Origin of the sequence: Enterobacter sp. HSTU-ASh6 (assembly GCF_026319105.1) — a bacterium.
Classification (GTDB): Bacteria; Pseudomonadota; Gammaproteobacteria; order Enterobacterales; family Enterobacteriaceae; genus Enterobacter; species Enterobacter sichuanensis.
On sequence record NZ_WSPD01000013.1, the window covers coordinates 57,412 to 112,971 of the forward strand.

A 55,560-nucleotide genomic window follows, 5' to 3' on the forward strand; every position below is an offset into this window, starting at 1 on the left:
CGACCTGAACGGCGCGCCGCTGGAAGTGACCGACGAGCGCGGCGCGGTGCGCTGGAGCGGCCAGTACGGCAGCTTTGGCGAGGTACGCCATCAGAGCGAAGGGTTCTCACGGGTAGTGAATCGCTCGGCAATGGCACACCAGCCGCTTCGCTATGCCGGGCAGTACGCTGACGGGGAAACGGGGCTGCATTATAACCTGTTCCGCTACTACGACCCGCAGGTCGGGCGGTTTATTGTGCAGGATCCGATTGGGTTGAATGGAGGTATCAACCTCTATGCTTACGGTCCAAACCCCCTCACATGGATCGATCCGTTAGGCCTTAAGTGTTTAGAATTTGCTGATAATGAAAAATTAACTTCACATTTTAAAAAACATGGTGGGGAGTTTAGAGCAAAATCTGAGGCTGAATATCTGGCTATCGGGGATGATATTATAAAAAATGGTCATAAAGTCCAATATCTCTATAAAGGAGAAATAAGGACTGGCTATGTAATGTATATGGGAAATACATCCAAAGGAGCAACAAAGGTAGGTTTCGTTGGAACAAACTCTAGTGGAAATATAACAACTATTCACACGAAGAGTGGCAAAGATATCTGGAAAACACTTAATGGGGACGCCAAAGATACAACTATTAAATTAGTTCTAAGAGATGAGGATGGGTTGTAGATATGAAATATTATGCTAAAGTCATTGAAATCAATGACGATATAGATGAAGAGGTTTTGTTATCTTTTGGTGAAAATGATATTTATTGTTTTATTGCTTCTTGTCCATATGAAATTATTAAAGGGAATGTCTATCTTGTTGAAGTGGAACTTTCTTTTTTAGATTCTGAAGTTATCGAACCGCAATCTGAAAGCGATTTATCAATAATCAGGCAAGGAGATGATTTTTCATATGAAATTAGAGGATTTAAGATTGACGATAAAATAATTACCAATGGACTAGTTTTCAGTGATGGTTTATATATTCAAGAGTATGGTTATATCAATCATGAATATGTCTTAATAAAACCTGATAGAATTAGTGTTTCATTTCTTTAAGTTAATAAAAAAGCCGGATAAGAAATTAAATCTTCCCGGCTTTATTATCAAACCTGACCTGAACGGCGCGCCGCTGGAAGTGACCAACGAGCGCGGCGCGGTGCGCAGGAGCGGCCAGTACGGCAGCTTTAGCGAGATGCGCCATCAGAGCTAAGGGTTCTCACGGGTTGTGAACCGCACGGCGATGGCACACCAGCCGCTGCGCTATGCCGGGCAGTATGCTGACGGTGAAACGGAGCTGCACTATAACCTGTTCCGCTACTACGACCCGCAGGTTGGGCGGTTTATTGTGCAGGATCCGATTGGGCTGAATGGCGGGTGGAACCTTTATCAGTATGCGCCGAATCCTTTGGGGTGGATTGATCCGCTGGGTCTTTCATGTACTGGTACAAACAGACGACAGGCTTTAAATAAAGCGAAAAACACCGCAGGTATCCCACGCTCCCAACTGCCAGAGAGACAATGGATTGTTGGAAATGATAAGAGGAGAAGGGGAAGCACTAACTATCAATATTCAGAAGATCTTGGTTCTCATGGCAGATATTATGAATATACAGATACTCAGGGGTATAAAAAGGTAGTTGTTGAGCATACCGCCGATCCAAGGGCTCCAGGTCCACATACACATGCTGGAAAATCTAAACCAGGCGCAGATCCTAGAACCTATTATTTTAAAGAGTCTAGGTATCAAAAGATTAATGTGCCTTCAACTAATGATCATCATATTTATTATGACTAGTAGAATTGAAGAAAAATTAATCATGCATAGAGCAAAGGGATTTGCAAAAAGTATCGATGGGATTGACTCCTACTCTATCTCATTATTAGATGAGAAGGATTTTACTTGGCATCGTGAAGAATTAAAAAGAGTTAACTCAATAAAAAATGAGATTGAAGGATTTCATTTTGAACAACCGGTTAATGTAAAGGAATTGGTCGAAAAAACGATAGATATATTACATGTGGATAACGGGGATGCCTGTTGCTTTATCTATGAGGGTGTTGTCAGTGTATGTGTCCATGTGAACGATTTTCGCTTGTTTTTAGCAAGCCTTTTTAAAATAAATGATACTTATGGCATATTTCTCCTTTTTAAAGATCCAGACAGTGTTTTTATTATCAGTGATGACGAGCATTCTTTAAGGATATATTACAAAAAAAAGATTTAAAGTCGGGGGGCATCTCCCCTGTCAGTTAGTAACATGCTTAAAGATAGATTATTGATTTTGTTAATAGCTTAACCTACTTTCCTGTGGCAGGACTACCGCCTGCAGCGGGAGTGGCTGGATTACGGCCCGAATGAAGTCTAAATTCCGATTAGGTTGAATGGTGGGTGGAACCTTTGTCAGTATGCGCCAAATCCGTTGGGGTGGATTGATCCGCTGGGTTTAACATGTGGTAGTGCTTCTGGTAAATTACCAGAGTTGAGAGGCAAGTCTGTTAATCAAATTGGAGATATTCTTCCCAAAAATGGTTTCACTCAAACGAAAGTTAGTAATAATGCTGCAAAAAATCAGACATGGAACCATGTTGATGGTTCAGAAGTAAGAATTCATCCATATGGAAATCAATCAATGAATATGAGTAATGGTCAGTTAACACCTTAGTCTGGCCTAAACGCACATATACATAAACAGAATCATTTAGGTGATCAGTTAGACGATTTGGGTAATATTTCAACAGACCCTAATTTAACCCATATAGGTATCCGAAATCCAGCTGATTATCCTGTTGTCAGAGGTCGACCTCATGGGAGAGGTAGATGATTATGAGTATTGAATATCATTTGATTGTGAACAGTTTTCATCAAAATGATATCTTCATGGGAATTAAAGCTGCTTTCGAAAAAAGTGGTTCATATATGTTGAGTCATTCTTCAGATAATGCAGTAGGGTTTTCTATAAAAGGTTCTTCATCTGACTGGGGGACTGATTTCGAAATAACAAAGGAAAAAGATGATTTTTTTATTCAAATTCACTCGGGCAATTATAAGAAAATCCTGTCGGTAATAGAAGATTTTCTCAAAAATAAAGCAATCCCTTTTGTATTGGAAGAAGAGTAAATATATTCCGGGATTCTTCCCGGCAGTTGTTTAAGTTTTTTAATAAATAACTTTTTAGAGGCTTTTTTTAATTAATATGCTATCGCTGCGGTTGCGTGATATTTATGAAGCTAAAAATATAATCCATTCTCAAGTAAGTAATCTCACGTACTATGAATAGCAGGGGGCGGAATTACTGCTTACGGACTCATTTTTAAATCAGCAGAGCATTGGAACCCTATTAGAGCCAAAAAGATCGTAAATCAGATGAACTCTGCTATTAAATTGAGGAGTCCTCAAAAAACGTACATCGTTCGGCACAAATGCGCCAGCCATATTGCTATTCAAGACTGTACCGATAGGAGAAAAATGATGATTAAATTTGTAGATTCATCACCTGCAATATCTGTTGATGAGCTAGATAAGATTGAAGCTTTGCTGCGCATTTCTTTTCCTCGTGCTTTAAAGACATTATGACTTATAAGCAATGGCGGAATAATGGAGGAAGGTCGTCGTGTTTATCAAAGCGAACACTACGAGAATGATATAAAATATTTCTTGCCTATATTACATACTAAAAGATCTGGCATATTAACTGTTGATGATTACTATAAGGATTTAGTAGTTAACAAAAAAATTCTTGCAGAGAATTTTATACCATTCGCAATTGATGGAGGTGGGTTCCCCTATTGTGTTGGGATAAATGATGGTGCAGTATATTTTTGTGGTCTGGAAAATCAGGAGAAGATATATCTTGAGCCAAATTTTGAAATTTTTATAGGAAAAATAATTCCTCAAGATGAAGCATGGTGATATAGATTCTGTCTTTATTAAATTTATCATCAAAACCATGGAGGGCTCTTAATGACGCTCGATGATGAAATCAGGAAGGAAATATCTTTGCTTCCTGAACAACCAGAAATTGTAGATGACTGGGAACACATTGCGGATAAGTTATCCGATAGTTATAGTTGGGCTGGTTCAAAAATTGACTGGTCAAAGACCAATGCTCATAGGTCTTTAGAACTACATGGAGACTATAAGAATTGGTTGGTCGATATAAAGAGATTCATTCATGAAAATGATGTACATGATGTGATTTCAAAGAGTGATGAGATTTACTATATAAATGATTCGTCTCTTGACTTTTCAGTCAGATTGAATCCGGAGCAGTTCTTTTTGTTTCTTGATATGGCAATAGAAAATATCCCTCAGCATCATTACTTTTTTGATAGAAAAAATAAATGGTGTCTAGTAATAAGTACTGAAGGATATATTGACTTCGGTTTCTCATGTTCAGATAAAAAGTAATTGAAATGGGAGGTTCATCATCCCAGGACGTTTTAGGTAATGCTTTTGATTTGATAAAAAAAACCGGAGCAAGAGTCTTACGGTGATGGTGATGTCCCTCTAAGACTATTTTAAAAAGAACATTTGAAATTGTCTGGGCAGGTTCAGTTTCTGGCACATTAGACAATCATGAAATTTGAGAAGAGTCATATGTATTGGAATGGAATTGAAGGTGGTATTTTGTTTAACAAGGTTTTTAGTAGAGATGTTGAAGTGAATGAAATCGACATCTTTGATATTAAAATAGACCGCGAAGCTGCTACGGTAACAATATGTTTTGACCTTGTGAATGAATTGCCTGACAATCCTCCCCCAAAATGGGTTAAAGGTTATAATAGATGTAGGTGTGGTATAAATTGCAGTGGAGTAAAATTCTTAAAAATAGAAGGTATGTCTACGGATATGCCAGCAAAAATAGAAATACAAAAAAACACTCCCTATTGTGAAGTTATAATAAAGGGGGCAGACATTTTTTTAAATTTGAAATGTTCGCATATACAATTAATGGGACCTTCCGTATATATTAGTCAGTAAGTTAAAGGCCGGGATGAAATTTAAATTTTCCTGGCTTTTAAAATTTAAGGTTGGTTCAGTATAATGAATAATTATATCCTATTTCTTTAATGTGAGATTTATTTTATCTGTGCTGTGAAGCATATTGAAGGATGAGAGCTAGAATAATTAAATAGCCGAAAAATCAAATGTGGTTGAGGGGTTATGTTATCTGAAAGAATAAAGTCAATGAGTCAATCTCGAGGTTGGTGGTATGATGATATCACTCAAGAGTATAGTGATGCTTTGCTTTCTTTAGGTATTGACCTTTCTTCTGATTTTGCTCAATTTTATTTGCACGTTGAGGATGGGGCTACTTTTCATAGCAGGAATCATGAAATTTATCAGATCTGCTGGTTTGTTATAAATTCATCGTACCAACTTGATCTTAAGCGAACACATGAAATATTAAAAATACCAAGCGAGTACATTCCTTTGGATGGTTTTCAAAGTGAGGGTGGGTATTTTTATAACAAAAAAACTGGAGAGGTTTTATTTCTCAATGTAGGGGATACTTTAACTAAATTCTATCAGGGGGAATTAAAGCCTCAATGGGTAGACTTTAGTTCTTTCATTGAATGGTTTTTTGATTTAGATAAATGAATGAAATATGCCGGTAACCATTATGTTCCGGCTTTTATTACTACAACCAATTTTTCCCTAGTGTGGAGTATCTAAGATCAAGAAGTCATGACCTTAGTAAGGAAAGCTTATGCCTATTTCATGCGGTAAGCCTGCAAATAAAGATGAAATTAAAATTTTGGAGGGGGAATTCAAAATCCATTTGCCAGATGATTATAAACAATTCCTCAGGTTGAAAAATGGCTTTGTTGTAAAATCTCCGGATTTTTGTGAGTTAGAGTATGCAGGTGTCGATGAAGGGGTTATCGCCTTTTATGCCCTTTTTGGAATAAATATGAAAAATCCAAACCACGACATTTTTCGTCAAAATGAAAATTTTTTAAGTGAACTTGATTTCATTGATGATAAGTTAATTATTGGTGATGATCCTGGAGGTAATTTTTACCTTATATTAAATGGCAGTGAAAGCCAGGGGGTGTATTATTGGGACAGAACAAATCTACATGCTGAGGATGATATCCAAGAGTTTGAGGTCGCTGAGAAAAATGAGTGCGGCAATATCTATAAAATTACTAATAGCTTTACGGAATTTTACAAGAAAATTAGTGATGCATCTCTTGATGCAGGAATGAATGTAACTGTTGATTTATGATTTTTCAAAATAAAGCCATAATCAAAATATGATCATGGCATATTTTTTTACATTTAGATGTTAGTAAATAGATAAACAGTTATAAAAAGAATATCAGATATGCTTGTATTTTACCATTGGTAATAATGCCATTGCATAGAAAAAAGGCATTACACAGAAAGCGGCTCAGAATTTGTTAAGGGAAAAAATGCTTACTCCACATCATCTGAGTGCGAATACTATAATTCTAGTCCCAAGAGATCTTCATGGCAATGTGCCACATATTGGCTCCGCATCAGATATGAGGAGGAAAAGAAAATGTTGAAAAAATTAGAGCGCTTTGGAGCGAAACCGACATCATTACCATTAGATGAACTGAAAAAGAGTTTAAATACATTAGAAACATCAATAGGGCCAATTCCTGAAAGTTATCGTGCCTATTTACTTCATTTTGGCGTTTCTGTTCTTTTTGATGTAAATATTGTTTTCAAGGCGTTACAACCATCTCCGTGGTCTGATGAGCAAGGAAACGATACGCTTGAGTCTTTGTACGGCCTTGCAGAATCGGGTAAAGAATATACTGTCTTTGAAATGGCTGATACATACCGGAATGATTTTCATGATCAATGGTTACCGATAGGAGCCTCGTCTGCTGATAATCAAATCTGTCTTTGCCTCAAAGGAAGTATGTCGGGAGAGATTTGGTTTTGGGAACACGAGTCTGAGCCAATATTCAAGGATTCAGCAGTAATTTCAGGTCTGACGAAAATAGCAAATTCCTTCGATGAGTTTGTTGATATGCTCGCTGTTCAGGATGATAAAATAGATGTATCAGGTGTGATTAAAGTCGATCTTGATTTTTAATAAAGGAGTACTTGCGGTGATCCTGACGAAGCCGATCTATTGCTGTAAGGTGGGTGTAGCTGGTGCAGCAGATTACAGCATCAACAGCCGCTTCGCTATGCCGAAATATATGCTTTGCCTTTTAAAAATAGCAATTTATAAAAGATCGGTACGGGTACTATCTTAGGTTACTCTTAGAATACTAGCCATCTTAATGAACGCCAGACTTCCGATAAAATCTGTCAGGAGCAAAACGGTTCAAGATAAGGAGAACTGATGAGTAATGTTAAAAATCTTATTGCAGCGTGTATTAACTGCTATGAAGAAAATGATGTATTCACCATCGGAATAGGGGATGACATTCATGATCCAATAAACTTTATCATTATCGGACGATTCGACGAAGATGAATTACCCGTTAATGAAAGCATTGGATTCCAGAGTGAGTCAATGGAATATGAGTTAACAGACTCTATTCGTTCTGTTCAACTCACAGAAGAGAAACTTGTGATCGTGCCTAATGATGATGTCGCAAAAAAAATTGGCATCAGGGAATATCACGTGGTCATTCCTACAGCAAAAGATTCTAACACCCTTGGAAAGTATTTGAGGGAAATGTTTGATGGCAGTGATGTACCACTACAATTGCCGTAAGGTTTTACCCACTACATGGCTATCTTAGCACCCGTTCTTTAAAATGATGCAGGCGTGCCATTTCGAGTAGAGGGTACATGTGTTGAGCCAATGTTTAACGGCGAATAGGATTGCTACGTCACGTTTTTTGTTAATAAATAGAAAAATGCCATCCTAATCAATTTCATTGCCCAACAAATGCACTCACCGGCACGCCAAAACGCTTCGCATATCATCCAGCGTTAACGTGCGCTGTCCGTTAGGGATTCGACTCACCAGAGACTTCTTGCCTATCTCGTTTCCGAAATTGCTCTGAGTGGGCTGCACTACGGCTCCGGCCACGTCAGCGCCATCCGCTTCGGGCAGCAGCTGGTGACTGAGTTCACCCGCGACCGCCTGCACCGCGAGGTGCGCCGCACCCAGGACGCGGCGAGCTTTCCGGCGTCAGCGACACCCTGCGCTGTGAGGTGGACTACGGCTACGATGCCAAAGGGCGTCTGCTGAATGACGCGCTGGGCCGCCGTACGCACAAAATCGTCACCACGACGCACGGCACCACCGACACCCGCTTCCTATGGCAGGGCTACCGCCTGCTGCAGGAGCAGCAGGAGAGCGGGCTGTGCAGCACGTATGCATACGACCCGAATGAAGCCTGGAGCCCGCTGGCGCGGGTGGACCATCTTCGTGACCAGCGCAGCGGTGAGATTTATTGGTTCAATACCGATCTGAACGGCGCGCCGCTGGAAGTGACCGACGAGCGTGGCGCGGTGCGCTGGAGCGGTCAGTACGGCAGCTTTGGCGAGGTACGCCACCAGAGCGAAGGGTTCTCACAGCTTGTGAATCGCTTGGCGATGGCACACCAGCCGCTTCGCTATGCCGGGCAGTACGCTGACAGTGAAACGGGGCTGCATTATAACCTGTTCCGCTACTACGACCCGCAGGTCGGGCGGTTTATTGTGCAGGATCCGATTGGGTTGAATGGCGGGTGGAACCTTTATCAGTATGCGCCGAATCCGCTTATTTGGATTGACCCATTGGGCCTAGATGTCATTCGATTAAGGCACTATACAAGTAATCAAGGGTTTACTGGAATAAAAAACAGTATGGTAATCAAGGCTGCAGATCAGAATGCTGTTTTTGCTACAAGAACCAAAGGTAAGCCTTTAAGCATGGCTGTTGCAGCAGAAAAATTTAATATAAAACAAAATCACGCTAGAAATTATATCGACTTAGATATTGATGAAAGTCGTGTAGAATTCAGGAAAAAAGATTTAGGTATCGAAGAATATAAAATTAAAGGTGATGTTGTACTAGATAAAAGGACCACTAAGTTTAATAAGAGATGCTGAAATTATGAATAAAGACACGCAAAATATAGATGAATTAAAAGAGATCCTGACCTCTATGGAGGAAATTGTTATCGTAATAGATAAGATCGGATCTGGGTTTATTGAAGAAAATAGAACAGCATCAGCCCTTTTGCTTTTTTTTAATCAATGCAATGTTTTAGACAAATTATCTAAAACTAGAAAGTATCTTTATCGGGAGCTAGAGTCAAAAATATCTGCAGAGGAATTTGATGAATGGATAGAAAACGATTCACCTTTATGGAAGCCTCCTTATGATAAAAGTGAAGGAGAGATATTAGAGATGTTGAAAAACAGTAAAAATTAACCTAGTGATGGATATTTAAATTTTTCACTGGGTGGTTATTGCGATTGATTTTGAAATGAATAATATTTAATTCATTGGTTAATAAATATCAGGAGGATATTCAGCTCTCCTGACTTCTTAATATTTAATACATGTTCTATCCAATAATTCAGTATGTCCATTATTCCGCAACTACGACCCACAGGTCGGGCGGTTTATTATGCAGGATCCGATTGGGCTGAATGGCGGGTGGAACCTTTATCAGTATGCGCCGAATCCGTTAAACTATATCGATCCTCTTGGCTTAACTGCGACTGTTGGTCGCTGGATGGGACCATCGCAATATTAACAGATGCCTAATACAGGAAAGTAATACAAAGCTCAACAGGAACTACTCATGTTGCCTGCCCAGCTAATATAGTTGCTTTTGGTAAGCAGGCCAAGAATTGTGCGATATATGTTGAATTTGATGTACCGGAAAAAACATTTGTACCAACCAATGAAGGGTGGGCAAAAATAGTAGGGCCAGATTCTATTCAAGGGCGATTAGCTAAACGCAAAGGCTTGGAAGTTCCTGAAATGCCAACAGCACAAAATATCGCTATTAAAGGTGGGAAAATTAATGGGAAAGTTAGGAAAAGATGCTAAATAAATTTGAGAAATGGGTATTTCAGCATGGTGATTATATGCTTGCTCATAATAAAAATGAGTTATCCAATAGTGTAGTGGTAGATTTCGAAAACGAAAACTATATAGCAAGATTTACGGTTTGGGATGATTTTAGCTGTATGTCAGAAGTAATGGATGTAAATGCAGGTTCGTACAAACTAAATAAGCGAAATGAATTTTCAACATTTGAGGAGCTTCTGGATATATTTGACATTTTTCGAATGAATATACAATAGATTATTGGTCCGATAAGAAATATAACTCTCTTCAGAGCAGTATGATGATAAAACGGGCTGCACTATAACCTGTTCCGCTACTACGACCCGCAGGTCGGGCGGTTTATTGTGCAGGATCCGATTGGGTTGAATGGCGGCTGGAACCTTTATCAGTATGCGCCGAATCAGTTGGGGTGGATTGATCCGCTGGGATTATGCAAGACAGAATTAATGCTGGTGGAAAAAATCCTAATCCTCCAGGGCAGGGGTACCACAATGAGACTTATGCTCCTAAGCCAGTTAAACCAGAGGATGCCCTTAATCGTTGGGATGATTTCCCTGGCCCCGGCCCCATACAAATATCCATACAAGAACTGGATTACCAGACCCAGACCGAATCGTATCAGCTGACGGTAAGAGAAGTATCCGTTATGGTAACCATGAAATGAATAGTAAACCAACTAAACATCATTACCATGAAGAAACGTGGACATTAGACCCTGCAAATAATGTCATGAATGTTGATAATCTTGTTGTGAGAGTACCGATACTAAAATGACAAACATAACAGTAGTAAAATTTGATGGAAATAAAGTAGAGTTCACCTCACCTTTAGGCAATGGAGTGGCTGTATGGTGTGATGAACCACCGGAAGTAAGTAGTAGTTATAATGTCGAATTTGATGTAGATGACATTTTTAAATGGGGCTTGAATATTAATGATGTTTGTCAGGAGACACCTGAAATCAAGGTGGATGGTGAGGGAATGTTATTTATTTCTCAGGTCATCTCTTATGAGAGTGACGGAGTTTTAACTGTTTCATTAGGTGGTCAGATTATTTTTTTAGATGTTGAGGCCTACCCAGGTGGTTGTAAATATGTTTCGTTTTCAACAGCTATAAAAAATATCTCATTGTATCCTTTTGAAGTGTAGATTGAAACTGAGAAGAACTTACCTGTACCACTACTAAGACCTACAGGTTGGGCAGTTAATTGTGCAGGATCCGCTTGGGTTGAATGCAGGGTGGAATCTTTTTCAGTATGCACTGAATCCGCTGGGGTGTTTGCTCCGTGGGGACCATGTAATGGTAATATTGCCATAAGAGCGGTGACGCTTGGAAACCCGAGAGTATGTGAGCGGATAAAAAGCAATAAGTACAACAGCTTAGCATAAAATAACACCGGCCTAACATATTGCAGGTGCTCCGCATTCGCGTGACTCTTGGATTTCCTCCACCAGAAGCCAGGCATCAGCAGAGAATTTACAAACACCGTTTACTCGAAATGCTGCTGCGGCGCATCAGGAAGTATTGATTTTTGGTGAGATTCCTAACGAAGTCATCATATTTAAATAGGTGATTTATGTTATGTGATGTAAAGAAAAAAATAATTGATAATGGCTTTGTTAATAATGTCAGAATTAATATGGTTTTCAATGATGAACAGTATAATGACTTGGTTTCTAGTTTAGAGGAGGTTGCTAACTTATTGAAAAATAATGAGTCCATAGATAAAGAATTAGCTTTGTATTTATATACAATACCTCAAATGATAAGAAATGCGTATGCGAGTTTTGATAAAGTGGAAAACAAACCTTATTTGGCTTTTAAATTAGAAAATGCATGGATAGAGTTAGACTCGCTAGTAATAAACTGTTTAAGCTAAAAGAGTGAAGGCCGAATGAGAAATTCGCCCAGCTTTGATATGATATAACCCTTTCTTGAACCACAAACAAAAATATAATAATAATCCATCCTCTACTACGACCTGCAGATTGTGCGGTTTACTGTACAGGATCCGATTGGGTTATGTAGGGGATATGAAGTTAGAGGTAACAATCCATACCAGACGCAGGTTGATCCTCATTACCCCGGAAGACCTCATTATGCATTCTCAATAGATAACAGAACATTAGTATCAGGAATACTTATTTCAAACTGCGATATAAGAAAACACCAAGAATTTTGGAGTCAATAGTGTGATATGCATCGGGTTTCATAAGTAAAAGAAAATTAAATAGAATAAAAGAAGTGGGACATTTGCAGAAAATAGATGACATATGGATTAAAGCATTTCCTGAACATGTGAACTATAAAAGAGATACAATAATATATCATCATGCGGATTTTAGACCATATGCTATACCCGTATCTGGACGTACTCATATTGGCAGTGGCGATGTTTGGCATACGAAATGAGGGTAATAGTTATGTTGTTAACGATAAATGAAATTGAAGTTATGTTGCATGAGAAGTTTTCTCGTTTTAATGGAGAGATGGATGATTTGATTTTGAAAAAAAGAATGGTGCCTGCAAATAATATTAAGCATTCGGAGGAAGGTCTTGGCTTAAATTTCCCAAAGGACTTTATTGATTTTGTCAATAATTATGATATTGATAACTTCTCTTTGGGGAATTTATCTTTCGGCCATGGTGATGATTATTTGGAGAAAATAGTCAGGATTAACAGTGATGAGTTTAACCATTGGTGGATGGGCGAGCATAGACCAGATGGTGTGATATGTATTGCAATATCAGACCCTTATACTATCTTGCTTAATACTCACGATGGCAAAGTTTATGCTATTACTAGTGAACAAACTATGGATGGATGGGAATCGATAGCTGATAATTTTGAGCTATTTATCAGAGGTGTTGGTTCGCATTTTTTAAAAGCATGCCCGCTAACGGAAATTATAAAGTCAACAGGTGCAATCGATATTTCATTTTGGAATAATATCTAACGATAGTGTCTGGTGATAACTTATTTATGTCTGAACTTGGTGTGTGTTTTTTTGATACAATATCAAACTGGTGAAGAAACGGATTTCCTTAATTGATGGGATTTGGAATGGACATTAACTCATCCTTCGAATTCAGCGTTTTTGTATGGTTTAGTACGTGCGGAATCTTTTCCAAAACCGCATTTGAAGATCCTTTAGGGTAAAATTATCATGTATCTTTCTGATTCGGAAAACAAACTAACTATATATGAAATAAATGATTTCAATGCAAGTTTTGACGATCGTCTTCCCATGTCATTTCTTAATTTTTATCTTAAAAATAATGGCGGGTATCCTCATAATAATGAAGATGGTAATCCTTTTATGCTTGGTGGTTTTAACCCTATAAAATATGGTGACCTGCCGATTGAGCAACTCTATCATGACCTTGTTGAGTCGTTTGGCGAGTTAAGGAATATGGTTCCTTTTGCTTATGATGACGGGGGGAACTCTTTTCTACTATCTCTCAAACCTGATGATTCATTAGGGAAGGTTTTTATTTTTCTGATGGATGATAAAGAGGTTGAATTGGTTGCCGATTCGTTCTCGGAATTTTTAGAAGAATTGTTTTCTTGAAAGTAAAGAGGCAGTTTATAACATTCTCGACAGTGAGGTTGCTGTTATCGCAAACTCAAAGTAAGGTTCGTTTAAAATATTTAAATTCAGTCATTAATTTGAAAACTTATAGATTTACAACCCGGCTTATGCCGGGTTTATTAATATTGAACGGCAAATGTTAAATTTTTCAGATCCAATAAACGCTTTGCTTCCAGAAACTGATGTGCAACCTTATGTTATTTATGGATTTATGAAGCCTGTGCCAACGTACAGGAAAATAAAACTTCCCCTTGGTTTGGTGAATTGGGTCGGGCACTCAATATGAGATTTAACAATCTGTACAGCGTTATATTGATTCCGGCCATTAGAAAGTAATAAAGAAAACAGAAGGCAAAACCTGTGGATAGAGTAGAGTTACAAAGTGAGTTAAATAAATTAAACATACCCAGAGATAGCTACTCTATTGATGGTGTTAAGGATGAGACATTATGTTTGATCCTCGATAGAGGGCTATGGTGTGTTTTTTATAGTGAACATGGAAAACGCACAGAGGTTGATTTTTTTGCAACTGAAAGTGATGCCTGTCAATCCTTCCTTGCCAGAATCACAAAATGGTTCTAGTTTCAAAAAGTATGTAAAATTAGGTGCCAGTTTTTGGAGTTTCTTAGGCTGGTACTAATTTTCATGCTTTGATAATAATAATCAAAGCATGTGAGTGTAATTCTGCCGCATCAACCTTTTTTAGTATGGTAAGTACTGCTTTCTAATCAGAAAATCGTCGCCACGTCGCACGACACCACCAACACCCGCTTCCTGTGGCAGGGCTACCGCCTGCTGCAGGAGCAGGAGAGTGGGATGTGCCGCACCTACAGATTATTTAGCTAATGACCCTGTATTTACTCACAGACGTCGTGATGCATCCAAAATTGCCGGAATGAGCGAAATAGAAGTGCCTATAGATAGTAAATTACGTAGTACTCTCCTTGGTTTGAGAGAAGAACCTTTTGGTTTCATAATTTTTAAGAGTCATGAGTTAGGTGACATGGCAAGGCGTGGTGATGTTCAGCACAAAGTCGGCTGTAAGTAGGAGATGATGAGTATACATAAAAGATGGTTAAGCTTTGTATTGCTTGACGATATATCATTTAAAGAGCTGCTTACAAAGCTAGAACAGGTATTTGAACGGACACTAATTTGTGAAGATGATGAGGGGCGTTATATTGCTAAAGCTGAAGGTGATGGTTTTACTGTAACGCTTATAGATAAAGAAGATAGGCTAAGCGAATTTTTATGCGATAAAAACTATAGTCTTGAAATAACGATAAGATCTGATGACTATTTTAATTCCAATTTTGAAAATTTCATAAAGGAAACTTTAAGGAATGGTAATATAAAATGGGGAAGAGCAGTTTGGGGTCCTGATAAATTATCTCAATGAGTAAACTGTTTTAAATGTTCTTTAAACCCAGTTAATTAAATAGAGTTTTACTTGGATTTGTTTTTTTATTTATTAAATAAAATGAATGCTTTATATTTATTTACGATCCAAACGAAACTTGAAGCCTGCTGGCGAGGGTAGAACATCTTCCGGAACAGAACAAAGGTGGAATTTACTGGTTCAACACTACCTGTATGGGGCCTTGCAGCTGACTAGCACAATTTTTTTTGGTCTAAAGTGCCTTATGAAAAATGTAGAAAGCTAATCAGGAACAAATAAAGTCTAGAGGAGGTAGGTGTGGCTGATAACCAAGAAAAATCTTTGACTTTAAGTCAAAATGAGATAGTCGCCTTGAAAAAAGCGATAATGTATTTAAAATTTTCTTGTGAGGAAACCGAATCTGTAATGTACGCAGGTAATCCTCTGATTAACTCTATTTTTTCTAAACTAATAGAGATTGATGATTTAGGACAGCAATCTATTGATTTTTATAATAAAGGTCATGCTGAGAACGAAAGGTTTATTTTGGCTAAATTAGATAAGTTAGAACTTGAAAATGGTCGGGAATTTCACAACGAAGTCAAGGAAAGTTCTTTTAGGGAATGCCTTTTTCCGTTCTCAAGAAAATAACTTCTGTATTGTAAATGGTCGGTTGGGAAATACTCCTTACCGGCTCTTCTTTTAATCCGCTGATGGTTAATGCTACATTAGAGTCAAAATTACTGCACTCCGTTGTGTCTTTCCCGTATTGAGGTTCTATAAGTCAATTCGAAAAATATCATGGGGCTAAGTATTAGTCTCTTAAAGCTTAAAACAGCCAACTCATTGAATCCAAAATGAAATAGGGGTGGTAATGTCACGTGAACTGGTTTTTTATGTAGATGATGAAGGTGTTTCAGTCGATTTAATCTTAACAGTATTTGGGCCTTCTCTCGTCCAATGCATAAACCTTGAATCTGATTCGGTCGATGAAAAAATGAAAAAAGACATCGATTTTCTTATTAAGAAACAGAAAAATTTTTCCGAGAAAATCGCAACTGAAACCCAGGCATATAGTAAGCGTATATATGGTACGGATGCAAAGGACTTGATTTTGCTGAAAGTTTATCTTTCTCCAGATGAAGACAATGAATTTGGGTTCATATTCTCGACCGATTTAGATGAGGAACATGGGATTGGTATCAAATTTAAAGGGCTTGCAATGAAGAAAATTGGTAGTGGCGAAACAGCATTTTTATAGAATTTAATTAAGTCTATCCGATCGGGTAGACCCATTCCTGTGGCAGGGTTACCGCCTGCTGCAGGATGCCGGCCTGTGCCGTACTTATATTTACGGCCTGAATGAAACCTGGATCCCGCAGGCACAGGGGATCATCTTCATGACCAAAGCAGCTGTGACATTCACTGGTTCAACACCGACCTGAACGGCGCGCCGCTGGAAGTGACCGACGAGCGTGGCGCGGTGCGCTGGAGCGGTCAGTACGGCAGCTTTGGCGAGGTACGCCACCAGAGCGAAGGGTTCTCACAGCTTGTGAATCGCTCGGCGATGGCACACCAGCCGCTTCGCTATGCCGGGCAGTACGCTGACGGTAAAACGGGGCTGCATTATAACCTGTTCCTCTACTACGACCCACAGGTCGGGCGGTTTATTGTGCAGGATCCGATTGGGCTGAATGGCGGGTGGAACCTTTATCAGTATGCGCCGAACCCGTTGGGGTGGATTGATCCGCAGGGTCTTAAATGTTCTCATTCAGCAAAGAATCCTAAAGAATTCCATGCTGTTGTAAACGAAAAATGGGGGCATAAAATGACCGCATCAGATATGAGGGAAGTACAAAAAACAATCGATAATATTAAATTGAATAAACCAGCTTTTCCTCGTGATGGGATACCTTTTGAAAATAATTTCAAAATTTCACCAGATAGTCAGCGCCTTAACACAGGAAGCGGTCCTTATAGAGAGTGGACAGTGAAAACACCTGGTGTAGGAAATCGAGGAGTTAGGCGTATAGTTGTGGATACAAAAACAGGTCAAACATTTTATAGTCACGACCATTACAACACTTTCATAGAGATCAGTCCAGGAGGATGGAAGTAATGAAAGTAATTACTTTATCTATTGATTTTAAAGAAATAAATGATGTTACAGAATTTCATAATAGGGTTAAGCAGTTGTTTGGCTTTCCTGATTTCTATGGTAATAATTTCCATGCGTTCATAGATTGTCTGACTAGTTTGCGATTCCCAGAAGAGGGGATGACATCTTTAAACCTAAAGCAAGACGAGTTTTTATTACTTAAGATAAGTAATATCAATAACTTGGATGAGGAATTGAAGCATGATTTTCTTTTGTCAATTCAAGAGGTAAATAATAGAAGTATTTTATTTGGTGAGGAGCCAGCTATCTTGTTATTGCTTTGTACGCAACATAAGTGAAATATAGCTGGCGAAAAGAAAAAATTCGCTTTTTTTATTATTTGATATTATTCTGAACGGAAGTATGTTTCGTAAAGTATATTTTTTCACTCACTATGTGGAGTGTAATCATAGATATTTTTGGGAGGGCTGATGAGAGGGATTAAAGAGGCTTTGAAGCAGTTGGCCGCTATTTGCAATAAATACTCGCTGTCAGGGAGTTTCAGCACCGTCAGTGACCTGGATAATACATTCCCGTCCAACTTACCTCGTTCAACAGATGTTGATTTCTTATATAAAAATTATAATCCTGAAAACTTAAAGATTGAAACAGGTTTCACACCAATTAAAATTCACTCTGTCAGTGAGTTCACGAAGGCTAAAAATGGTTATGAATACTTACCAGACAATTATCTTGTTATTGGTGATGATTTAGGTGGAGGTAAACCTATAATTGCGGTTGTCGATGAAGGGAATTCCTCTGTCTATGCTAGTTATGATGTCATTGAACCGTTTCAAATAGCCAGTAGTCTCTCTGGGTTCATATTTTCTCTAGCTGAGCTAATTGATTTGGTTTATGGTCACTACGATATCTTTGATATAGCAGATGATAATGATGAAGTAAAAGATAATTTCATTGATGAGTTGCGGGAAAGGATTGTACCACTTATCGGTAATGAAAATTTCAATGCGTTTTATAATTATTTTTATGGGTAATTATTTTCTTTCAAGGTAAACCAGTATGGCGAAAATGTTATTTTTAGCGAGGTGATGTTCTCTGTGACTCTTGCAGGTATATTAAGCAAGGTTCAAAAGAGTAATGCTGTATATTTATTCAGGTGGAATTAATCAAATACATGAAAGGAGAGGGATTACATGCAGACGACGCGAGTAATGGGCGAGGGATATGAACCGTACGTTGAGCAATTAGGTGACAAACTGATTTATTCAATACCTGTCGAATCGGGATTTGTCAGCTTTCATTTTGAGTTTGATATTCTGCAGACCGATGTTGACGTCTTGCTGTCCGATCATTACCGGCGGGCAGTCCTGGAAGTGACCGCTCACACTTTGCTCCAGCGTTCGACGTTGAAGGGACATAACCGATTTACGCAGAACGATTTTGATAACCTTATTGCCACTGTCCTTCATGCATCGCTAGAGCATCTCAGCGCATTCATTTCTCAGATTAATCGGGAGCACAATATTTCGATTGAACATTATGTGGATGACATCGTGAACAGGCGCATAAACAAAGGATGAATATACCGATCCCAGATAAGGCCAATTTTATTTTTAAAATCACACTGGGCGGATAGCGCTTTTCAACCTCATGCAACCCGAAGAGTTCAAATTGATTTTTCGTGAGAAGCTTTCAACAAACGCTTATCTGTCTGTGTCTTCGTTCAGTTTGGCGGATGCCTGTCTGTTTCCTTGGTAAATTTTTCCGGGAGCAGGGGGCTGATGAGGAAATGGAATCAGGATGAGTAAGCGTATTGCCACGCTTTATCTTATTGCCTGGCGTTTTTCATTGCATCCTGCTTCCCCGGGTTGCATTGCTGTTTTGTTCCGGGAAGATAAAAATTCCCTGATGGATCCGGATTTGTTCCGCCCGGACAACCCGCCCGGCCATCAGATGAGACGGTGCCATCAGAACCGTTTCCGCCATCAGAGCCATTTCCTCCATCACCACCCTTACCACCATCAGCAGCATTTACGGCAAATGCACTGAGTAAAAGCAAAAAGGCAATAGTGCGCTTATTCATTAAAATCTCCATTGTTCAATCCATTTACGGGCGGGAAAATATTCCCGCGAGGGTCCCATGCGGAACATTTCACAGGCGAACCTCACCCCTGACTTTCAATATTCGCTTTAACAGCCTCCAGCATCCTCTTACGGATCCAGCCGCTGCCCACCCGTATTACCAGCCAGTAAGCTGCCATCCTTAGCCTGGTGCTTCTGTCCGGACAATAGACGAAGGTTTCCGTAGAGAGCTCATGTTGGCCTGGCGCCAGTTCCGTTACCTGATAGCGCAGCAGCAGTTTCGCGCTGCCCGGCGTAGCGGGCGTCTGAAAAGTATTCGCGTCCGGCACGTTTTCCAGACCGAAATCCGTACGCCAGAATTGCCCTCTTAAGCCATAGCACAGCTCAGAGGGTGAACTTTTCAACAGGGTAAAGCTGTGCAAACCAAAGTTGCCGATCGCGTTAGACTGCGTGTTGCGCAGTAATTTCTGCGGTATTTGGCGCAAAGACATTAGTCGCCGAATCACGGGGTCTTGCCGGACGTCAAAGTGTGCAATCAACGGCAGAATAGTTTCTGGATGAGCAGTATGTATAACCGTTCGATGTTTCTCATGAAACTGAAACTGGGGCAGGAAAACGGGAGCATCACGCCAGTGAGAAAGCGCTTTGTGGGTAACGAATCCTGGGTTTAGCATCTCTCTTCCTTGTCATCCTTTGAGCTCAGCCAGAGTAACAGATGGCTTGCCGCAGACAATTACCAGGAAAAGAGAGGGGTATCTGGCCGAAACCGTACCTTGCTTCGGTAGCATTCCGGCCTCAGTGTGCCGTGAGATACGGCTCCTTCACAAATTCCGCCAACAACCAGACCATATCATGCAATAGCCCGGTGAGCTCTCTCGCCACGCTCGCAGGCAGTGTCCCGCCCATCACCGCCAGCGTTAACGCCAGAGCATAATCCACCTGCAACGCCGTCTCCTGCCAGCAGTCCGGTACGCAGGAGGTCAGCTTTTCTCCCGCAATCAGTTGTTCAACCCGATACGGCGGAAGCTCGGCGTCACAGCACTCTCGCAGCCGTTTGAGCACGGCCAGCAATCGTCTGCAGAGTGTGGCAAACGTTACTGCATCGTCAGTTTCCACCAGCACGCTGACATAGGCAGCACAGGTATCAGCCAGCTCGAAAAGATCCGCAGAATCGGGGAGATGAAGGTTAATAAGGTGATGAACCGCGCTTTCTTCAGAGAGCGGGTAAGAAAATGCAGGGATAGTCGCCATTTAGTATCCTCTTCGGGCAAAAAAATGACATGTTATGCTAACGGGTTCCTACGCCCGGTTACGAATATGCCGCAACGCAGGCACTTTACGGCCGTGATGAAGGGATGAAAAGGGATGCCCCTGAATTACATAAGGTTGCTTGCAGGTTTGCGAGGCGGCTTCCAGAAGGCCATTGCCGGGTGGCGGCTACGCCTTACCCGGCCTACGAAAACTGCTGATTGGGTCATTCACATTTAGGGCCGACAGAACAAGACTGTAAAGCGGGTTTTTGCCGATCGTGGGTGAAGATCTGCCATTTTATTGCCGAGGTACTCAGGGTAAAAATGGCCGTGGCTAGCGTGTTCTCTTCATCCGGATCGTGTGGCGAGAGACGATAAATCGGGAGCGCGGAGTCGTGCTGGTCAGAAAGAATATCCAGTGCCGCCGCACCATCAAGCTGAGATTGCGTCTCAAGCCAGGCGTTTAGCCGTGTTTGCCGTGAACGGGAACTGTCCGTGATCACCTGCTCAACCGCAGCAAGCTGAGGGTGGATAAGGTGATTAGCATGGGCGAAAACCTCCCGCAACGGCATGACGGAACAGCCTGTTCCCGTGGCTTCTATGCTAAACAGACGACGGTCTCCCCGTTGCCCCAGCGTGTGATGAAAGGCTCCGGCGCGTGGCTCTGAGGTCAGTATGGTGATGGCTTCATCCAGGGTGGCGGCATTCAGCGCGGCGCGGGCGAGTATCTGGCGCGGCATTCCGTCCGGACGGTGTACAGCGCGAATGTTATTCACCGTATTCACCACACCTTTTTCGTTTACGGCAAAGGTATGTCCGCAAATCGATCCCGGATAGGCAAAACTGGTGAACGCCAGGCCGTCATCAGGGGTGATACTGACGATGGCGCAGTCATTGCGAAGCTGAGGGAAACCGTCTTCGTTATGCGCAATAATCAGCTCCCCCTCTGCAGTGCTTCCCGCTACGGTGGTACAACCGTCAGAGGTAGAGCGCACCAAATCGCCGCGGCAGTTCCAGGCAAACACCTCATCAAGCGGTGCCCCCAGCCCCCTGGCGAGTCCCTCCAGCTCCTGCCAAATCAGGGGAAACTGAGACTGGACGCGAGAGCGCATTCTCCGGGTCTGTTCTGCGTCTTTCATGGCGGTAACGGTTTGCCACAACGCTGTTTGCGTCAGTTTTGCATGCCAGGCCTCGCGGCCGAATGCGCCAAGTTCCTGACCCACCGCAAAAGCGGAACCACTAATTTCTAATTTTTTCATGGTGTTATCATTCACTTCTGTTCAGGATACATGCTGCAAAAATTCTTTCAGGCGAGGATTAGCGCTGCTGTTCAGCAGCATATCAGGTGGACCATCTTCGGCAATGGTGCCGCCATCAATAAAGATGAGACGTGATGCCACATCGCGGGCGAAGCCGATTTCATGGGTCACAATCACCATGGTCATGCCTTCTTCGGCCAGCGAGCGCATCACTTTCAGGACCTCATGCCGTAATTCGGGATCCAGCGCTGAGGTCGGCTCATCGAACAGCATCATTTTCGGTTTCACTGCCAGAGCTCTGGCAATGGCCACGCGCTGCTGCTGACCGCCCGAGAGCTCTGATGGGTAGTGATGAGCGCGTTCGCGTAAGCCCACACGGTCCAGTAGCGCCAGTGCCTGTTCACGCGCGGCAGCTTTGCTCTGTTTGCGCACGCGAACCGGACCAAACATCACATTCTCCAGCGCCGTCAGATGGGGGAAGAGATGGAACTGCTGAAACACCATCCCGGCTTCGCGGCGGATATCGCACTCATTAGCGTGAGGATCGGTAATATGCATTCCCGCTACCAGCAGCGTGCCGGAGGAAATCTCCTCCAGCTTATTAATGCAGCGTAGCAGCGTCGATTTACCCGAACCGGAAGGACCAATGATCACCACCACTTCACCGGCTTCAATTTTTAAATTGATGTCGTGCAGCACCTGAGTGGAACCGAAGTTCTTCGACACTGCGCTAAATTCAACCATGCTCATAAAATATGGATCCTTTTCTCCAGTTGCTTCAGGAGGAAACTCAGACACAGCGTTACCAGCAGGTAAATCATTGCCACTGCGGTCCAGACTTCCAGCGCGCGGAAATTACCGGCAATAATTTCCTGCCCCTGACGCGTCAATTCCGCCACACCAATCACAATAAACAGCGAGGTGTCTTTTATACTAATAATCCACTGATTACCTAACGCAGGGATCATACGGCGTAATGCCAGCGGCATAATGACATGCCATAGCGTGCTGCGTTGTGATAATCCCATCGCCAGGCTGGCCTCTCTGAATCCTTTATTAATTGAGAGAATCGCCCCGCGGGTGATTTCTGCAATATAAGCACCCGAGTTAATCACAATTGTCGTAATGGCTGCCGTTACCGGATCAATATGAACGGGTAACACCATGGGAAGTGCGAAGTAAATAAACATCACTTGCACCATAATCGGCGTGCCGCGGATTAACTCGACAAAGACTAACGAGACGGTTTTTGATATCTTTCCTCCAAGCGCACGGCAGGTTCCTGCCAGCAGGCCAATAACAAAACCACCCAATAAACCTGATAAAGAAATAATCAGCGTCAGCTGTAGTCCTTGCAACAACAGCGGCAGGGACTCCCAAATATATTTACTGTCGAAATTCATCATTCTACCCGTTAAGATGCAACGAGGTCGGATCGCTCCGACCTGGCGGGATTATTTTGGCTGTTTCGCAAACCACTTCACGTAGATCTTGCTATAGGTTCCATCCGCGCGTAAGGCCTCCAGTGCAGCGTTGATCTTTGGCGTCAGGGGGCTGTTTTTCTGCATCGCAAAGCCGTAGTGCTGCGGCAGAATGCTGTCGGTCTCGCCGGTAGATTTCACTTTGCCATCACCTGCCGTTTTGACGTAATAGAGCACGTTGGGTGAGTCATGTACCACGGCATCAAGATTACCTGCCTGCAAATCAAGATAGGCGTTATCGATATTCGGGAACTCGACATAATTCGCCTTATATTTACTTTTCATAAAACTGGCCGCCGCTGTTCCCTGCTTCAGTCCCACTTTCTTACCCGCTAAATCGCTGAATTTAGCAATGGTATTATCGCTGCTTTTAACCGCCATTAATAAATCAGCATCATAATAACCCTCGCTGAAATCAACAACCTGTTTACGCGCGTCGGTTATAGTAATCCCCGCCATTGCAACATCGAGATTACGTGATTGCAAACCGGGAATCAGTCCGCCGAAATCCATTGGGCGCAATTCGTAGCTGACATTCATCTTTTTGGCAATGGCATCCCACAAATCTATATCAAAACCGACATATTTATCGCCTTGTTTAAATTCAAAGGGTACAAAAGCGGTATCAACTCCAACCGTTAATTTATCCTGCGCGCCTGCCACAAAACTGGCGGAACAAGCGACCAGCGCTAACGTAACTTTTAATTTGGTCAGTAATCCAGACATAATAACCCTCGGCGTCAGTGAAACAGCGTGCATGAATATCATCCGGCGAAATAAAATCGACGGAGTGGGAAATAAAAATAGTGACAGGCAGGGCGCACTTTCATGCGCCAACGTTAAAACGATAGCTTATGCGGGAATAATCTCATCCCGCGTGTCGGGTACCGGCGTCTGCGCGCCGTTCATTACCATTGAGAGAAAACTGTAATAACCCGTGATTCCGATCAGATCCACCACGCCTTTTTCGCCCCACAGCGCGACAGCCTGCTGCCAGGTGGCATCGCTGACCTTCTGCTGCTCCTGTAACTCCTTGCAGAAGTGATAAATTACCCATTCATCCGGTTGCAGATCTTCAGGAAGACGTTTTTCATTAATCGCCTGCACCGCTGCCGCAGAGATGCCTTTCTCGCGAGCTATTGGCGCATGAATTGCCCATTCCACAGGCTGCGACCAGTGCCGTGCGGTCATTAAAATCGCCAGCTCCGACAAACGCTGTCCCAGGGCACTGCGATAACGCAGATATTCCCCCATGCGTTGTGCATGCGCCATCAGCTCAGGACTGCGCAGCAGCGGCTCGAAGGGAGGCAGCAGGGCACCGCGTGGCCCATTGATGATCTCTTCGGCTAAGGAACGCTGCCGATCGTCCCACTCATGCTCCGCCAGGGGCGGTAAACGATTGATCATAATTTACTCGTCTCTTCGCGAATCACGGTGTTCAGCGTGTCCACCACAAAATCAAGCTGGGCTGGGGTGATAATAAACGGTGGGGCGATCAAAATATGGTCGCCATACTGCCCGTCAATGGTTCCCCCCATCGGATAGACCATCAGCCCGCGTGACATACAGTTTGCTTTGATCGCCGCATGCAGTTTCAGGGCAGGATCGAAGGGAGTTTTATTGCCTTTATCACGGACCAGCTCAACACCCGCAAACAAGCCGCGTCCACGCGTATCACCGACGTGGGGTAATTCCCCCAGCACTTCACGCAATGCGTTGTGCAGGTAATCACCCTGTTGCCTGACCGCCTGGAGCAAATTATCGCGCTCAATCACCTGCTGCACCGCCAGGGCTGAGGAAGCGGCAGTCGCGTGACAAATGTAGGTGTGTCCGTGCTGGAACAGACCGCTGCCGGTTTGCAGCGCTGAGACAATCTTCTCGCTTGCTAATACTGCACCAATCGGCTGATAGCCGCCCCCCAGTCCCTTCGCGATGGTCACCAAATCCGGCACCACATCATCCTGTTCAAACGCATGCAGCGTACCGGTGCGTCCCATGCCACACATGACTTCATCCGCGATGTAGAGAATGCCGTATTTATCGCACAGGTTGCGTACCCCTTTAAGATAGCCGGGAGTAGGGGGAGTGGCGCCGGTGGTGGCCCCCACCACGGTTTCTGCGCAGAAACCAATAATGGTCTCCGGACCGGCCTCAAGAATGGCGTGCTCCAGTTCGTTCAGCAAACGCGTGGTATATTGCTGCTGGGTTTCGTCAGCGCGGCGGTCGCGATACTCATTGCAGGCCGAAACACGGATAACGTCGATTAACAGGGGAGCAAACTGACGGCGACGCCATTCATTGCCTCCCACCGCGAGTGCCCCAAGGGTATTGCCATGATAGCTCTGTTTACGGGCGATAAATTTGGTGCGCGACGGCTGGCCGAGCTCAACAAAATACTGACGCGCCAGCTTGAGTGCGGTTTCGACTGCTTCCGAACCGCCCGAAACGAAATAGGCGTAGTTAAGATCGCCAGGCGCCGTGCGCGTCAGCTGTTCAGCAAGTTGTTCAACGGTGTCACTGGTAAAAAAACTGGTGTGGGCATAGGCCAGTTGATCGATCTGGCGATGCATTGCCGCCAGCACATCAGGATGCGCATGACCTAAACAGGAAACGGCGGCGCCACCGCAGGCATCCAGATACTGCTTTCCCTGTGCATCAAAAATGTACGCCCCTTGCGCACGCGCCGCGACGGCGGGCGTGCTGCGTAGGCTGCGGTGAATAATATGGCTCATGCTGGTCCTGCTCCTGAATACGCTGTGTTAATAAAGCGCATCTTGCAGGATTCATTTGTATCACGTCAACGTTATTTGGATTCAAATGCATTCTCTTTTCTTATGCCGGAGGCAAATGAATCATTTTTCAGGGTTTCCGGGGCACGACATACGCACCCGAGTCGATGAGATAGCGTTCAGCATTTTCGATTTTACTCACCGCATCCCGACCATGGCGAGCCACCAGCATCGCCAGTAAACACTCGGCCAGCCCCATGCCCGAAACCACGGAAGGGAAAAACGACGGGCTGTCTGTGGAGAACAGCAGCGTGCAATCGGCAGCCTGTGCTAATGGTGAGACGGGAGAATCCGTGATGGCGACAATCGTCGCGCCCGCCTGCTGGGCCGCGCGTAAAACATCCAGCGACTCGCGCGAATAGGGCGCAAAACTGGTGAGTAACAGGCAATCCTGTGCTGTTAATTCGCGGGTGAACACCTCGATGTTGCTCGCCAGACCATCAATGAGCGACACCTGCCGATTGAACAATCGATAGACATAAAACAGCGACCAGGCAATAGGAAAGCTGGCACGGAAGCCGCAAATGTAGACATTCTCCGCCGCGTCCAGCAGCGATACCGCTTGCTCCATGGCCTGATGGTTTTCATTTTGTGTAAACGCCAGATTGGCCTGATGTGCCTGAAACACCTCTTCATACAGCTGGGGTTGAGTGCCTTTGGCGATCAGTTTCTCGGCTTTGGAGACATATGTATCATTACGCAGTCCAAGCTCATCAATGAAAGCGTCCTTAAGTTCCCCCCAGCCGTTGTACCCTAATCGCTGCGCCAGTCGTAACAACGTAGCGGGTTTTACACCGGCTTCAGCGGCGAAGGCGCGCATCGATAGCACGACCAGTTGATTGGTATTCTGTAGTGAGAACTCGGCAGCGCGCTGTAATTCGGCAGACAATTCTCTGAATGTATTAACAATATTTTCCCTTGGATTCATAGCTACTATTTACGCTCTTTACGGTTAGCGTTGCTGGCGTCAGTGGACGGGACAGGGGCTTTTCCATTACATCAGGGGTTTCGAAAGACAGAAGGGCATCTACCTTAGCATTCGATAACAGTATTGTAACCCTGTTGTTGTGCTCCCTGAAGGGCATTGCCGGGTGGCGGCTACGCCTTACCCGGCCTACAAAAACCACCAACCAATCTGGCCGCTATCCCTCGCTCATCATCGCCAGAAACCGCTTCACCGTCCGCGAGCGTTCAAAGCGCCGCCAGCAGAGCGCGATATCGGTATAAAGCTCCGGCGAGCTCAGCGCGTGGTAGGTGACATTCGGCGGAGAAATGGCCGCCATGGATTTCGGCACCAGCGCGAAGCCGCCACCCGCGGAAACCATGCTCAGGGAGGATGAAAGCTGTGACGACTGCAGCGCGTGCTGCACGTCAATCCCGGCCCGCTCGCAACAGCCGTGAACCCGGTCGTACAGGCCGGGCGCGACCTCCTGCGGGAACAGCACCACCGGCGTATCACGCAACTGGTCTAGCGCCAGATCGCCGCACGTCGCCAGCGGATGGTCGCGATGCAGCGCCACCACCATCGGCTCCCGGTCGAGGATTGTTAACTCGAACGCCTTGCTGCTCTCGCACGGCAGGCGCACGAAGGCGATATCCAGTTCACCCTCCGCCAGCATCGTCGTCAGCGACGACATATTGGCTTCCACCTGGTGAACCTGCACCGCCATGTTCTGCACCTGATACTGGCGAATCAGGGCAAAAATTTTGGGATGAAAAGCGTCGGAGCTGGTGATGCCAATCGACAGATTGCCGTTCAGCCCGCGGGCGATGCCGCGGGCTTTCTCCAGTGCGGCGTCGCTCAGCGCCAGAATCTTACAGGCGTCCTCGTAGAAGGCTTCTCCCGCCTCGGTCAGCTCCACGCCCCGCGTCAGGCGTCTGAACAGCGGCGTGCCCACTTCCTCTTCGAGCCGTTTGATCTGCTGACTCAGAGGAGGCTGTGAAATACCCAGCGCTTCGGCCGCCCTGGTGAAGTGTCGCTCGCGTGCAACCGCGACAAAATACCGCAGATAACGAAGTTCCATATCAAAAACGTCTCAAACCACCATGGATTCTATATTGGAACTCTCTGCTGAATCGGGTCAACATTTATTTAACCTTTCTAAATAAAGTTGAAGAGGACGAGCATGATGATGCATTCATCTGCCTGCGACTGTGAGGCCAGCTTGTGCGAGACCCTGCGCGGGTTCTCCGCCCGGCATCCTGACAGCGTGATCTATCAGACATCGCTAATGAGCGCCCTGCTGAGCGGCGTGTATGAGGGGGAGACCACCATTGCCGATCTGCTGGCGCACGGTGATTTTGGTCTGGGTACCTTCAACGAGCTGGACGGCGAAATGATTGCCTTCAGCAGCCAGGTGTATCAGCTGCGCGCCGACGGCAGCGCCCGGGCCGCGAAGCCAGAGCAGAAAACGCCGTTCGCGGTAATGACCTGGTTCCAGCCGCAGTATCGCAAAACCTTTGAGGGGCCGGTCAGCCGTCAGCAGATCCACGACGTGATCGACCAACAGATCCCCTCCGATAACCTGTTCTGCGCCCTGCGTATCGACGGCAACTTCCGCCACGCCCACACCCGCACCGTACCGCGCCAGACGCCGCCGTACCGCGCGATGACCGACGTGCTGGACGACCAGCCGGTGTTCCGCTTCAACCAGCGCGAAGGGGTGCTGGTCGGGTTCCGCACGCCGCAGCATATGCAGGGGATCAACGTGGCGGGTTACCACGAACATTTCATCACCGACGACCGCCAGGGCGGAGGCCATCTGCTCGACTACCAGCTGGAGAGCGGCGTGCTCACCTTCGGTGAAATTCACAAGCTGATGATTGACCTGCCCGCCGACAGCGCGTTTTTACAGGCCAACCTGCACCCCAGCGACCTCGATGCCGCGATCCGTTCCGTCGAAAACTAACAGGAGAACTACCGTGAACAGTGAGAAACAGTCACGTCAGTGGGCGCACGGCGCCGATTTGGTTGTCGGCCAACTGGAAGCGCAGGGCGTGAAGCAGGTGTTCGGGATCCCGGGTGCGAAAATCGACAAAGTCTTTGATTCCCTGCTGGACTCGTCCATTGAAATCATCCCGGTGCGTCACGAGGCCAACGCGGCGTTTATGGCGGCGGCAGTAGGCCGGTTGACCGGTAAAGCCGGGGTGGCACTGGTCACCTCCGGGCCGGGCTGCTCGAACCTGATCACCGGCATTGCCACCGCCAACAGCGAAGGCGACCCGGTGGTGGCGCTGGGCGGGGCGGTGAAGCGGGCGGATAAAGCCAAGCTGGTGCACCAGAGCATGGACACCGTCGCCATGTTCAGCCCGGTCACCAAATACGCGGTGGAAGTCAGTTCACCGGATGCGATTGCCGAAGTGGTATCGAACGCGTTTCGCGCCGCCGAGCACGGCAGGCCGGGGGGCGCGTTCGTCAGCCTGCCGCAGGATATTGTCGACCAGCCCGCTACCGGGGCGATTTTACCTGCCAGCGGCCCGGCGCTGATGGGCCCGGCGCCGGAGTCCGCCATTAACGACGTGGCGAAGCTTATCGAAAAGGCCAAAAACCCGGTCATCCTGCTGGGCCTGATGGCGAGCCAGCCGGCCAACAGCGCCGCGCTGCGCAAGCTGCTGGAGAAAAGCCGTATTCCGGTCACCAGCACCTATCAGGCCGCCGGGGCGGTGAACCAGGAGCACTTTACCCGCTTCGCCGGACGCGTCGGTCTGTTCAATAACCAGGCGGGCGACAGGCTGCTCCATCTGGCGGACCTGATTATCTGCATCGGCTACAGCCCGGTGGAATACGAGCCGTCGATGTGGAACAGCGGTGATGCCACGCTGGTGCACATTGATGTGCTGCCCGCCTATGAAGAGCGTAACTACGTGCCGGATCTGGAGCTGGTGGGGGACATCGCCGAAACCCTGAATCTGCTCGCGAACCGCATCGATCACAAGCTGGAGCTGAGCCAGCGAGCCTCAGAGATCCTGGTCGACCGCCAGCATCAGCGCGATCTGCTCGATCGCCGTGGCGCGTCCCTCAACCAGTTTGCCCTGCATCCGCTGCGCATCGTTCGCGCCATGCAGGACATCGTCAATAACGACGTCACGCTCACCGTGGATATGGGCAGCTTCCACATCTGGATCGCCCGCTACCTCTACAGCTTCCGGGCGCGTCAGGTGATGATCTCCAACGGTCAGCAGACCATGGGCGTCGCGCTGCCGTGGGCCATTGGTGCGTGGCTGGTCAACCCGGGGCGCAAGGTGGTCTCGGTCTCCGGTGATGGCGGCTTCCTGCAGTCGAGCATGGAGCTGGAAACTGCGGTACGTCTTAAAGCCAACGTGCTGCACATCATCTGGGTGGATAACGGCTACAACATGGTCGCCATTCAGGAAGAGAAAAAGTACCAGCGTCTTTCCGGCGTCGAGTTCGGCCCGGTCGATTTCAAAGCCTATGCCGATGCCTTCGGCGCGAAGGGCTTTGCCGTGGAGAGCGCCGAGGCGCTCGAGCCGACGCTGCGCGCGGCGATGGATGTCAATGGCCCGGCCGTGGTGGCCATTCCCGTCGACTACAGCGATAACCCGCTGCTGATGGGCCAGCTCCATCTCAGCCAGATTTTGTGACTCACGATAAGGACAGAGAAATGCAAAAAGTTGCTCTCGTAACAGGCTCAGGCCAGGGGATTGGTAAAGCGATTGCGCTGCGCCTGGTGAAAGATGGCTTTGCCGTCGCCATCGCCGACTATAACGCTGAGACGGCAAGAGCCGTTGCCGACGAAATCATCCGCAACGGCGGTAACGCCGTCGCCGTGAAGGTGGATGTCTCTGACCGCGAGCAGGTATTTGCCGCGGTGGAGAAAGCCCGCACCGCGCTGGGCGGTTTCCACGTGATCGTTAACAACGCCGGGATCGCGCCGTCCACCCCGATCGAATCCATCACCCCGGAGATTGTCGATAAGGTCTACAACATTAACGTGAAAGGGGTGATCTGGGGCATTCAGGCCGCGATTGACGCGTTTCGTAAAGAGGGGCACGGCGGGAAAATCATTAACGCCTGCTCCCAGGCGGGCCACACCGGTAACCCGGAGCTGGCCGTCTACAGTTCCAGCAAGTTCGCGGTGCGCGGCTTAACCCAGACCGCCGCACGGGATCTCGCGCCGCTGGGGATCACCGTTAACGCTTACTGCCCGGGCATCGTGAAAACGCCGATGTGGGCGGAGATCGACCGTCAGGTCTCCGAGGCAGCGGGTAAACCGCTCGGCTACGGGACCGAAACCTTTGCCAAACGCATCACGCTTGGCCGCCTGTCCGAACCGGAAGATGTCGCTGCCTGCGTCTCATACCTGGCAGGACCCGATTCCGACTACATGACCGGCCAGTCGCTGTTGATTGATGGTGGGATGGTGTTCAACTAAATACTCAATACTAATAAGCTCTGACATGAGTTTTCCCCTGCCCCCGTGCAGGGGCTTTTTTTTGTCTCCTCCGCCATTGTGCATTACACTGCGCGCTGCAAAACTTTAGTCATTACGATCTGACAGGCGGTAACAGCGATGAACGGAACAATCACGACGTGGTTTAAAGATAAAGGCTTTGGATTTATCAAAGATGAAAACGGCGACAACCGCTATTTTCATGTGATTAAGGTCGCCAACCCTGATCTGATTAAGAAAGACGCGGCGGTGACCTTTGAGCCGACCACCAACAACAAAGGTCTTTCCGCCTATGCGGTGAAGGTGATCCCGGAAAGCAAGCATCTCTATATTGCGGGCGAGCGCGTGAAGCTCACCTCGATCAAATCCTTCGTGGTGTTCAGCGAAGAAGAGCCCGTGGATACCAAAATCGATAAAGAGAATGCGGTGCTGTCGGTCGGGCTGCTGATGAACAGCATCAAACCGAAATCCGACAAAAAGCCGGGCGAAATGCGCACGGTGAAGAAGCTGGCGATCACCACCTTCCAGAATACGACGTTGATCTTCACCGAAGATGAGATCGACATCGATGCCACGGTGAAGCTGCTCAAGTGATTTGTTGCCGGGTGGCGGCGACGCCTTACCCGGCCTACGAAATCCGTGCGGCACTCGCCGCCGCACGGTTTACCCCATCCTGTGCTCGCCCCGCAACATCGCCTCCCGGTCAAACACCTTCTGGATCTCCCCGTGCGCCATAAACGCCGCCCGGTCGGACATATGGGCAATCACGTCCGCGTCGTGGCTCACCAGCAGATAGGTCATCTCGTGCCTGGCTTTTAAGCGGTTGAGCAGGTTCAGAATTTCCGCCTGGACGGACATATCCAGCGCCGAGGTGGGTTCATCCAGCAGCAGAAGCTGCGGGCGCAGCAGCAGCGCCCGGGCAATCGCCACGCGCTGACGCTGGCCGCCGGAAAGCTGGTGTGGATAACGTTTACCCGCATCGGCAGGCAACCCTACCTGCAGCAAGGCGTCTTCGACTTTCCGGGCAATCTGCGTTTCACCGTGGATTGTTAACGGCTCCGAAAGGGTGCGTGCAATCGTGTGGTTTGGGTGCAGCGAGGCCCACGGATCCTGAAACACCATCTGCACGTTGCGGCGCAGCGGGCCGGTAAAACGCTGCCCTGGCCGAACCGCGTCGCCCAGCAGCGAGAGGCTTCCGCGCCACTCGCGCTGCAGCCCCGCCAGCACGCGCAGAAGGGTTGATTTCCCGCAGCCGGATTCGCCAATCAGGCTGAAGGTTTCCCCTTTTTCGACGCTAAAGCTGGCGGCGGATACCGCCGTTTTCTCCCCAAAGCTCACGTGGAGCTGATTTACCTCAACGAGCGACATCACCGGCCTCCTTCCACGGCTGCGAACGGTCAAGCGTCGGCAACATCTGTCCATAGGTACTGGCGTTCGGACGACAGGTCCACAGGGTGCGGGTGTACGGATGCGTTGCCTGCGGGAGCTGGCGTGCCGCCATCTCGTCGACCTTTTCGCCCTGATACATCACCAGCACCCGGTCGCAGTGCTCCGCCACCAGCGGCAGGTCGTGGCTGATTAACAGCATCGCCATCTGTCGCGCTTCGCACTGCTGCACCAGCAGCTCGAGGATCTGGTTACGCAGGCGGGCGTCCAGCGCAGACGTCGGTTCGTCGGCAATCAGCACCTGCGGGTTGTTGATCAGCGCCATCGCAATCATCACCCGCTGCCCCATGCCGCCGGAGAGTTCGCCGGGATAACGCTGAAGCACGTGCTCATTGAGCCCGACGGCGCGGATAATATCGTGTATACGTTCAAGGCGTTGTGAACGGGGCAGACGCTGATGCAGAGTCAGTGCCTCTTGTAGTTGAGCGGCGACGCTTTTCACCGGATTAAGCGCATAGCGCGGATCCTGCAGGACCATCGCAATGCCGTTGCCGCGCAGCGCCTGCCAGCGGCGGCTGTTCAGGGTCAGCACATCATTGCCCAGCACGTTAAGCTGTTTAGCGCGCACGATGCCCGGCTGGCGTACCAGCCCCATCAGGGCGCGGGCAGACATGGATTTCCCCGAGCCGGATTCACCCACCAGCGCCAGTCGCTCGTTGCCTAATGTAAAGCTCAGGCCGTTGACCACGCGGGCGGAAGGGTAGTCGATATTCAGCGCATCGACGATAACGCGGTGTTCAGTCATGCTGTGGCTCCAGTACGTCGCGCAGGCCATCGCCCAGCAGGTTAAAGGCCAGGCTGGCAAACAGAATGGCCGCGCCCGGAATGGCGGCAATCCACCACTGGTCGAAAATCACCTGCATGCCGTCAGCAATCATCGCTCCCCATTCGGCCATCGGCGGACGTGCACCGAGGCCGAGGAAGCCAAGCCCAGCGGCGGCCAGAATAATGCCTGCCAGATCCAGCGCTAAGCGCACAATCGCGGAGGGCAGACACAGGGGCAGAATATGGCCGACCAGCAGGCGCAGGCCGCGAATACCCATCATCTCCGCGGCGGCCAGGTAATCGCTGTGGCGCAGGCGCTGAATTTCACTCCGGGCCTGACGCGCATAGGCCGGCCAGGTGGTTAAGGCCAGCGCCAGCGCACCGTTGACCAGCCCCGGGCCGAGCATCGCCACAAACGCGAAGGCGAGGATCAGGCGCGGCATCGACATCACCACGTCGGTAAATCGCATCAGGATGCGCTCCAGCCAGCCGCCGTAGTAACCGGATAATATGCCCACCAGCAGACCGGCGGGGAGGGTGATAACGGTCACTAAAGCGACCAGCCCGAGCGCCGGGCGGGTGCCGTAAATCAGGCGCGAGAGCAGATCGCGCCCGTAGCTGTCGGTGCCCAGCCAGTGCTGAGCGTTTGGTGCCTGCAGGCGCGCGGCGGCGTCCTGCCAGTTTGGGTCCACCGGCGCAAGCCAGGGCGCGAACAGGGCTGTCAGCACCAGCAGCGTGATGGCAACCAGCCCGCAAAAGGCGGCGGGGGAGCGGCGCAGGCGGCGTAAGAAAAGATAAAATGGCATCAGCGCACCCTGGGATCGGTTGCCCGCACAAGCAGGTCGGTAAGGTTATTGATCAGTACAAAACAGATACCAATCAGCAGCGTGCCGCCCATCACCGCGGTGGTGTCTCCGGCGAACAGAGCGGTGGTGAGATAGCGCCCGATGCCCGGCCACGAGAAGACGGTTTCCGTTAACACCGCGCCTTCCAGCATGCTGGTATAGGCCAGGGCAATCACCGTCAGCAGGGTGCTGCGAATGTTCGGCAGCACGTGGCGCAGCAGAATGGTCATCTCCCCGGCGCCCTTGGCGCGGGCGAGCAGGATGTACTCTTTGTTCATCTCGCTCAGACAGGCCGAGCGCGTCAGGCGGGTAATGCTCGCCAGCGAGTAGTAGGCCAGCAGCAGCACCGGCAGCACCAGGTGACTGACGGCATTACGAAATGCCTCCCGGTCGCCGGAAAGCCAGGTATCAATCAGCGCAAAGCCGGTGCGCGGCTCCACGGTAAACTGCCAGATGTCGTCCAGCCTGCCGGGGCCCGCGCTCCACTGCAGCTTCGCGTAGAACAGGGCCAGCATCAGCAGCCCGAGCCAGAAAATCGGCACCGAGTTACCGAGCAGGGTGAGCGTTCTGATGGCTAAATCGAGCGGCGAACCGGCGTAGCGGGCGCACAGTATCCCGGCAACCACGCCGAGCACGGTGCCGATAATCAGCGCCAGGGTGGCCAGTTCGAGCGTGGCGGGAAAAGCGTGCAGCAGATCCTGCAGCACCGGCTGTCCGGTGGCGCTGGCGGTGCCTAAATCACCGTGGGCGAGGCTCTGCAGATAGTGCCAGAACTGCACGGGAAGAGGCCGATCCAGCCCGAGCTGGTGGCGAACCTGATCGTACGTGGACTGGCTGGCGTGATCGCCGACGATCTGCAGCACGCGATCGACCGGGGAAAACGCCGAAAGCGCAAAGGTGACGAGCAGCAGCCCGAAAAGCGTCAGCAGCAGGGTCAGCAGACCCTGAAGCACGCGGGTGGAAAGATGTGGCATGGGAAATCTCTTCATGCCGGGTGGCGGCTTCGCCTTACCCGGCCTACAAAAACCGAGAACGTAGGCCGGGTAAGCGCAGCGCCACCCGGCAACAAGGGCTACTTCGTGACGCGATCGTACCAGACCATATCCGCGTTCAGCCCCTGCTGATACCCCTTCACGTTTTCGCGCACCACGATCTGGGTTTTGCCCTGGTCGACGAACACGTACGGCGAGTTGTGCTGCAGCTGTTCCTGCATTTTCTTGTACAGATCCAGACGTTTCGCCGGATCAGGCTCGGCCACCGCCGCCAGCGTGGCCTTGTTCAACTCCGGAATTTTCCAGCCGTTCAGTCCGGCCACGGTGCTGGATTTGCCGTCGTTCCACGCGAAAGCGCTGGCGTTGGAGTGCGCGTCAAAGTAGTCCGGGATCCACAGACGAATTGCCGCCTGATGCTGCTTCGCACGCACGCGGGCGTACACCTGGCTCCCGGCGGCGGGCAACAGATCCACCTTCACGCCACCCTGCGCGAAGCTCGCCTGCATCGACTGCGCGATGGTGATAAACGGCGGCTTGTTCTCCACGTCCAGGGTGAAGTGGGCGTCTTTAATACCCGCTTTGGCGAGGATGGCTTTCGCTTTCGCCGGATCAAATTTAAACGGATTATCTTCCAGCGCGCCCGGCAGACCGACCGGCAGGAAGCTCTGATGGACAAAATACTGGCCTTTCAGCAGGTTTTTGGTAATGCCGTCATAGTCCACCAGCCAGCGTGCCGCCTCCCAGAAGGCCGGGTTGTTCAGCAGCGGGTTGGCGCTGTTGCCGGTGTTAAACACCAGGTAATTCTGCTCCGCAGACGGGATGCTCAGTACCTTCACGCCCGGCTTGCCGTCGAGCGCGCTGATCTGGTCTGCACCCAGATCGCGCGCCACGTCCGCGTCGCCCTGCTGGATCAGCAGGCGGCGGGAAGCCGGATCGGGAACGTTTTTAATGATGATGCTCTTAAGCTTCGGCGCGCCACCGGGCGCCGAGTCATTGGCTTCCAGCACAATGGCCTGATGCGGCTGGTAGACGCGCATTTTGAACGCGCCGCTGCCCGCCGAGTGCATTTTCAGCCACGCGTTGCCGAAGTCGTTATCCTTCACGTTCGCCGCAACCTGCTTCTCATCGACGATGGAGGCGATCGGCGTGGAGAGAATGTTGAGCGCCACGGCAGGGCTGACGTCCGCCGTCCAGTGCAGCTGCACGGTGTGGTCATCCACTTTCTTCAGCTGGCTGGCGATGTTGCTCGCCTCCCAGCCCAGCACGTTGAGAATAAAGGCCGGGGATTTGTTCAGCGTCACGGCGCGGGTATAGGAGAAGATCACGTCTTCCGGACGCAGCGGGTTGCCGGAGGCAAATCTGGCATCGGGCCTGAGTTTGATAGTCAGGGTTTTTGCTGCCGCGTCCGCCTGCCAGCTTTCTGCCAGAATCGGGGTGATTTTTTCCGGGTTGTTGCGGTCCGGCTGCACCAGGCGCTGATACAGGCTGGGCACGGTCTGGATACTGGAAAGCTCGTTGGCTTCGGCCGGGTCGAGGCTCACAATGTCATCAAGTCCCTGGGCGACAACCAGCGTATTGGGGGGCGTAGCCGCGTGAGCCGCAGCGGAGAGTGTAGCCAGCACCAGTAAAGGCAGCAGTTTTTTTGTCATAGCGATCCCTGAAGAAAATATATTGTTTGTTTTATGTTCCGCTACGTTAGGCTGGCGAAGGATATACGCAAAGTCGAAATTCTGCTTTGCTTATGCCCTCCAGGAATAATGCATGCGTTCGGGCTATTAACATACGCTGTTTTTCGCCCGCTTTTTAACCTGCTATAACAAAATCCTTACCTTTCAGGGAGTCACTGCCGTGCCCGAAATTAATCAACATGGTCAAACCGTCAACGATATTGTTCCCGACTGGAAAGGCGCGCGCGTGCTGACCCGCACGCCGCTGTTCGGCCTGTATTGCCGTCTGGAGCCGCTGGATGCCGATCGCCACGCGGCCGATCTTTACGAGGCCTACGCGCAGGGCGACGACAGCGACTGGACGTGGCTTGCCAGCACACAGCCCATGAGTGTAGAAGCCACTGCGCATTGGATCATGGCGAAGGTGATGGACGATGAACTGGTGCCGTTTGCCGTCATTGATTTACGCACCGAGCGCGCGGTCGGGCTGGTGAGCTATATGGCCAACGAGCGGCTACTGGGGTCGGTCGAAATCGGTCACGTGACCTGGTCGCGGAAGATGAAAGGCTCCCGCATCGGGACCGAAACGGTATGGCTGCTGCTGAAAAATGCGTTCGAACACGGCTACCGCCGGGTGGAGTGGAAGTGCGATTCGATGAACATCGCCTCACGCAGGGCGGCAGAGCGGCTGGGGTTTGTCTGGGAAGGGCGGCTGCGGCAGAAGCTGGTGCGCAAAGGGCGTAACCGCGACAGCGATATGCTTTCTATTATTGACGGCGAATGGCCGCAAAGAGACGCAGAGCTGCGCGCCTGGCTGGCGGCAGAGAATTTTGACGGAGAAGGGCGGCAGATTACGCGGTTAGAGGCGTTTCGGACGTAATTTTCCCTCATCCAGCCCTCTCCCCAAAGGGAAGAGGGTGTTTTAAGTCCCCTCGCCCCTTTGGGGAGAGGGTTAGGGTGAGGGGCACTCAGCGTCTCACCGGTGCCCCGTTCGCCACATAATACGCCGCCGTGCTCTTCGCCAGCGGCTCGCGCCCGCGAATGGCGTCGGCAATTTTCTCGCCAATCATGATGGTCGTGGCGTTCAGGTTGCCGGTAATGATCTGCGGCATGATCGACGCATCCACCACGCGTAACCCTTCCAGCCCGTGAACGCGGCCTTCGCCGTCGACCACCGCCATCTCGTCATAGCCCATTTTGCAGCTCCCGCACGGGTGGAAGGCGGTTTCGGCGTGGTTACGCACGAACTCGTCCAGCTGCTCGTCGGTCTGACATTCGATACCGGGACTGATTTCGCGGCCGCGGTATTTGTCCAGCGCCGGCTGGTGCATGATCTCACGGGTGATGCGGATCGCGTCACGGAACTCCTGCCAGTCCTGCTCGTGGGACATATAGTTGAACAGGATCGCCGGATGCTGGTGCGGATCGCGCGATTTAATACGCACGTGACCACGGCTTGGCGAACGCATGGAGCCCACGTGGCACTGGAAGCCGTGCTCTTTTACCGCGTTTGAACCGTTGTAGTTAATGGCTACCGGCAGGAAGTGGTACTGAATGTTCGGCCATTCAAACTCCTCGCGGCTGCGGATAAACCCGCCCGCCTCGAAGTGGTTGCTCGCCCCCACGCCGGTGCCGCCAAACAGCCACTCGGCGCCAATCTTCGGCTGGTTCCACCACTGCAGGGCAGGGTAGAGGGAGACCGGCTCTTTGCATTCGTACTGGAGGTACATCTCCAGGTGATCCTGCAGGTTTTCGCCCACGCCGGGCAGGTCGTGGACCAGCGGAATATCGAACTGCTTCAGCAGGTCCGCGTTGCCCACGCCGGAGCGCTGAAGGATCTGCGGCGAAGCAATCGCGCCTGCACACAGCAGCACCTCTTTTTTCGCCGTCGCTCTGGACGGAATAGTGCTTTCGCCCTCCAGCCACTCGACGCCTGACGCACGTTTGCCGTCAAACAGAATGCGATCGGTCATGGCGTGGGTGCGGATGGTCAGGTTCGGGCGCGGTTTGGCCTGATCGAGATAGCCGCGCGCGGTGCTGGCGCGTCGGCCCTGCGGCGTGACCGTGCGGTCCATCGGGCCGAAGCCCTCCTGCTGGTAGCCGTTGAGGTCGTCGGTACGCGGATAGCCCGCCTGCACGCCCGCTTCCACCATCGCCTCAAACAGCGGGTTCACGCCCGGCTTAGAGGTGGTGACGCTCACCGGACCGTCGCCGCCGTGGTAGTCGTTCGGCCCCACGTCGCGGGTTTCTGCCTTGCGGTAGTAGGGCAGGCAGTTGAGATAGCTCCAGTGTTCCAGACCTGGCTCTTTGGCCCAGTTGTCCAGATCCATCGCGTTACCGCGGATGTAGCACATGCCGTTGATCAGCGACGAGCCGCCCAGCCCTTTGCCGCGTCCGCACTCCATGCGGCGGTTGTTCATGTACGGCTCAGGTTCGGTTTCGTACGCCCAGTTGTAGCGCTTGCCCTGCAGCGGAAACGCCAGCGCGGCGGGCATCTGGGTGCGGAAGTCAAAGCGGTAATCCGGGCCGCCCGCCTCAAGCAGCAGGACGGTGGTAGCCGGATCTTCAGTCAGTCGTGTCGCCAGAACGTTGCCGGCAGAGCCGGCTCCGATAATGATGTAGTCAAATTGCAAAAAAACCTCCCGGTTAAAATATGGACTGGAATTTACCCATCTCAACCTGGATGGACTTCACCTGGGTGTAGCTCTGGAGCGTCATCACCCCATTCTCGCGGCCAATGCCGGAGTGTTTATAGCCGCCAACCGGCATCTCCGCCGGGGATTCCCCCCAGGTGTTGATCCAGCAGATACCCGCTTCAAGCTGATGAATGGCGCCGTGGGCGCGGTTCAGGTCGGCCGTGACGATACCCGCCGCCAGACCGTAGTCGGTATCGTTGGCGCGGCGGATCGCTTCTTCCTCGGACGCGTAGGTGAGGATGGACATCACCGGGCCGAAGATCTCCTCGCGCACGATGGTCATCTCGTCTGTGCAGTCAGTGAACACGGTCGGGGCCACCCACGCGCCGTTATCAAAACCTTCGCCCTTCAGCACGTCGCCGCCGCACAGCACGCGCGCGCCTTCTGCTTTGCCTTTGGCGATGTAGCGCAGCACATTGTCACGGTGCGGGAAGCTGACCAGCGGGCCAAAGTTAGTGCGTTCATCGAACAGATCGCCCGCGCGGATGCGGCCCACGCGCTCAACGATTTTCTGCTCAAACGCCGCCTTAACCTTCGCGGGGACGAACACGCGGGTGCCGTTGGTGCACACCTGGCCGGAGCTGAAGAAGTTCGCCATCATGGCGATGTCGGCCGCGAGATCGAGATCCGCATCGTCGAAAATAATCAGCGGAGATTTGCCACCCAGCTCCATCGTCACCTCTTTCAGGGACGAGCCCGCCGCGTTGGCCATCACTTTTTTGCCGCTGGCGACGCCGCCGGTAAAGGAGACTTTAGCGATACCCGGATGTTCAGTCAGGTACTGGCCGGTCTCCGCACCCACGCCCGGCAGGACGTTAAACACGCCGTCCGGCAGACCCGCTTCGGTATAGATTTCGGCAAGTTTCAGGGCGGTAAGCGGGGTCACTTCGCTTGGCTTGAAGATCATCGCGTTACCTGCCGCCAGCGCCGGGGCGGATTTCCACAGGGCGATCTGGATCGGGTAGTTCCACGCGCCGATACCCGCCACTACGCCCAGCGGTTCGCGGCGGGTATAGACGAACGACGTCTCGCGCAGGGGGATCTGGCTGCCTTCCAGCGCCGGGATCAGCCCCGCGTAATACTCCAGCACGTCCGCGCCGGTGACGATGTCCACGGTTGAGGTTTCGGAATACGCTTTACCGGTGTCGAGGGTTTCCAGCTTGGCCAGCTCGTCGTTCCGCTCGCGCAGGATGTCGACGGCGCGACGCAGAATGCGCGAACGCTCCATCGCAGTCATTGCCGCCCAGATCTTTTGCCCGCGCTTTGCGCTTTCCACAGCGCGGTCCACATCCTCGCGCCCGGCGGCCTGCACGCTTGCCAGGACTTCACCGTTGGCCGGGTTGATGGTCTCGAAGGTGCGACCGCTGGTGGCGGATGTATAACCACCATTGATATAAAGCTGCTGTTCTGCCATTCGGGACATAAATTCTCCTCGGTTATTCGGTCGGTAAATGCTGGCTGATGAAGTGGCTGGTGAGCGACTGGGCCAGATTTTTATCCAGCGGTTTACCGCTCAGGGCGGCGCGCAGCCACAGGCCGTCAATCAGTGCCGCCAGCCCGTAGCCCGCTTCCTGGGCCTGTTCGCGCGGCAGCTCGCGGCGGAACTCGTACACCAGGTTTGAGAGCAGACGGCGGCTGCTCACCTGCTGCAGACGGTAGAGCATCGGCTGGTGCATGCTGCTCGCCCAGAAGGCCAGCCAGGCCTTCATCGCCGCGCTGCTGACCTGGGTTTCATCAAAGTTACCGCCGACAATCGCCTGCAGCCGCTGCTCCGCGCTGCCGTCCGGCAGGGCATGCAGGCGGCTTAATACCGCGTCGCGCAGCTGGCCGGTGATGTCGCGCATGGTCGCTTCCAGCAGGCCGTTTTTGTCTCTGAAGTAGTGACTGATGATCCCCGTGGAAACGCCTGCGCGACGGGCGATCTGCGCGATCGTCGCGTCATGCATTCCCACTTCATTTATTGCTTCCAGCGTGGCGTTGATCAGTTGCCTGCGCCGGATCGGCTGCATCCCCACTTTGGGCATTTTTGCCACTCCATTCATCAGCGTTGGTTAACCATTAAAGCGGTTTTTGATTGGACGTTCAATATAAAATGTGTCTTAATTGTTGCGGATTTGGATTTTAATAGTTACAAAAATAGTGGGGATACTGGATGACAGATCTTTCGCAAAACAGAGAAAAGGACAAAATCAATCCGGTTGTTTTTTATACTTCCGCAGGACTGATTTTGTTGTTTTCCCTGACGACGATCTTCTTTAGCAACTTCTCTGCCGAGTGGATTGGACGCACCCTGAACTGGGTGTCGAAGACCTTCGGCTGGTACTACTTACTGGCGGCGACGCTCTATATCGTCTTTGTGGTCTGCGTGGCCTGCTCGCGTTTCGGCTCCGTGAAGCTTGGACCCGAGCACTCAAAACCCGAGTTCAGCCTGCTGAGCTGGGCGGCGATGCTGTTTGCCGCAGGTATCGGCATCGATCTGATGTTCTTCTCCGTGGCCGAACCGGTCACGCAATATATGCAGCCGCCGGAAGGGGCGGGGCAGACGATGGAGGCCGCGCGCCAGGCGATGGTCTGGACCCTGTTCCACTACGGCCTGACCGGCTGGTCGATGTACGCCCTGATGGGGATGGCGCTGGGATACTTTAGCTACCGTTATAATTTGCCTCTGACCATCCGCTCCGCGCTGTACCCGATATTCGGGAAAAAAATAAACGGCCCGATTGGCCACAGCGTGGATATTGCAGCGGTGATCGGCACCATCTTCGGGATCGCCACCACGCTGGGGATTGGCGTGGTGCAGCTCAACTATGGGCTGAGCGTGCTGTTTGATATTCCGGATTCGATGGCGGCGAAAGCGGCGCTGATTGCGCTCTCGGTGATTATCGCCACCATTTCGGTGACCTCCGGCGTGGATAAGGGCATCCGCGTGCTCTCCGAGCTGAACGTCGCGCTGGCGCTGGGTCTGATCCTGTTCGTGTTGTTTATGGGTGATACCTCGTTCCTGCTCAATGCTTTAGTGCTGAACGTGGGCGACTACGTGAACCGCTTTATGGGCATGACGCTGAACAGCTTCGCCTTTGATCGTCCGGTGGAGTGGATGAACAACTGGACGCTCTTCTTCTGGGCGTGGTGGGTGGCGTGGTCGCCGTTCGTTGGCCTGTTCCTGGCACGTATTTCACGTGGCCGCACCATCCGTCAGTTTGTGATGGGCACGCTGATTATCCCGTTTACCTTTACACTGCTGTGGCTGTCGGTGTTTGGTAACAGCGCGCTGCATGAGATTATCCACGGCAACGCGACCTTTGCGCAGGAAGCGATGGCGCACCCGGAGCGCGGCTTCTACAGCCTGCTGGCGCAGTATCCGGCGTTTACCTTTAGCGCCTCCGTGGCGACCATCACCGGCCTGCTGTTCTACGTCACCTCGGCGGATTCCGGCGCGCTGGTGCTGGGCAACTTCACCTCGAAGCTTAAGGACATCAACAGCGACGCGCCAAACTGGCTGCGCATCTTCTGGTCCGTCGCCATCGGCCTGCTGACGCTCGGCATGCTGATGACCAACGGCATTTCCGCCCTGCAGAACACCACGGTGATCATGGGGCTGCCGTTCAGCTTCGTCATCTTCTTCGTGATGGCCGGGTTGTATAAATCTCTCAAAGTGGAAGATTACCGCCGCGTCAGCGCCAGCCGCGACACCGCGCCACGTCCGATGGGGGCGCAGGACAGACTGAGCTGGAAGAAACGCCTGTCGCGCCTGATGAACTACCCGGGCACGCGCTACACCCGCCAGATGATGGAGACGGTCTGTTTCCCGGCGATGGAGGAGGTGGCGCAGGAGCTGAAACTGCGTGGTGCTTATGTGGAGCTGAAAAACCTGCCACCGGAAGAGGGGGAAAACCTGGGGCATCTGGATCTGCTGGTGCATATGGGCGACGAGCAGAACTTTGTCTACCAGATCTGGCCGCAGCAGTACTCGGTGCCCGGATTCACCTACCGGGCGCGCAGCGGGAAATCGACCTACTACCGGCTGGAGACCTTCCTGCTGGAAGGGAGTCAAGGAAATGATTTGATGGATTACAGCAAGGAGCAGGTGATTACGGACATTCTGGACCAGTATGAACGGCACCTGAACTTTATCCATCTGCACAGGGAAGCGCCGGGGAATAGTGTGATGTTTCCGGATGTTTAAACAAAATCTGAAAAATACGTTTTACTGTATTTAAATACAGTAAAACGTCCTGGTGTTACTCAGGGAAGAGTAATATTGCTGCTGGAGCCTGATGGTGTCGCATCCAGGCGGTTGTCGCAATTCAGGAAGGAATAGTGGATGAGTCATGCGATAGAGTTTATCGAAACATCGCTCTTCACCCGGCAGATTAAAAGCATTGCTACGGATGATGAATTAAGGGATCTACAAAAAGAGCTCATTGCCAGGCCCGATAAAGGCGATCTTATCCAGCATACGGGTGGGTTACGTAAAATCAGGATTTCCGCAGGTTCAAAGGGGAAAAGAGGCGGAGCCAGGGTCATCTATTTTCTCGCAACGCGGGAGGTCATTTATTTCATCATGGCGTATCCAAAGAGCATCAAGGATAGCCTGACTGATGCTGAGAAAGCAGAGTTCAAAAAACTCACGACAGTTCTTCTGCATACCGCTTCCAATGTTGTTTCTGAAAGGTGTACAATGTACTCCATCAGGCATGAGGAGGTAGGTAATGAGTATCTTTGACGATGTGAAAGCTTCACTGGAAGAGGCTGTTGAGATCCAGGCTGGCAGGAAAGCCCCCTCAAGAGTGACGCGTTATGAGGTGGCTGATGTGCGGGCAATCAGAGAACAGCTAAGCGTCACCCAAAGTGAAATGGCGAAGGCGCTGGGCACGAGCGTTGATACGATAAAAAGTTGGGAGTCGAAACGTCGAAATCCAACGGGATTGGCGGCGAAAGTGCTGAATGTGATTCGGGAGAATCCTGCCTTTTTCAGAGCGCTTGCGGGGCAGTGAAGAGCCATCATGCCGGGTGGCGGCGATGCCTTACCCGGCCTACGATAGTGCAGTATTTAGATCTGCTGGTGAACATGGCGATGAGCAGAACTTTTTCTACCAGATCTGCCCGCAACAGTACTCGTTACTCTGGTTTACTCACCGGGCGCGTAGCGGTTAAAACTTACCCAAGGAAGCTGTGAATGGAAATTACCTCGCTGGCAAGTACCTATAAATTTTTCATCCCTCTATTACCTTATTTGAAGAAATTAATTATTGTTGAAACATTCTTTTCTTTGTCAAATGAGAAGAAGGAAGAGGCTTTAGATTATTTGAAGGAAGGGATAAAAGAGGAAGACCCAATAGGAAAATACAAGCAAAAACTTAAGCTGTCTGATTTTAAATTGTGTGATGACTTTTATTTAAATATTTACATCCTTAGGTATTACCTTGAAAACATCAAGGAGCGCGGGGGTTTTTGTAAGTCTTTATTTCTTGTGAAAGGTTTTTATACTTATGAAAACTCTGAGGTGAAGCTTAAAAGAAATTTGTTATGGCTTCCTTTCTTAATGTTTTTTTTAGGATTGCTTGCCGGTTATGGGGCTTTGTTGTTGTGGTGTGGGACAATATCTTACCCAATGAAATGGTTATATGTCGGTGGGTGTGCTTTTATATTTATTCAGTATGTTTACTATTCTCTTTACAGCTTGTTGAATTATATTCGCTTAAAATTGAAGGTTGAGGAATTTAACTTCTTAATAACGCTGTATCGCCTGGATGAGATGCTCAATAAACTATAGCAACTGGAAGAAGATTTACAGCAGTCAGTCGCGCGTTACAACAACGTGATCACCCGGTCGTTATTTAGTAACCAGTGAACTGTAAATAGCATGTTTTCCTTAAACTCAGCCTGGGAGCGGGTCAGGGCCAGCGTAAGTGTTCTTTCATCGAGTCGCGTAATACGAGCACAGTCAAAATCCATAAAAGTCTTCACCTGCGGAAAGAGCGCCTTAAACAGACTCTCTTTGGCGCTAAACGTCAGCGTCAGCGCCAGCGCGAAAGGGTAGCCCGAACGCGTCAGGCACATCGCTTCCTGCGCATCAATAATGCCATCCTGGATTTCCCGGGCTTCACGGTCTGGAAGTATGGCTTCGCAATCAATACCCACCCGCGCATCGGGATGACGGACGACAACCGCCATTGCCTGCGTGCCGCTGTGGGTGATGCTGCCTGAAATGCCTTCTGGCCAGAGTGGTTCGCCGCTGGGGCCGATGCCGGGAACGGTGTGGTCAGGTAAGGCATGCGCGGCGGCGATGCGGCCAGCCAGATGCTCTGCTTTGCGTTTGCGTCCGGCGTTTGCAAGTTCAGCGTGATGGGGGAGCCAGAGGAGATCGGCGTCGGTGAAGGTCGTGGGATCGAAGGTGACGTGGTGGACGGTGTGATTGGCGAGAATGAGCGTGCGGTGGGTGGTGTGCATGGTTTTCCCCTCACCCTGACCCTCTCCCCTGAGGGGAGAGGGAAGGATTGACTTCAGTGCCTTAAAAACGCGTATTCACGCTCATATACCAGGTGCGACCCGGCTCATTATACGTATACGCCCCTGCACCGTACATATACGCGCCGGTGGTGGCGTTACCCGTGGTCTGGGCATTACCCGCACGCCACTGGCGCTTGTCGAAGACGTTATCCACGCCGCCGGTCAGGCTGACGTTTTTGGTCATGTCCCAGGTCGCGCTCAGACCCACGATGCTGTACGGGCTGACTTCGTCTTTCTCAGAACCGGTCACCGGCTGACCTTTGTAGTTGTACTTCTTCGGCTGCTGCTTGCCGTACCAGGTGAAAGTCGACTGGAGCGACACGTCCTGATGGACCTGCCAGCTCAGGGTCGAGTTCAGCGTGTACTCCGGGATAATCGACAGACGATCGCCGGTCTCCTTGTTCTTGCTCTGCAGCATGTAAGTAATATTGTTGGTCCAGTTAATGGTGTCGCTGACCGGCACGTTCAGGGATCCTTCCAGCCCTTCAACCACCGCTTTCGGCACGTTTTCCCACTGGTAGATATCGGTCTGCACTTTGCCGGAAGAGGTGTGACCAATCGGCGCGTAGCCCGCTTCAATCTTGTCGCGGTAGTCGTTGCGGAACCAGGTCACGCCCGCCAGCCAGCCGTCGCGCTTCCACTCCAGACCAATCTCTTTGTTGATGCTGGTTTCGGCCTTCAGATCCTCATTACCCATCATGTAGCAGCCCACGCCGTCGGAGCTGGCGTAGCAGCCCTGGCCTTTGCTGTAGAGCAGGTAGTTCGGGTTGGTCTGGTACAGGCTCGGCGCTTTGTAAGCCCGCGCGATCCCCATCTTCAGCGTGAAGTTATCCCCCAGACCTTGCGACAGGTTCAGGGACGGGCTCCAGTTGTTGCCGACGATGGTGTGATGGTCGAAGCGCAGCGCCGGAGTCAGCGTGGTGCTGTCGGTTAGCTCCATATTGTTCTCGGCGAACAGGGAGAAAATCTCTGCCGAGGTGTATGGACTGCGATCGTTACTCATCCCCGGAATGGTGCCGCCCTGCTGGGTTTGCGTGAAGGAGGTGGAATCCTTCATGCGCTGCTGGTTCCATTCGGTGCCCAGCGTCAGATTCTGGTTGACGAGGAAATCAATCGGCAGGTTGATCTCGCTGTGCAGCATCACGTCGGCCAGGTCGGTGTCGGTGAATTTTTCGCTGTTGAACAGGCCTTCCAGACCCCCTGCCAGCCCTTCGCCCAGACGGGAGTTGCGGGTGTGCTCGTACTGCGCCCAGTTGCTGGTGGTTATGCCGTTATCCCAGCCGCCGTTCCAGGTAACGGCGAAGTTCTGGCGATAGATACGGTTGGTCTCTTTGCCGTAATTCTTTTTCACCAGCGCGTTGTCGTTGTTGGTGTTCTGGGTGTCACCCGCGTAGAGGTTGTTCTGGCGGCTGTAACCTGCTTCAAACTCCAGGGACTGCATCGGCGCGAAGTCCCAGCGGACCACCCCGTTAATGTCTTTGTTCTCCACACCTTCCCGGCCAGCCGGCAGGGTATTGGCGTAGGCGCCGGTACGCTCAGACTGGTGACCCTGGTTGATGTCCCACGCGTCGGCTTGCGTTTTGTCCAGGTTACCAAACATGCGGAAGCTGAAATCGCCGCCAAGCGGGCCGCTCAGGCTGAAGTTGGTGCGTTTGGTGGAACCTTCGTCCTTGTGTTCTGGCGCATTCAGGTAGGTGTTCCAGGAGCCATGCCACTGGTCGTCGAATTTTTTGGTGATGATGTTCACCACGCCGCCTGCCGCACCGTTGCCGTAGCGCGCGGCCGCCGGTCCGCGGATCACTTCGATGCGCTCGATCATCTCTGGCGGTACCCAGCCGGTATCGCCGCGGGTATCACGCTCGCCGCGCCAGCCCAGACGGATGGAGTTACGGCTGGTTACCGGCTTGCCGTCGATCAGGATCAGGGTGTTTTCCGGCCCCATGCCGCGAATATCAATCTGACGGTTATTCCCGCGCTGGCCGCTGGTGGAGTTCCCGGTCAGGTTCACGCCCGGCATGGTACGGATGATTTCCGCCACGTCGCGCGCGGGCGGGTTTTTACGGATCTCATCGGCGGTGATGGTTGATACCCCCGGTGCCTGCAGGTTCTGCTCGGCGGCGGTGATGACCATGGTGTCTTCGTGCTGCGCGGAGGCGTTGTTATCGTCTGCCAGCGCGGGCAGCGCGGCGCCGTAAATCCCTAAATTGACCAGCAAGGCCAGAGAGTGAATCTTCTTATTCATTGTACGTCCTGCTTTTATGGTTGTTTTATGAGCGCTTCCCACAGCGCGGCCACTACGCTATTGCAAATGCAAATAGTTATCAATAATATTATCAATAAAATTTGCTCTGAAACAAAAAAGACTGTTAAACATGAGGTTATAAGGGTGACGGCGTTAACAACGGGCAGTGAAGCGTGGTGGCAGTCGAAAAACGGGCCTGAATGGACACGGGAAAAAGGAAAATATCGCGTCACGTTCTGGTGGCGTGACCCGGCAGGAACGCAAAGAACGTCACCGATCAAACGCGTCTGGCTCTACGTCACCGGGGTGACCGATCACCACCAGAATGCCCGCCCGCAATCCCTTGAACGCATCCCGGATACCGACGTCTGGCAGTGGCAGGGCGAATTTTTCCCCGCGTGGCGCGGGAGCTACTGTTTTATCCCCTCTGTGAATGAAAACGATTTTGCCGACGCCGTGTTCGCAGGCCAGAAGCCGGACCGCCTGGCGCTGCGCGAAGGCTGGCGAAAACTGCTGCCGCACGCGGTGTCTGACCCGCTAAATCCGCAGAGCTGGCGCGGCGGGCGCGGCCATGCCGTCTCGGCGCTGGAGATGCCGGAAGCACCGGTTCAGCCGGGCTGGCAACATTCCGATACCCCTCAAAACGCGCCGGTCTGCATTGAATGGGAAAGCGCGCGCCTGAAAAACCGCCGCCGTGTATGGATTTTTACCACCGGGGACGAAAACCCTGAACGCCCGCTGGCCGTGCTGCTCGACGGTCAGTTCTGGGCCGAAAGCATGCCCGTCTGGCCTGCGCTGACGTCGCTTACTGCCGGGCGCAAGCTGCCGCCAGCCGTCTACGTGTTAATCGATGTGATCGACATGGCGCATCGCAACAGCGAACTGCCCTGTAACCCCGATTTCTGGCTGGCGGTGCAGGAAGAACTTCTCCCGCTTGTCAAAAAACACGCGCCGTTCAGCGACCGCGCCGACCGTACGGTGGTGGCGGGCCAAAGCTTTGGCGGACTCTCTTCCCTGTATGCGGGCCTCAACTGGCCGCAGCGTTTTGGCTGCGTGCTAAGTCAGTCCGGCTCCTACTGGTGGCCGCATCGCGGCGGGCAGCAGGAGGGACGCCTTATCGAACAACTCAGGGCGGGGGAGATAACCGCGCGTGGGCTGCGCATTGTCCTGGAGGCCGGGCGCAACGAGCCGCTCATTTTCAACGCGAATCAGGCGATTTACGCCGAACTGCATGCGCAACAGCAGGTTTACTGGCGTCAGGTTGACGGCGGGCACGATGCGCTTTGCTGGCGCGGGGGGCTGACGCAGGGGCTGATCACCCTCTGGCAGCCGCTTATTCAATAACGGAGTCTGTATGGAATTCAGCAATCCTTTCGATAATCCGCAGGGACAGTTTGCCATTTTGCAAAACGACCAGGGGCAGTACAGCCTGTGGCCGCAGCAGTGCGAACTGCCGGCAGGGTGGCGTGTGGTGTGCGAGGCACAGTCCCAGGAAGCGTGCCAGCAGTGGCTGGCGGAATGCTGGCAAACGCTGGAACCGTCTCATTTTGCAAAGGGGAACGCATGAACCGTCTGCCTCTCGTTGCCGCCCAGCCGGGTATCTGGATGGCGGAACAGTTATCCACGTTGCCAAACGCCTGGAGCGTGGCGCACTACACCGAGCTGAAAGGGGATATCGACGCGCCGCTGATGGCAAAAGCCATTGCGGCGGGCATGATGCAGGCCGATACCCTGCGCACGCGCTTTACGCAAGAGAACGGTGAGGTATGGCAGTGGGTAGATGAAGCCTTCATTCTGCCGGAACCGTCCATCGTGCGCGTCGACTCGCATGACGCTGCTATGGCGCTGATGGAGGCCGATCTCAACCAGAACCTGCGCGTTGACAGCGGCCAGCCGCTGGCGTTTCACCAGCTGATTCAGGTGGGGGAGCAGTGCTGGTACTGGTATCAGCGTTATCACCATCTGGTTGTGGATGGCTTCAGTTTCCCGGCCATTACCCGCCAGATTGCCGCAATTTATTCCGCATGGCAAAAGGGCGAACCCACGCCTGAGTCTCCGTTCACGCCGTTTGCGGAGGTGGTGGAAGAGTACCAGCGCTATCGCGACAGTGAAGCCTGGCGGCGCGACGGTGCCTTCTGGGCCGAACAGCGCAAGCAGCTGCCTTCGCCGGTCTCGCTCTCTTCCGCGCCGCTGCCGGGCCGTGCCGCGACAACGGATATTCTGCGCCTGAAAATCGCCACTGACGGTCGTGCCTTTAGCCGGCTTGTACAGGCGGCAGGGCAGGTGCAGCGCGCCGAACTGGCGCTTGCGCTGGTGACGCTCTGGCTCGGGCGCCTCACCGGACGGCTGGACTACGCCGCCGGGTTTATCTTTATGCGCAGGATGGGATCGGCCGCGCTGACCGCGACCGGGCCAGTGCTCAACGTCCTGCCGCTGGCGGTGAATATCAATCCGCAGGAGAGCCTGCCGGACCTGGCGCAGCGCCTGGCGAACCAGCTAAAAAAAATGCGCCGCCACCAGCGCTACGACGCCGAGCAGATCGTGCGCGACAGCGGGAAAGCGGCGGGCGACGAGCCCCTGTTTGGCCCCGTGTTGAACGTGAAGGTGTTCGACTACCGGCTGGAACTCGACGGTGTGGAGGCCATCACCCACACGCTGGCGACCGGCCCGGTGAATGACCTTGAGCTGGCGCTGTTCCCGGATGAACAGGGGGGACTCAGTATTGAAATCCTCGCCAGTAAGCTGCGTTATAATGAAGCGACGCTTACCCGTCATGTTGCCCGTCTGAACGCGATGCTCATTCAGTTTGCCGCCAACCCGGACCTGCGCTGTGGCGAGGTGGAGACCGTTTCAGAACAGGAGTATGCGCAGCTTGCGCGCATCAACGATACCGGGCTGGCGCTGCCGTCCACTACGCTCGCCGATCTGGTGGCGGAGCAGGCAAGCAACACGCCTGACGCCCCCGCGCTGGCGGATGCGCACATCGAGCTTACCTATCGCCAGATGCGTGAGCAGGTGGTGGCACTGGCAAACCTGCTGCGCGAGCGTGGCGTGAAGCCGGGCGACAGCGTGGCGGTGGCGCTGCCGCGCTCGGTGTTCCTGACGCTGGCCTTACACGGCATTGTCGAAGCGGGTGCCGCGTGGCTGCCGCTGGACACCGGCTACCCGGACGACCGCCTGCGGATGATGCTGGAGGACGCGAAGCCGTCCCTGCTCATTACCACCGACGAGCAGCGTCCGCGCTTTAGCGATCTGCCGATTCCCACCTTTAGTTACAACACACTATTACCGACCGCGGGGGCTGAGCCGCTGCGCCTGGCGAAGCCGGAGCAGACGGCGTACATCATCTTTACCTCCGGTTCGACGGGGCGTCCGAAAGGGGTGATGGTCGGGCATACTGCCATCGTTAACCGTCTGAAGTGGATGCAGGATCACTACCCACTGAACGCGAGCGACGTGGTGGCGCAGAAAACGCCGTGCAGCTTTGACGTGTCGGTGTGGGAGTTCTGGTGGCCGTTTATCGCCGGGGCGAAGCTGATGATGGCCGAGCCGGACGCGCATCGCGATCCGCAGGCGATGCAGAGCTTCTTCGCGCACTACGGCGTGACTACTACCCACTTTGTGCCGTCGATGCTGGCGGCGTTTGTCGCCTCGCTGACGGCGGAAAACGTCGGGTGCTGCAACACGCTTAAGCAGGTGTTCTGCAGCGGCGAAGCGCTGCCGACAGCGCTGTGCCGCGAGTGGGAAGCGTTGACCCATGTGCCGCTGCATAACCTCTATGGTCCAACCGAAGCGGCGGTGGACGTCAGCTGGTATCCGGCGTTTGGCCCGGAACTGGCGGCTGTTGAAGGCAACAGCGTGCCGATCGGTTTCCCGGTGTGGAACACGGGGCTGCGCATTCTGGATGCGATGATGCGCCCGGTGCCCTTTGGCGTGGCGGGGGATCTTTACCTGACCGGCATCCAGCTGGCGCAGGGGTATCTGGGTCGTCCTGATCTGACCGCCAGCCGTTTTATCGCCGATCCGTTCGCCCCTGGCGAGCGGATGTACCGCACTGGCGACGTCGCCCGCTGGCTGGACAACGGCGCGGTGGAGTATCTGGGCCGCAGCGACGATCAGCTGAAAATTCGCGGCCAGCGCATCGAGCTCGGTGAAATCGACCGGGCGATGCTGTCGCTGCCGGACGTGGCCCAGGCCGTGGCGCATGCCTGCGTGTTCAATCAGGCGGCGGCAACGGGCGGTGATGCGCGCCAGCTGGTGGGGTATGTGGTCTCTGAATCGGGTCTGCCGCTGGATCGCGACGCGCTGCTGGCATCACTCAAAGCACAGCTGCCGCCGCATATGGTGCCGGTGGTGCTGCTGCAAATCAGCGCGCTGCCGTTAAGCGCCAACGGCAAGCTCGACCGTAAGGCGCTGCCGCTGCCGGAGCTGACCAGCAAAACATCCGGTCGCGCGCCGGAAAGCGCAACCGAAATCGGCGTCGCGCAGGCGTTTGCCGCGCTGCTGGGCTGCGAGGTCAACGATACCGAAGCCGACTTCTTTGCCCTTGGCGGCCACTCGCTGCTGGCGATGCGCCTCGCGGCACAGCTGAGCCGCACGTTTGCCCGCAAGGTCACGCCGGGGCAGATTATGGTCGCCTCCACGGTCAGCAAGCTCAGCGCGCTGCTGGACTCGTCGATGAGCGACGCGCAGGCGCAGCGTCTGGGGTATGAAACCCTTCTCCCGCTGCGTGAAAGCGACGGCCCAACGCTGTTCTGCTTCCATCCGGCTTCCGGTTTTGCGTGGCAGTTTAGCGTGCTGGCTCGCTATCTTAGTCCGCGCTGGTCCATTACCGGCATTCAGTCACCTCGCCCGGACGGGCCAATGCAGCAGTGTGCGGATCTGGATGAGGTCATCGAACATCACCTGAAAACCTTGCGCGCACAGCAGCCGCAGGGACCGTATTACCTGTTCGGTTATTCCCTTGGCGGCACGCTGGCGCAGGGCATTGCCGCGCGTCTGTGCGCGCAGGGGGAAGTCGTCGCGTTCCTCGGCCTGCTGGATACCTGGCCGCCGGAAACCCAGAACTGGGCAGAGAAAGAGGCGAACGGCCTCGACCCGGCAGTGCTGGCGGAAATCGAGCGCGAGCGACAGGCGTTTATCGCCGCTCAGCAGGGACAGGGCTCCAGCGAACTGTTTAGCGCTATTGAGGGCAACTACGCTGACGCGGTGCGCTTGCTCACCACGGCACACAGTGCGCGCTTCGAGGGTAAAGCGACGCTGTTTGTGGCCGAGCGCACGCGCACGCAGGATCCGCAGGTTGCGTGGGCACCATGGGTAGGTGAACTGGAGGTGTACAGCCAGGACTGCGCCCACGTGGATATCATTTCACCGCAGGCGTTTGAGAAGATTGGGTCGGTGTTGAGGGAGATTTTGGGGTAGTGAAACTGCCCGGTGGCGCTGCGCTTACCGGGCCTACGGGAGCTGAGTGTAGGCCGGGTAAGGCGAAGCCGCCACCCGGCAATTACCGCCGACCTAACGGCACCACCAGCGGCGTCCCCGCCACTGGATCGTCAATAATCATGCAGCGCATGCCGTAGATCCGCGCGATCAGCTCTGGCGTCACAATCTCCTTTGGCGCGCCCTGCGCCACAATCTCGCCGTCGCGCAGCGCAATCAGATGCGTGGCGTAGCGGCACGCCTGGTTCAAATCATGCAGTACCGCCGCCAGGGTGTAGCCCTGCGTGCGGTTCAGCTCGCTCAGCAGCTCCAGCAGGTCAATCTGATGGCTGATATCCAGCCAGGTCGTCGGTTCGTCCAGCAGCATGATGGCGGTCTCCTGCGCCAGCACCATCGCGATCCACGCCCGCTGGCGCTGCCCGCCGGAGAGGGTGTCCACGCTTTGCAGCGCGAGATCGGTAATCCCGGTCGCCCGCATTGCGCGGTTGACCGCCTCCTCATCCTCTTTACGCCAGCGGGTAAACAGCGGCTGGTGCGGGTAGCGCCCGCGCGAAACCAGCTCCAGCACCGTGATGTCTCCCGGCGTGGTGGCGTTTTGCGCCAGCAATCCGATGCGCCTGGCCACCTCTTTGCTGGGGAAGCGCTGGATCTGCTCGCCGTCGAGGAATACGCTGCCCTCAACCGGCGTCATCAGGCGGCTCAGCGTGCGCAGCAGTGTCGATTTACCGCAGCCGTTCGGGCCGATAATTGCCGTAAAATGGCCGTCCGGGATCGCGACGGTTAAATCACGGGCAATGATTTTTTTGCCGTAGCTGAGGGTGAGGTTTTCGCCGCGCAGGCGGGAGGGGGTATAGGTCATTTCTTGCGTGACTCCTGAACGAGCAAGACGATGAGGTAAATCCCGCCGAGGCTGACGGTCACGACGCCCACCGGCAGTTGATAAGGCATAAACAGCTGCCGGGCGCAGAGATCCGCGGCCAGCAGCAGCACCGCGCCGCACAGCGCCGCCTGGGTCAGACCCCAGCGCGCGGTGCCGCTAAGACGACGGGCGATATGCGGCGCCACCAGGGCGATAAATGAGATTGGCCCGGCGATGGCGGTAGCGGCTGCGGTCAGCAAGACCGCCACCAGCATCAGCATCAGGCGCGAGCGCTCAACGCCGACACCCAGCGCGCAGGCGCTGTCGTCGCCCATCTCCAGCAGACGCATGCGCCGCACCAGCAGCAGTGCGGCAATAAACATCAACATAATCAATGGCGCGGCGGGCCAGGTTTTGCCCCAGGTCAGGCCGTTGAGCGAGCCTGCGTACCACAGCCCGGCGGAGAGCGCGGTTTCCAGCGAGGCCTGCAGCAGCAGCCAGGTATTAAACGCCATCAGCATGGCGCGCACACCAATACCGATGATGATCAGGCGGAAGGTGTCGATACCGTTGCGCCAGGCAAGCAGCCAGATAAGCAGGGACGTGAGCATGCCGCCCGCCATCGCCGTAAAGGTGATGGCCGTCAGGTGCTGACCAAACAGCACCATCGCCACCAGCACGCCGCTCCAGGCGCCGGTATTGAGGCCCATCACGTCCGGGCTGCCGAGCGGGT

General features: G+C 51.6%; 61 protein-coding genes and 8 pseudogenes (2 of these 69 cut by a window edge). 45 read left to right on the forward strand and 24 right to left on the reverse strand.

Annotated elements, in window-relative coordinates:
- The 14 genes and pseudogenes from GM298_RS16215 to GM298_RS16285 all read left to right on the forward strand — a co-directional run.
- Positions 1-322: pseudogene (locus GM298_RS16215) on the forward strand (RHS repeat-associated core domain-containing protein) (its annotated part extends 23 nt beyond the left edge of the window); the annotation flags it as partial.
- Between the two features lie 350 nt (positions 323-672).
- The gene (locus GM298_RS16220) at positions 673-1,047 is read left to right on the forward strand and encodes a hypothetical protein (RefSeq protein ID WP_266154538.1); all 375 of its coding nucleotides are present in this window, start codon (positions 673-675) and stop codon (positions 1,045-1,047) included.
- 55 nt (positions 1,048-1,102) lie between these two features.
- Positions 1,103-1,786, forward strand: a pseudogene (locus tag GM298_RS23280) (RHS repeat-associated core domain-containing protein); the annotation flags it as partial.
- Positions 1,779-2,216, forward strand: coding sequence for a hypothetical protein (locus GM298_RS16240; protein WP_266154541.1), 438 nt, complete (start codon positions 1,779-1,781; stop codon positions 2,214-2,216). The pseudogene GM298_RS23280 and the gene GM298_RS16240, both read left to right, overlap by 8 nt.
- Before the next feature lie 144 nt (positions 2,217-2,360).
- A pseudogene (locus GM298_RS23360) lies at positions 2,361-2,813 on the forward strand (hypothetical protein); the annotation flags it as partial.
- Positions 2,814-2,815: 2 nt separating this feature from the next.
- Complete coding sequence (locus GM298_RS16250) at positions 2,816-3,109, forward strand: hypothetical protein (protein ID WP_266154544.1); 294 nt, start codon at positions 2,816-2,818, stop codon at positions 3,107-3,109.
- 459 nt (positions 3,110-3,568) lie between these two features.
- The gene (locus GM298_RS16255) at positions 3,569-3,901 is read left to right on the forward strand and encodes an SMI1/KNR4 family protein (RefSeq protein WP_323138636.1); all 333 of its coding nucleotides are present in this window, start codon (positions 3,569-3,571) and stop codon (positions 3,899-3,901) included.
- Between the two features lie 51 nt (positions 3,902-3,952).
- Positions 3,953-4,399: a type IV secretion protein Rhs gene (locus GM298_RS16260; protein ID WP_225288109.1), complete on the forward strand. Its 447-nt coding sequence runs from the start codon at positions 3,953-3,955 to the stop codon at positions 4,397-4,399.
- Between the two features lie 189 nt (positions 4,400-4,588).
- On the forward strand, positions 4,589-4,972 hold the full coding sequence (locus GM298_RS16265; RefSeq protein ID WP_266154548.1) for an Imm50 family immunity protein: 384 nt from the start codon (positions 4,589-4,591) through the stop codon (positions 4,970-4,972).
- A gap of 207 nt (positions 4,973-5,179) precedes the next feature.
- A complete protein-coding gene (locus GM298_RS16270; RefSeq protein WP_266154550.1) occupies positions 5,180-5,593 on the forward strand; it encodes a hypothetical protein in 414 nt (137 codons plus the stop codon).
- A 109-nt stretch (positions 5,594-5,702) separates the two neighbouring features.
- Positions 5,703-6,224 (forward strand): SMI1/KNR4 family protein, encoded by a 522-nt coding sequence (locus tag GM298_RS16275; RefSeq protein WP_266154551.1) that lies wholly within the window; start codon positions 5,703-5,705, stop codon positions 6,222-6,224.
- 187 nt (positions 6,225-6,411) lie between these two features.
- Positions 6,412-6,528, forward strand: coding sequence for an HNH endonuclease (locus GM298_RS23365; RefSeq protein WP_142977828.1), 117 nt, complete (start codon positions 6,412-6,414; stop codon positions 6,526-6,528).
- Positions 6,522-7,067, forward strand: coding sequence for an SMI1/KNR4 family protein (locus GM298_RS16280; protein ID WP_266154552.1), 546 nt, complete (start codon positions 6,522-6,524; stop codon positions 7,065-7,067). The genes GM298_RS23365 and GM298_RS16280 overlap by 7 nt, the downstream gene beginning before the upstream one ends.
- A 255-nt stretch (positions 7,068-7,322) precedes the next feature.
- Positions 7,323-7,700 carry a hypothetical protein gene (locus GM298_RS16285; protein ID WP_266154554.1) on the forward strand — a complete coding sequence of 126 codons (378 nt, stop codon included), beginning with the start codon at positions 7,323-7,325 and terminating at the stop codon, positions 7,698-7,700.
- Between the two features lie 163 nt (positions 7,701-7,863).
- Here GM298_RS16285 and GM298_RS16290 read toward each other — a convergent pair.
- Positions 7,864-8,003 (reverse strand): annotated as a pseudogene (locus tag GM298_RS16290) (transcriptional regulator); the annotation flags it as partial.
- Between the two features lie 422 nt (positions 8,004-8,425).
- Here GM298_RS16290 and GM298_RS23285 point away from each other — a divergent pair.
- The 19 genes and pseudogenes from GM298_RS23285 to GM298_RS16390 all read left to right on the forward strand — a co-directional run bounded on the left by GM298_RS23285 (position 8,426) and on the right by GM298_RS16390 (position 18,671).
- Complete coding sequence (locus GM298_RS23285) at positions 8,426-9,028, forward strand: RHS repeat-associated core domain-containing protein (RefSeq protein ID WP_416347241.1); 603 nt, start codon at positions 8,426-8,428, stop codon at positions 9,026-9,028.
- Between the two features lie 4 nt (positions 9,029-9,032).
- Positions 9,033-9,353: a hypothetical protein gene (locus GM298_RS16305; RefSeq protein WP_266154555.1), complete on the forward strand. Its 321-nt coding sequence runs from the start codon at positions 9,033-9,035 to the stop codon at positions 9,351-9,353.
- A gap of 160 nt (positions 9,354-9,513) precedes the next feature.
- A pseudogene (locus tag GM298_RS16310) lies at positions 9,514-9,980 on the forward strand (RHS repeat-associated core domain-containing protein); the annotation flags it as partial.
- Positions 9,974-10,237 carry a hypothetical protein gene (locus tag GM298_RS16315; RefSeq protein ID WP_266154557.1) on the forward strand — a complete coding sequence of 88 codons (264 nt, stop codon included), beginning with the start codon at positions 9,974-9,976 and terminating at the stop codon, positions 10,235-10,237. The pseudogene GM298_RS16310 and the gene GM298_RS16315, both read left to right, overlap by 7 nt.
- Before the next feature lie 51 nt (positions 10,238-10,288).
- Positions 10,289-10,441: pseudogene (locus GM298_RS23370) on the forward strand (RHS repeat-associated core domain-containing protein); the annotation flags it as partial.
- 330 nt (positions 10,442-10,771) lie between these two features.
- Positions 10,772-11,149, forward strand: a complete 378-nt coding sequence (locus GM298_RS16325; protein WP_266154560.1) for a hypothetical protein — start codon at positions 10,772-10,774, stop codon at positions 11,147-11,149.
- Between the two features lie 428 nt (positions 11,150-11,577).
- Positions 11,578-11,880: a hypothetical protein gene (locus GM298_RS16330; RefSeq protein WP_266154561.1), complete on the forward strand. Its 303-nt coding sequence runs from the start codon at positions 11,578-11,580 to the stop codon at positions 11,878-11,880.
- Positions 11,881-12,245: 365 nt separating this feature from the next.
- On the forward strand, positions 12,246-12,413 hold the full coding sequence (locus tag GM298_RS16335) for a hypothetical protein (protein WP_266154562.1): 168 nt from the start codon (positions 12,246-12,248) through the stop codon (positions 12,411-12,413).
- Positions 12,414-12,424: 11 nt separating this feature from the next.
- Positions 12,425-12,958, forward strand: a complete 534-nt coding sequence (locus tag GM298_RS16340) for an SMI1/KNR4 family protein (protein WP_266154563.1) — start codon at positions 12,425-12,427, stop codon at positions 12,956-12,958.
- Positions 12,959-13,168: 210 nt separating this feature from the next.
- On the forward strand, positions 13,169-13,573 hold the full coding sequence (locus tag GM298_RS16345; RefSeq protein ID WP_266154564.1) for an SMI1/KNR4 family protein: 405 nt from the start codon (positions 13,169-13,171) through the stop codon (positions 13,571-13,573).
- 832 nt (positions 13,574-14,405) lie between these two features.
- Entirely contained in the window at positions 14,406-14,642 is a 237-nt protein-coding gene (locus GM298_RS16350) for a hypothetical protein (RefSeq protein WP_266154566.1), read from the forward strand.
- A 6-nt stretch (positions 14,643-14,648) separates the two neighbouring features.
- Positions 14,649-14,993: a hypothetical protein gene (locus GM298_RS16355; protein WP_266154567.1), complete on the forward strand. Its 345-nt coding sequence runs from the start codon at positions 14,649-14,651 to the stop codon at positions 14,991-14,993.
- Between the two features lie 297 nt (positions 14,994-15,290).
- Complete coding sequence (locus GM298_RS16360; protein ID WP_266154569.1) at positions 15,291-15,623, forward strand: hypothetical protein; 333 nt, start codon at positions 15,291-15,293, stop codon at positions 15,621-15,623.
- A gap of 223 nt (positions 15,624-15,846) precedes the next feature.
- Positions 15,847-16,233, forward strand: a complete 387-nt coding sequence (locus tag GM298_RS16365; RefSeq protein ID WP_266154570.1) for a hypothetical protein — start codon at positions 15,847-15,849, stop codon at positions 16,231-16,233.
- A gap of 34 nt (positions 16,234-16,267) precedes the next feature.
- Positions 16,268-16,731, forward strand: a pseudogene (locus tag GM298_RS16370) (RHS repeat-associated core domain-containing protein); the annotation flags it as partial.
- A gap of 156 nt (positions 16,732-16,887) precedes the next feature.
- Positions 16,888-17,091 (forward strand): annotated as a pseudogene (locus GM298_RS16375) (ribonuclease domain-containing protein); the annotation flags it as partial.
- A complete protein-coding gene (locus GM298_RS16380) occupies positions 17,091-17,429 on the forward strand; it encodes a barstar family protein (protein WP_266154572.1) in 339 nt (112 codons plus the stop codon). The pseudogene GM298_RS16375 and the gene GM298_RS16380, both read left to right, overlap by 1 nt.
- A gap of 132 nt (positions 17,430-17,561) precedes the next feature.
- Positions 17,562-18,125, forward strand: coding sequence for a hypothetical protein (locus GM298_RS16385; protein WP_266154573.1), 564 nt, complete (start codon positions 17,562-17,564; stop codon positions 18,123-18,125).
- A 159-nt stretch (positions 18,126-18,284) separates the two neighbouring features.
- Positions 18,285-18,671, forward strand: coding sequence for a hypothetical protein (locus GM298_RS16390; protein WP_266154574.1), 387 nt, complete (start codon positions 18,285-18,287; stop codon positions 18,669-18,671).
- A 248-nt stretch (positions 18,672-18,919) separates the two neighbouring features.
- Here GM298_RS16390 and GM298_RS16395 read toward each other — a convergent pair whose 3' ends face one another.
- The 11 genes from GM298_RS16395 to GM298_RS16445 form a co-directional block, all read right to left on the reverse strand.
- Positions 18,920-19,174, reverse strand: coding sequence for a hypothetical protein (locus GM298_RS16395; protein ID WP_266154575.1), 255 nt, complete (start codon positions 19,172-19,174; stop codon positions 18,920-18,922).
- 82 nt (positions 19,175-19,256) lie between these two features.
- A complete protein-coding gene (locus GM298_RS16400) occupies positions 19,257-19,847 on the reverse strand; it encodes a hypothetical protein (protein ID WP_266154576.1) in 591 nt (196 codons plus the stop codon).
- Between the two features lie 121 nt (positions 19,848-19,968).
- Positions 19,969-20,424 carry a hypothetical protein gene (locus tag GM298_RS16405; RefSeq protein WP_266154578.1) on the reverse strand — a complete coding sequence of 152 codons (456 nt, stop codon included), beginning with the start codon at positions 20,422-20,424 and terminating at the stop codon, positions 19,969-19,971.
- Positions 20,425-20,647: 223 nt separating this feature from the next.
- Positions 20,648-21,682 carry a C45 family autoproteolytic acyltransferase/hydolase gene (locus tag GM298_RS16410; RefSeq protein WP_266154579.1) on the reverse strand — a complete coding sequence of 345 codons (1,035 nt, stop codon included), beginning with the start codon at positions 21,680-21,682 and terminating at the stop codon, positions 20,648-20,650.
- A 21-nt stretch (positions 21,683-21,703) separates the two neighbouring features.
- Entirely contained in the window at positions 21,704-22,426 is a 723-nt protein-coding gene (gene glnQ, locus GM298_RS16415; protein WP_025759696.1) for a glutamine ABC transporter ATP-binding protein GlnQ, read from the reverse strand.
- A 2-nt stretch (positions 22,427-22,428) separates the two neighbouring features.
- Positions 22,429-23,085: a glutamine ABC transporter permease GlnP gene (glnP, locus tag GM298_RS16420; RefSeq protein WP_025759694.1), complete on the reverse strand. Its 657-nt coding sequence runs from the start codon at positions 23,083-23,085 to the stop codon at positions 22,429-22,431.
- Between the two features lie 51 nt (positions 23,086-23,136).
- The gene (gene glnH, locus GM298_RS16425; protein ID WP_266154580.1) at positions 23,137-23,889 is read right to left on the reverse strand and encodes a glutamine ABC transporter substrate-binding protein GlnH; all 753 of its coding nucleotides are present in this window, start codon (positions 23,887-23,889) and stop codon (positions 23,137-23,139) included.
- 126 nt (positions 23,890-24,015) lie between these two features.
- Positions 24,016-24,570, reverse strand: a complete 555-nt coding sequence (locus GM298_RS16430; RefSeq protein ID WP_025759692.1) for a carboxymuconolactone decarboxylase family protein — start codon at positions 24,568-24,570, stop codon at positions 24,016-24,018.
- Positions 24,567-25,895, reverse strand: a complete 1,329-nt coding sequence (locus GM298_RS16435; protein WP_266154581.1) for an aspartate aminotransferase family protein — start codon at positions 25,893-25,895, stop codon at positions 24,567-24,569. Before GM298_RS16435 ends, GM298_RS16430 begins: the two co-directional genes overlap by 4 nt.
- Positions 25,896-26,022: 127 nt before the next feature.
- Positions 26,023-26,880, reverse strand: a complete 858-nt coding sequence (locus tag GM298_RS16440; protein ID WP_025759689.1) for a MurR/RpiR family transcriptional regulator — start codon at positions 26,878-26,880, stop codon at positions 26,023-26,025.
- Positions 26,881-27,094: 214 nt separating this feature from the next.
- A complete protein-coding gene (locus GM298_RS16445) occupies positions 27,095-27,976 on the reverse strand; it encodes a LysR family transcriptional regulator (protein WP_252088070.1) in 882 nt (293 codons plus the stop codon).
- A gap of 105 nt (positions 27,977-28,081) precedes the next feature.
- Between GM298_RS16445 and budA the strand changes: the two genes are divergently transcribed.
- The 4 genes from budA to GM298_RS16465 all read left to right on the forward strand — a co-directional run bounded on the left by budA (position 28,082) and on the right by GM298_RS16465 (position 31,957).
- Complete coding sequence (gene budA / locus GM298_RS16450; RefSeq protein ID WP_025759687.1) at positions 28,082-28,861, forward strand: acetolactate decarboxylase; 780 nt, start codon at positions 28,082-28,084, stop codon at positions 28,859-28,861.
- Complete coding sequence (alsS, locus tag GM298_RS16455) at positions 28,833-30,554, forward strand: acetolactate synthase AlsS (RefSeq protein ID WP_416347239.1); 1,722 nt, start codon at positions 28,833-28,835, stop codon at positions 30,552-30,554. Before budA ends, alsS begins: the two co-directional genes overlap by 29 nt.
- 20 nt (positions 30,555-30,574) lie before the next feature.
- Positions 30,575-31,345, forward strand: a complete 771-nt coding sequence (locus GM298_RS16460) for a (S)-acetoin forming diacetyl reductase (protein ID WP_023618768.1) — start codon at positions 30,575-30,577, stop codon at positions 31,343-31,345.
- A gap of 138 nt (positions 31,346-31,483) precedes the next feature.
- The gene (locus tag GM298_RS16465; protein WP_008499407.1) at positions 31,484-31,957 is read left to right on the forward strand and encodes a cold-shock protein; all 474 of its coding nucleotides are present in this window, start codon (positions 31,484-31,486) and stop codon (positions 31,955-31,957) included.
- A 69-nt stretch (positions 31,958-32,026) separates the two neighbouring features.
- Here the strand turns inward: GM298_RS16465 and GM298_RS16470 are convergent, their stop codons facing one another.
- From GM298_RS16470 to GM298_RS16490, 5 genes are all read right to left on the reverse strand, one after another.
- On the reverse strand, positions 32,027-32,731 hold the full coding sequence (locus tag GM298_RS16470) for an ABC transporter ATP-binding protein (protein ID WP_252088068.1): 705 nt from the start codon (positions 32,729-32,731) through the stop codon (positions 32,027-32,029).
- Positions 32,718-33,554 (reverse strand): ABC transporter ATP-binding protein, encoded by an 837-nt coding sequence (locus tag GM298_RS16475; protein WP_266154587.1) that lies wholly within the window; start codon positions 33,552-33,554, stop codon positions 32,718-32,720. Before GM298_RS16475 ends, GM298_RS16470 begins: the two co-directional genes overlap by 14 nt.
- Positions 33,547-34,380: an ABC transporter permease gene (locus GM298_RS16480; RefSeq protein WP_095449359.1), complete on the reverse strand. Its 834-nt coding sequence runs from the start codon at positions 34,378-34,380 to the stop codon at positions 33,547-33,549. The genes GM298_RS16475 and GM298_RS16480 overlap by 8 nt, the downstream gene beginning before the upstream one ends.
- Positions 34,380-35,393, reverse strand: a complete 1,014-nt coding sequence (locus GM298_RS16485; protein ID WP_047957974.1) for an ABC transporter permease — start codon at positions 35,391-35,393, stop codon at positions 34,380-34,382. The genes GM298_RS16480 and GM298_RS16485 overlap by 1 nt, the downstream gene beginning before the upstream one ends.
- A gap of 98 nt (positions 35,394-35,491) precedes the next feature.
- Positions 35,492-37,060, reverse strand: coding sequence for an ABC transporter substrate-binding protein (locus GM298_RS16490; protein WP_104557809.1), 1,569 nt, complete (start codon positions 37,058-37,060; stop codon positions 35,492-35,494).
- Positions 37,061-37,259: 199 nt separating this feature from the next.
- Here GM298_RS16490 and GM298_RS16495 point away from each other — a divergent pair, with 199 nt between their 5' ends.
- Positions 37,260-37,958 carry a GNAT family N-acetyltransferase gene (locus tag GM298_RS16495; RefSeq protein ID WP_266154588.1) on the forward strand — a complete coding sequence of 233 codons (699 nt, stop codon included), beginning with the start codon at positions 37,260-37,262 and terminating at the stop codon, positions 37,956-37,958.
- An 88-nt stretch (positions 37,959-38,046) separates the two neighbouring features.
- On the opposite strand, the gene betA is transcribed toward GM298_RS16495, so the two are convergent.
- From betA to betI, 3 genes are read right to left on the reverse strand one after another with little or no spacing between them, the layout of a single operon-like run.
- Positions 38,047-39,711, reverse strand: a complete 1,665-nt coding sequence (gene betA / locus GM298_RS16500; protein WP_045286420.1) for a choline dehydrogenase — start codon at positions 39,709-39,711, stop codon at positions 38,047-38,049.
- Positions 39,712-39,724: 13 nt separating this feature from the next.
- A complete protein-coding gene (betB, locus tag GM298_RS16505; protein ID WP_025759675.1) occupies positions 39,725-41,197 on the reverse strand; it encodes a betaine-aldehyde dehydrogenase in 1,473 nt (490 codons plus the stop codon).
- 13 nt (positions 41,198-41,210) lie between these two features.
- Positions 41,211-41,798: a transcriptional regulator BetI gene (betI, locus tag GM298_RS16510; RefSeq protein WP_025759674.1), complete on the reverse strand. Its 588-nt coding sequence runs from the start codon at positions 41,796-41,798 to the stop codon at positions 41,211-41,213.
- Between the two features lie 128 nt (positions 41,799-41,926).
- Between betI and betT the strand changes: the two genes are divergently transcribed.
- The 4 genes from betT (at position 41,927) to GM298_RS16530 (ending at position 45,550) form a co-directional block, all read left to right on the forward strand.
- Positions 41,927-43,960 (forward strand): choline BCCT transporter BetT, encoded by a 2,034-nt coding sequence (gene betT, locus GM298_RS16515; RefSeq protein ID WP_025759672.1) that lies wholly within the window; start codon positions 41,927-41,929, stop codon positions 43,958-43,960.
- A 138-nt stretch (positions 43,961-44,098) separates the two neighbouring features.
- The gene (locus tag GM298_RS16520; RefSeq protein WP_266154592.1) at positions 44,099-44,500 is read left to right on the forward strand and encodes a type II toxin-antitoxin system RelE/ParE family toxin; all 402 of its coding nucleotides are present in this window, start codon (positions 44,099-44,101) and stop codon (positions 44,498-44,500) included.
- Positions 44,487-44,771, forward strand: a complete 285-nt coding sequence (gene nadS / locus GM298_RS16525) for a NadS family protein (RefSeq protein WP_025759670.1) — start codon at positions 44,487-44,489, stop codon at positions 44,769-44,771. The genes GM298_RS16520 and nadS overlap by 14 nt, the downstream gene beginning before the upstream one ends.
- A gap of 182 nt (positions 44,772-44,953) precedes the next feature.
- A complete protein-coding gene (locus GM298_RS16530; protein ID WP_266154593.1) occupies positions 44,954-45,550 on the forward strand; it encodes a hypothetical protein in 597 nt (198 codons plus the stop codon).
- Between the two features lie 35 nt (positions 45,551-45,585).
- On the opposite strand, the gene entD is transcribed toward GM298_RS16530, so the two are convergent.
- Positions 45,586-46,227, reverse strand: coding sequence for an enterobactin synthase subunit EntD (gene entD / locus GM298_RS16535; protein WP_266154594.1), 642 nt, complete (start codon positions 46,225-46,227; stop codon positions 45,586-45,588).
- A 61-nt stretch (positions 46,228-46,288) separates the two neighbouring features.
- Positions 46,289-48,529 (reverse strand): TonB-dependent siderophore receptor, encoded by a 2,241-nt coding sequence (locus GM298_RS16540; protein ID WP_045286413.1) that lies wholly within the window; start codon positions 48,527-48,529, stop codon positions 46,289-46,291.
- Between the two features lie 144 nt (positions 48,530-48,673).
- Here GM298_RS16540 and fes point away from each other — a divergent pair, with 144 nt between their 5' ends.
- Genes fes through entF form a run of 3 tightly spaced genes read left to right on the forward strand, consistent with a single transcriptional unit; the run spans position 48,674 to position 53,950 of the window.
- Complete coding sequence (fes, locus tag GM298_RS16545) at positions 48,674-49,873, forward strand: enterochelin esterase (RefSeq protein ID WP_266154595.1); 1,200 nt, start codon at positions 48,674-48,676, stop codon at positions 49,871-49,873.
- A 10-nt stretch (positions 49,874-49,883) separates the two neighbouring features.
- Positions 49,884-50,096 carry an MbtH family protein gene (locus GM298_RS16550; RefSeq protein ID WP_266154596.1) on the forward strand — a complete coding sequence of 71 codons (213 nt, stop codon included), beginning with the start codon at positions 49,884-49,886 and terminating at the stop codon, positions 50,094-50,096.
- The gene (gene entF / locus GM298_RS16555) at positions 50,093-53,950 is read left to right on the forward strand and encodes an enterobactin non-ribosomal peptide synthetase EntF (protein WP_266154597.1); all 3,858 of its coding nucleotides are present in this window, start codon (positions 50,093-50,095) and stop codon (positions 53,948-53,950) included. The genes GM298_RS16550 and entF overlap by 4 nt, the downstream gene beginning before the upstream one ends.
- A gap of 82 nt (positions 53,951-54,032) precedes the next feature.
- Here the strand turns inward: entF and fepC are convergent, their stop codons facing one another.
- The gene (gene fepC / locus GM298_RS16560; RefSeq protein WP_266154599.1) at positions 54,033-54,827 is read right to left on the reverse strand and encodes an iron-enterobactin ABC transporter ATP-binding protein; all 795 of its coding nucleotides are present in this window, start codon (positions 54,825-54,827) and stop codon (positions 54,033-54,035) included.
- On the reverse strand, positions 54,824-55,560 hold the 3' portion of the coding sequence (fepG, locus tag GM298_RS16565) for an iron-enterobactin ABC transporter permease (protein ID WP_164881255.1). 256 nt of this gene lie beyond the right edge of the window; 737 of the gene's 993 nt are visible here — the last part of the coding sequence; its start codon lies beyond the right edge, outside the window; the stop codon is at positions 54,824-54,826. The genes fepC and fepG overlap by 4 nt, the downstream gene beginning before the upstream one ends.

Excerpts from the sequence above, each read along its gene's own strand:
- GM298_RS16220 (WP_266154538.1), top strand. The coding sequence starts at position 673 with ATGAAATATTATGCTAAAGTCATTGAAATCAATGACGATATAGATGAA.
- GM298_RS16240 (WP_266154541.1), top strand. The coding sequence starts at position 1,779 with ATGACTAGTAGAATTGAAGAAAAATTAATCATGCATAGAGCAAAGGGA.
- GM298_RS16250 (WP_266154544.1), top strand. The coding sequence starts at position 2,816 with ATGAGTATTGAATATCATTTGATTGTGAACAGTTTTCATCAAAATGAT.
- GM298_RS16260 (WP_225288109.1), top strand. The coding sequence starts at position 3,953 with ATGACGCTCGATGATGAAATCAGGAAGGAAATATCTTTGCTTCCTGAA.
- GM298_RS16265 (WP_266154548.1), top strand. The coding sequence starts at position 4,589 with ATGTATTGGAATGGAATTGAAGGTGGTATTTTGTTTAACAAGGTTTTT.
- GM298_RS16270 (WP_266154550.1), top strand. The coding sequence starts at position 5,180 with ATGAGTCAATCTCGAGGTTGGTGGTATGATGATATCACTCAAGAGTAT.
- GM298_RS16275 (WP_266154551.1), top strand. The coding sequence starts at position 5,703 with ATGCCTATTTCATGCGGTAAGCCTGCAAATAAAGATGAAATTAAAATT.
- GM298_RS23365 (WP_142977828.1), top strand. The coding sequence starts at position 6,412 with ATGCTTACTCCACATCATCTGAGTGCGAATACTATAATTCTAGTCCCA.
- GM298_RS16280 (WP_266154552.1), top strand. The coding sequence starts at position 6,522 with ATGTTGAAAAAATTAGAGCGCTTTGGAGCGAAACCGACATCATTACCA.
- GM298_RS16285 (WP_266154554.1), top strand. The coding sequence starts at position 7,323 with ATGAGTAATGTTAAAAATCTTATTGCAGCGTGTATTAACTGCTATGAA.
- GM298_RS16305 (WP_266154555.1), top strand. The coding sequence starts at position 9,033 with ATGAATAAAGACACGCAAAATATAGATGAATTAAAAGAGATCCTGACC.
- GM298_RS16315 (WP_266154557.1), top strand. The coding sequence starts at position 9,974 with ATGCTAAATAAATTTGAGAAATGGGTATTTCAGCATGGTGATTATATG.
- GM298_RS16325 (WP_266154560.1), top strand. The coding sequence starts at position 10,772 with ATGACAAACATAACAGTAGTAAAATTTGATGGAAATAAAGTAGAGTTC.
- GM298_RS16330 (WP_266154561.1), top strand. The coding sequence starts at position 11,578 with ATGTTATGTGATGTAAAGAAAAAAATAATTGATAATGGCTTTGTTAAT.
- GM298_RS16340 (WP_266154563.1), top strand. The coding sequence starts at position 12,425 with ATGTTGTTAACGATAAATGAAATTGAAGTTATGTTGCATGAGAAGTTT.
- GM298_RS16345 (WP_266154564.1), top strand. The coding sequence starts at position 13,169 with ATGTATCTTTCTGATTCGGAAAACAAACTAACTATATATGAAATAAAT.
- GM298_RS16355 (WP_266154567.1), top strand. The coding sequence starts at position 14,649 with ATGAGTATACATAAAAGATGGTTAAGCTTTGTATTGCTTGACGATATA.
- GM298_RS16365 (WP_266154570.1), top strand. The coding sequence starts at position 15,847 with ATGTCACGTGAACTGGTTTTTTATGTAGATGATGAAGGTGTTTCAGTC.
- GM298_RS16380 (WP_266154572.1), top strand. The coding sequence starts at position 17,091 with ATGAAAGTAATTACTTTATCTATTGATTTTAAAGAAATAAATGATGTT.
- GM298_RS16385 (WP_266154573.1), top strand. The coding sequence starts at position 17,562 with ATGAGAGGGATTAAAGAGGCTTTGAAGCAGTTGGCCGCTATTTGCAAT.
- GM298_RS16390 (WP_266154574.1), top strand. The coding sequence starts at position 18,285 with ATGCAGACGACGCGAGTAATGGGCGAGGGATATGAACCGTACGTTGAG.
- GM298_RS16395 (WP_266154575.1), bottom strand. The coding sequence starts at position 19,174 with ATGAATAAGCGCACTATTGCCTTTTTGCTTTTACTCAGTGCATTTGCC.
- GM298_RS16400 (WP_266154576.1), bottom strand. The coding sequence starts at position 19,847 with ATGCTAAACCCAGGATTCGTTACCCACAAAGCGCTTTCTCACTGGCGT.
- GM298_RS16405 (WP_266154578.1), bottom strand. The coding sequence starts at position 20,424 with ATGGCGACTATCCCTGCATTTTCTTACCCGCTCTCTGAAGAAAGCGCG.
- GM298_RS16410 (WP_266154579.1), bottom strand. The coding sequence starts at position 21,682 with ATGAAAAAATTAGAAATTAGTGGTTCCGCTTTTGCGGTGGGTCAGGAA.
- glnQ (WP_025759696.1), bottom strand. The coding sequence starts at position 22,426 with ATGGTTGAATTTAGCGCAGTGTCGAAGAACTTCGGTTCCACTCAGGTG.
- glnP (WP_025759694.1), bottom strand. The coding sequence starts at position 23,085 with ATGAATTTCGACAGTAAATATATTTGGGAGTCCCTGCCGCTGTTGTTG.
- glnH (WP_266154580.1), bottom strand. The coding sequence starts at position 23,889 with ATGTCTGGATTACTGACCAAATTAAAAGTTACGTTAGCGCTGGTCGCT.
- GM298_RS16430 (WP_025759692.1), bottom strand. The coding sequence starts at position 24,570 with ATGATCAATCGTTTACCGCCCCTGGCGGAGCATGAGTGGGACGATCGG.
- GM298_RS16435 (WP_266154581.1), bottom strand. The coding sequence starts at position 25,895 with ATGAGCCATATTATTCACCGCAGCCTACGCAGCACGCCCGCCGTCGCG.
- GM298_RS16440 (WP_025759689.1), bottom strand. The coding sequence starts at position 26,880 with ATGAATCCAAGGGAAAATATTGTTAATACATTCAGAGAATTGTCTGCC.
- GM298_RS16445 (WP_252088070.1), bottom strand. The coding sequence starts at position 27,976 with ATGGAACTTCGTTATCTGCGGTATTTTGTCGCGGTTGCACGCGAGCGA.
- budA (WP_025759687.1), top strand. The coding sequence starts at position 28,082 with ATGATGCATTCATCTGCCTGCGACTGTGAGGCCAGCTTGTGCGAGACC.
- alsS (WP_416347239.1), top strand. The coding sequence starts at position 28,833 with ATGCCGCGATCCGTTCCGTCGAAAACTAACAGGAGAACTACCGTGAAC.
- GM298_RS16460 (WP_023618768.1), top strand. The coding sequence starts at position 30,575 with ATGCAAAAAGTTGCTCTCGTAACAGGCTCAGGCCAGGGGATTGGTAAA.
- GM298_RS16465 (WP_008499407.1), top strand. The coding sequence starts at position 31,484 with ATGAACGGAACAATCACGACGTGGTTTAAAGATAAAGGCTTTGGATTT.
- GM298_RS16470 (WP_252088068.1), bottom strand. The coding sequence starts at position 32,731 with ATGTCGCTCGTTGAGGTAAATCAGCTCCACGTGAGCTTTGGGGAGAAA.
- GM298_RS16475 (WP_266154587.1), bottom strand. The coding sequence starts at position 33,554 with ATGACTGAACACCGCGTTATCGTCGATGCGCTGAATATCGACTACCCT.
- GM298_RS16480 (WP_095449359.1), bottom strand. The coding sequence starts at position 34,380 with ATGCCATTTTATCTTTTCTTACGCCGCCTGCGCCGCTCCCCCGCCGCC.
- GM298_RS16485 (WP_047957974.1), bottom strand. The coding sequence starts at position 35,393 with ATGCCACATCTTTCCACCCGCGTGCTTCAGGGTCTGCTGACCCTGCTG.
- GM298_RS16490 (WP_104557809.1), bottom strand. The coding sequence starts at position 37,060 with ATGACAAAAAAACTGCTGCCTTTACTGGTGCTGGCTACACTCTCCGCT.
- betB (WP_025759675.1), bottom strand. The coding sequence starts at position 41,197 with ATGTCCCGAATGGCAGAACAGCAGCTTTATATCAATGGTGGTTATACA.
- betI (WP_025759674.1), bottom strand. The coding sequence starts at position 41,798 with ATGCCCAAAGTGGGGATGCAGCCGATCCGGCGCAGGCAACTGATCAAC.
- betT (WP_025759672.1), top strand. The coding sequence starts at position 41,927 with ATGACAGATCTTTCGCAAAACAGAGAAAAGGACAAAATCAATCCGGTT.
- GM298_RS16520 (WP_266154592.1), top strand. The coding sequence starts at position 44,099 with ATGAGTCATGCGATAGAGTTTATCGAAACATCGCTCTTCACCCGGCAG.
- nadS (WP_025759670.1), top strand. The coding sequence starts at position 44,487 with ATGAGTATCTTTGACGATGTGAAAGCTTCACTGGAAGAGGCTGTTGAG.
- GM298_RS16530 (WP_266154593.1), top strand. The coding sequence starts at position 44,954 with ATGGAAATTACCTCGCTGGCAAGTACCTATAAATTTTTCATCCCTCTA.
- entD (WP_266154594.1), bottom strand. The coding sequence starts at position 46,227 with ATGCACACCACCCACCGCACGCTCATTCTCGCCAATCACACCGTCCAC.
- GM298_RS16540 (WP_045286413.1), bottom strand. The coding sequence starts at position 48,529 with ATGAATAAGAAGATTCACTCTCTGGCCTTGCTGGTCAATTTAGGGATT.
- GM298_RS16550 (WP_266154596.1), top strand. The coding sequence starts at position 49,884 with ATGGAATTCAGCAATCCTTTCGATAATCCGCAGGGACAGTTTGCCATT.
- entF (WP_266154597.1), top strand. The coding sequence starts at position 50,093 with ATGAACCGTCTGCCTCTCGTTGCCGCCCAGCCGGGTATCTGGATGGCG.
- fepC (WP_266154599.1), bottom strand. The coding sequence starts at position 54,827 with ATGACCTATACCCCCTCCCGCCTGCGCGGCGAAAACCTCACCCTCAGC.